The sequence below is a fragment of the Segatella copri genome (assembly GCF_026015465.1).
GTDB lineage: Bacteria > Bacteroidota > Bacteroidia > Bacteroidales > Bacteroidaceae > Prevotella > Prevotella copri_E.
Window position 1 is genome coordinate 1 of sequence record NZ_JAPDUQ010000001.1, and the last position, 57,671, is coordinate 57,671.

Here is a 57,671-nt window from a genome sequence, read left to right on the forward strand (position 1 = left end):
TAATTATGGAACGCTGGAGGCAACAAATAGCCAGTTCACCATTAAAGGTACATACTTAACTGATAGCGACTTAAACTTCCCTGGAGATAAGTTAAACATTGAAGGTAGCTGCTATATCGGTGGTAACCTTACAGCTAAGGAGCTGACGAATAGCGGTATGTGTCTTAATGTAAAAGGAAATTGCAACCTGGGTACCAGCACTCTGAAAATAAATGGTAATGGAAGTCAATATTGGGAAGATCCTAATGCAGGCATCATGAATGTTGATGGTACATTAACCTGTGGTAATCTTGAACTTTGCAGTGGTGCAAAACTTTACAGCGGCTGTGCTGTTAAGGTATCAAAAGATGTAAATATCAATAGCTACGCAACTTTTGATGTATCGTACCTGAAAGCAGATAAAATCATTCAGAGTTCTGGCACAATATTTAAGCTTAAGAATCAAAGTCTGATAGAATGTGATACTTATATAGACAATAATTCAAGCGACAATATTGATGCACAGGCAGGAAATGCAGGTTCAGTTATCGAAGGCGACAATGCGGTAGCTGTCATCAAAGCAAATAAATTTGCTTTCAATACAGGAGCTCCAATAGAAAATGAAACCATGAAATTTGACTGTTTCATGTTCAGAACTCCATCTGCAACATCGAAGATTGTTCTTGACGGTAAATTCTACCAGCAGAATTTAACAACGGAAATCATTCCATTCTTCCCAGTAACTCATATTTACAGAATTGACCAGACTGACAATATCTCTGATGTAATCATCAACAAGACAGAGTGTAATGGACAGACAGGCTGGAAGCCAGGAAAAGATCCTGAACCAGAACCAACCCCTACTCCAACTCCAAAACCATCACCTCTTACACCAATCAGCGTGATAGAGCCTGATCATACACATGATATTTCTGCAACATGCGTTCAGCCTTTCGAAGGAAAGATGTATATGTCATATCATACTCGTGGTAAGGGACATGGTTCTTGTCTGGAAGTATTCGAACCAGTTGATGCAAACAACGAAGTGAAACTGCTCCAGTACATTTACGACAGTAAAGGTATGTTAGACTGGAACCACTTGATGATATACAATGCAAATAATGCAAAACAATTATACGCAGTTGGTAGTCACGCCCTGAAAGCAGGTACATTAGGCTACATTGATATCACAAGTAGCGGATTGCTAAATGCAGATCCAAAAACTATCGTAACTGAAGAAGGAGAAAAGAAGGAAATCAAACCTCTGAATATTCTTCCTCTGAATGCAAACGAAAAGGGAACAGATGAAAACTGCATCGTATACGACAGCAACTCTAACCGTTTCATCGTTGCAACAACAAAGGGATATACAACATACGATCCTGCAACATTAAATGAAATTGAGACTGTTGAAAAACCTGGTAAAGCAAAGCATGTTGCCATTGGAGACAATAAGATTGTTACATTGGTATTCACAAAACAAGCACAATACAATCCATCCAAGAACCCTGCAGAAGCAGCCAAGGAATGGATCAATGCCCAGATTGAAGTAAGAGACGAATCGGCAGATATGAAATCTACTCCAGAGGTGACTATCACAACACCTGCAATCTTGCCTCACTACGGTAAAAACGCTATCGCTGTGAAGAATGGTAAGATTTATGCATGCCTCGGCGCAGCGGGTCTCTACTGCTACGACTTACAGACAGGCAAAGAACTCGGACACTACCAGATGCCAAATCCTATTATCAAGGATAGCAAACTGGGTAAAGTCGGAGACTACAAGGCTTATGCAAATGGCTGTTTCGTTGGTGACGACGGTAAAGTATACATTGCCTACGGTTCTTATGGTGTAGTTGTTCTGAAAGCTGGTACACTTGAAGCAGGAAATCCTGAGACTATTGCTCATAGAGAAGAAGGCAAATCTGCCAACTACATTACCGTTTACAACGGCTATATCTATGTAGCATACGGACAGAAGAGACTGCAAGTTTATCAACTCACAGAAAATTAATCGTAAAAGCTAGCGTAAAAACTAGAATACTGATTGATATAGACATTAACAAAATAGAAGACACTAGTTGAATGCAGCTGCAACAGCTTGCGGCTGCATTCATAGTGTTTAAACTAAAAAACAATGAAGCAAAATTTGATACTATATACGACTACTGCTCTCCTCATTACACTCGGAGGACAAAGCGCTGTGGCTCAGGCTCAAAGGCAGCAACTGCTGAAGAAAAAGAGCTTCAGCCCTAAGATGCTCGTATATGAGAACCTGAAGAACGATAATGTACTCAGACACTTTAAACAACGCTTCGCACAACTCGACACTCTCATCAAAAACCCTATATGGGTGAAAGCACCAGTCATAGAACTGGGACTCAATAAACAGCATCACGCTGATATCAATAAGACCGACTCTCTGTTCTGGTCGAAAACTGCACATGAGCACCTAGCGCTCAACAGACACAACGGTCTGGAAGTGACCGGACAGGTTTATGCCCGACCTGACGCGTACTTCGATTCTGATGAAGACGACGCAAAAGAGGTATCAAAATATAAGATGAAGGTTCAAGCCGAACTGGGATGGAACATCATCAACTCGAAGTTCTACCAAGGCAAAGAGAAAAGAACCAAGATTGCTCTTGCCAATGAACTCGACCGCTTGCAAATAAAAAAGCGCCAAACTGCAGACATATATGAAAAGGCAGCAGATGAGCTGACCGAACAATATAACTTCTATATCGGTACCGTCATAGCACACAAGCTGGACAACCTCGACATCATGAACGAGGCTTACCAGTATATGCTGGAGAAAGACCGAATAAGCAACGACAAGATGCTCAAGGTGATGAACGACAAGCTGGAGGCGGAATACGACATCTCCATCCTCTGCTCAGACAGAGACATCACCAACAAACCGATTTACCGCATCAAGCCTACCCGCGTGGTGGTAGACACCGCAGCCCTCTGGGAACACGTAGACAAGGAAAGCCTGGATGCAAGAATCGTAATGACAAAGCTGGAGATAGCCAACAACGAAAGCAAGCTGAACAACTATCTCAGCACTACCCGACTCACCCCATTCGCCAGATGGTCAACCTACTGGCAGAGCAACGACAAGTTCTCGCACAATGGGGATGTAGGAATCAGATTCACCGTGCCTATCTACAACGAAAACCCAAGAAAGAGAAAGGCACTGGAGACACAGAAAGAGATTATCATGAACAGCAGAAGCACCGACGTGAAGGAAATCAGACAGTCGGTAAACATCCTGCTGAAAAAGATAGAAAACCTCAACCAGGCTATAGCCACTGAGGCTTACCACATACAGCAGACAGGAAAATACATCGACATGCGACGGTTCGCATATAAAAACCAGAAAAACGGGTACAACTACCTGATGAGAATGGAAGAATATACCGGACTCCTGGAAAGCATGGAAAGAATGTACAAGCTGATGTTGAACCGCGGACTCGCCATCATCAATATAGAGAAGGCAGTAAGCATCTATAACAACAACAATATATTCAACGAGATCGAACTATGAATGAGTTTCAATATGACAGCACGCCACAGGAACAGGCGATGGCCGACTTGCTGAAATCGCAAAGCCACCGCTTGGCTAGACAGCAGATTATATTCGCGCTGATTTTCCTCCTCATCATTGTACTGGCAGCATACTATATCGTTACCCGAATGATCTGGGCCATCTATGACGGATATGTAAGACTCGATGAAAACCATATCTGTGCGATTGACGACATCTACGTCCTGAAGGTAAACAAGGAGGTGGGAGAAACCGTACACAAAGGTGATACGCTCTACTCCTACGTACTGCTGGGTAATATCGTAACCCAATACGACCCAAACATCATTCCTTCGGCGGTAAAGGAAACCCACGACATGGAAGTGCAGGCCAAACTGGCTAGAGAAGAGATTCCGGTACTGCGTACCCGACTGGCTGAACTGAAGAAACAGAAGGCATCGGAAAGTTCAGACATCTACTACGGACTGACCAACAACACCAAGCGCAACCAGCTGGATGCTGAGATTGCCGAGGTGGAGGAAGAAATAAGAAAGCAGATGAACAAGGTGACCATCTACTCACAAGCCAAGAACACCACCTATAACTTCATGAGCAGAAGAGGTGCAGGCATGGCGGGTGCTGACATGCCATACTCCAGCAATACCAGCATCTACAACCAAGGTCTGATACACTACTGCTGTGCGCCTGCCGATGCCTACGTCTCAAAGGTGAGCGTGAGCGACAAGACACTGGTGTTCAAGAGCGATGAAGTGCTCACCATCCAGCATACCGACTATGCAGCATGCCACCTGGGCATCATCACATACGTGCCTAGTAAAAAAATCAAGTATATGGAAAGTCCTGACGATGCTGACGTCATCGTGAACAAGGACCTGGTACTGAAGGCTAAGCTGCAGATGGTGGGTCTGAGAGTGGAGGAAATTCCAAAGCACCTGCAGAGCAACTTCTCGCACGATGCAAATGCCGTAGTGGCAGTATTCACCTTCAAACCCAACCAGCGAGTGCCGGCTTGGGTGATGTGCAACAAACTGCCGGTGAGAATCAGGGTGAACAAAATCAGTGCGATGTTAGACCCTAAGCCACTGCCGATGTATACCATCCCAGTGGAAAAGAATCAAAATGTGATAAGAAGTTCAAAGCTCGTCACACCTGACCAAAACAAAGACAACGTGAAGAAATGATTGGACTTAGAAGAAACAAACGTGGAGATATGGTGCTCACCATCGATAGCTATATAGATATCGACTCGACACCGGACATCCAGCCCGACTACTTCGATTGTATTTACATCAATACGAAGAATGAACGTGCGTTCCATGCTATACTGTTTGGAGCCAGTCCAATCTTATCGTGGAAATGTAGCTACAAACCGATATTCGTCAATACGGCGTTATCGGGAAAGGAACAGATCATCGACTATATCGTCGATGCCTATGTGAGCGACATGAACAATGAGAAGGTATACGAGATTATAGACAAAATCAAGCTGGCAAGACAGAAGTTTGGTGTAAAAAGCGAAACAAGCCGTCCTACACAGCCTAACCAGCTCTTTGCCAATATTCTGAGATACCTGCTCTCAAGAGACCAGCGAATCATGGGACACCGACTGCTGGAGAAATCGTCTTTGGGATATATCAACCCAATCTTCGAACACTATCACAGTATGGGTCTCTTCCATCTCTACGAGATGTTCATGTTCATCGACACTATGGTGGAGTTCGGATCACTGCGCATTCACCGCTTCCTACTCAAGGAGCACCTCTGCCCTAAGTGCAACCACTCTCACCTGCTCTATACTGAGTGCTGTCCGAAGTGCGGAAGTTCGAACCTGAAGATACAGAACATCATCCACCACTTCAGCTGCGCCAACGTATCGCCGGAAAGCAGCTACAATGTGGGCGGTATGCTCATCTGTCCGAAGTGTCACAAGAAACTTCGCCACATCGGTGTTGACTATGACAGACCAGCCGTGGTATATACCTGCAACGACTGCGAGAACTCGTTTACCTCGCCTATCACCAAGTCAACCTGCTGCTACTGCCAGAGCACCTATCCGGTAAACGCCCTGGTGCCACGAGACGTTGAGGACTTCGAGATAACAGAAGAAGGAATCAGAGCACTGACCAGCGGCAACATCATGTTCAACAGCATGGTGAACATCTATGATAACTTCATGGAATATTACCTGCTGATAAACCGACTGCGACGCCAGCTGATGGAAACCTACCGCAAGGATGAACTCTCGGTCATGGTAGGCAAGATATGGATTATAGATGAAAACAAGGATACCGTAAAGATAAAGGAAAGCATACAGGGCAAGCTCTGTAGAATCTTCTCCAATCACAAGGTGTCTTACAACAACAATATCTTCTACGTATCCTCTACCCTCTATGAGCAGGGAGAAACGGTGGAAGAGGCTCAGCAGAAACTGAGCAAGGAGATGTCGGTAGCCATCAGAAAGGTGGCCAACTCGATAGAACCGGACGAGATTATCTGCAGCATGCTGGAAACCAAGGCGAAGACCATCGCCAACAACTATGACGAGTTCTTCAACAAACTGCAATATGTGGATATGACTCCAGACGACTACTGCCGCTACTCAGAGGAACCTCTGATGAAGGAAGAAGAGAAATTGGTGCAGCCGCAGGAAGAGCTGCTTGATACAGAGCCGAAGGAAGATGAAAACGACAAGATACAGAAACGCATTGTGCTCTACAAGAAACTCGTTGCCATCCTTGTCACCATCGCAGGTATACTCATAATCATGGCCCTCTTGGCGCTCACCGTGCTGAGATAAGCCATCAAGAAGAAAGGGAAAAGCGTATGTTTAGCATAGCAGAACATCTGAACGATTTCTTCGACTGGATCAGCACGCTATCGTTTAGCAGTATCGTGAATACCTACTGGTTTCTCTTCTTCATCGAGATGCCAAGATATTATATCCTGGAATATCTCGTAATCGGAAACCGACTGATGAAGAGAAACCAGATAGATAAAGAGAAAGAATATGCCAAGTACTTCCTGTACCGCGAAAATCCGCTTATCAGCATCCTCGTACCGGGAAAGAACGAAGGCAAACATATATTCAAAATGGTGAACTCGCTGGCTGAGCAAACCTACCGCAACTACGAAATCATCGTGGTAGACGATGGTAGCGACGACGACACCAAACTGATTTGTAACGACCTCTACCGAGCCGGGTATATCACCCACTACCTGAGGTTGGATACAAGAGGCGGTAAAGCTGCCGCCAGCAACTATGGAGCCCAGATGGCAAAAGGCAAATACATCGTATGTCTGGATGCCGACTCTTCGCTCGACCGTGATGCACTGGAGAAGATTCTACTCCCCTTCTACATCGACGGAATGGTAAAGGGCGTAGGAGGATGCGTGAAGGTACGCAACTACAAGGAAACCATCTGCTCATCGCTGCAGGCTTTCGAATACCTGAAGCGAATACAGGTGGGACGTATCGTAACCAGCGAACTGGGTATCTACCACATCATTTCGGGAGCATTTGGAGCCTTCGAAAGAAAGACGCTGAAGGAAGTGGGCTATTGGGACATAGGACCGGGACTGGACGGTGACCTGACACAGAAGATCCGCAAAGCCGGATATAAAGTGAAATTTGCCGAAGATGCCATCTGTATGACCAATGTGCCTACCAAATGGTACAAGCTGTATCATCAGCGCATCAGATGGTCGCGCTCGTTCGTGAGATTCCGTCTACGCAAGCATGCCGACATTCTGTTGCCTACCAAGAACTGGAGTATCCTTAACTGGTTATCCAACATGGAGAGTGTGGTTTTCGACTGCTTCCTCAATTTTCTGTGGTTGTGGTACATCATCAAGCTCGCCATCACGTTTAACACGCACATCATCGAGGTGCTGGCGCTGGGCTACTTTATCAGAGTATGCTTCTCGCAGCTTGCCTTCCTCCTTGTACTGATGGTTTCAGAAAGAAAGAAAGACGTGTGGTTCCTTTACAGATATCTGCCACTGATGTCGCCTTATACAGGTTATTTCCTGCGTATCGCCCGTCTGTCGGCTCATCTGCAAGAATTCTTCTTCCGCCGTTCTTACAAGGACGCATGGAACCCTGAGAAGACTTCGCGCTATGCTCAGCTTGAAGGAATCTAAAAGATCCGAGTTACTTGCTGTAACGTACATACAGCAGGGAGCTCCCAATAAAAGAAATAACATTATAAAACATAAACAGAATATAGTATATGATAAACAAGTCTTTTGAGTTTAAGATTGGAGTAATAGGATTAGGGTATGTTGGTACTCCACTGGCATGCTTATTCTCAAAGAAATACGATACATGGGGTTATGACATCAAAGCTGAGAAGGTAGCCAAGTTAGCCAAAAGCACGATGGAAGACAACAGACCTGTATCCAAAGCTTTGGAACAGGGACTGAAACTGACCAGCAATATTGATGACCTGAAGAAGTGTAACGTGTATATCATCGCTGTACCGACACCGGTTAACAAATCGAACAAGCCAGACATCAGTTGCGTGCGCAATGCAACTGCTGAGGTTGGCAAGATTCTGAAAGAAGGTGATATCGTAGTCTACGAGAGTACCGTTTACCCAGGTCTGACAGAAGAGGTTTGTGCCCCATTACTGGCATCTACATCAGGATTGAAATTGAACCAGAGTTTCTTTGTAGGCTTCTCGCCAGAGCGCATCAATCCGGGCGATACTGTTCATACCATCGAGAACATCGTGAAGGTTACCAGCGGTTCTACACCCGAAGCAGCAGCTATCATCGACAGCCTCTATGCTTCAGTACTTACCCATGGCACCTACAAGGCGAAGAGTATCAGAATAGCAGAGGCATGTAAACTGATGGAGAACTGCCAGAGAGACATACAGATAGCCTTCTTCAACGAGATGGAAAAGATTTTCGACAAGATGAACATCAACATTGAAGACGTAACGGCGGCAGCTAGCACAAAATGGAACTTCGTGCCAGCTACTCCAGGACTCGTTGGCGGCCACTGCATCGCGGTAGACCCATACTACCTGATTAACAAGGCACAGGAGGTTGACGTGGTACCATCGCTGCTCTCTACAGCCCGTGAGGTTAACGAGCAGATGGCGGTATGGATGGTAGGAAAGATAAAGAATGCATCTGAAAGCAGAAAGTTCAAGGCTCCGGAAACCAACGTGCTGATTCTCGGCTTCTCGTTCAAGCCAGACAGCGATGATATCAGAAACACAAAAGTAGCCGATCTCTATATCAACCTGGTAGGAGCAGGTTACAAAACCACACTCTACGATCCATTGGTAGATGTAGAGGAAGTAAAAGAAGAATATAACATCAAGGTGACAGATGATCCTAAAGTTCTGGAAAAAGAGTATCAGATTGTGGTAATCGGTACTCATCACAAGATGTTCGACAGTATCGACATGAACAATCTAATCACTGATAAAGGATTCATGTGCGACATCTACGGCATTCACAAGCCAAGAAACTAGACCTTCAAGATCGGAAAGAACCTACATAAAATAGACCAGTGAAAAATGGAAAAGAACAAAGTGCTAATCGTCGATGATATTTCAGAAAATATTGAAACTATCTCTGAAATGATAAAGGACTTTGACATCGACGTGAAAACTGCAAATGGCGGAAAAGAAGCCATTGAACTGATTGACACATTCAAGCCGCACGTGATACTGCTCGACTTGATGATGCCAAATGTAAATGGGTGGGACGTAATAGACCATGTACGCTCTAAATACTCGAAAAGTGAAATGGTCATCATCGTGGTTTCCCTGTTAAGCAACAAGGATAATGTGGATGAATGCTACGAGCTTGGAGTAAACGACTACATCACAAAGCCTATCATCAAAGCCCGTCTCACCAGTTCGCTAGACGCTCATCTAAGCAGTCTTGCAAGAGGCTAAAGTGCCTCTTGCAAGATTGCTTCTGCATGAGCAATGCGATCACTAGTAGGAGGATCTATGCCTTCCAGCGGGTAGGCAATGCCTAGTTTCTCATACTTGTAGATACCCATCGTATGATAAGGTAAGACATCTATACGCTCAATATTAGAGAGTGTTGAGAGGAAATCACGCAACTGATAGAGGTATTCATCCTTGTCAGTAATACCTGGAATCAAGACGTGACGAATCCATACTGGTTTGTGTATCTCGCTTAAATAACGTGCACAATCCAGTATGTTTACATTAGAATGGCGGGTGAGTTTACGATGCTCTTCATCGTTGATATGCTTGATATCAAGAAGAACAGTATCTGTGACGGTCATCAGACGCTCGAATTTATCGAAGAAAGCACCCTCTTTCCTAAATGGTTGCGCTGATGTATCAAGACAAGTGTTGATGCCACGCTGATGGGCTTTCTCGAAAAGTTCGATGAGAAAGTCTATCTGCATCAGGGCTTCTCCACCACTTACAGTAATACCGCCCTTGTCTCCCCAATAACTTTTGAATCTCTCTGCCTTATCCAACAGGTCATCGGCACTCCACTCCTCTCCCACTCCCATCTTCCATGAATCCGGGTTATGGCAGAACTGGCAGCGCATCGGACACCCCTGCAGGAAAATCAAAAACCTAATGCCTGGTCCATCTACAGAACCAAAGCTCTCTATGCTGTGAACAAAACCCTTATGCATTCTTTCGAAGATCATATATTCCCCACAATGCAAAAAGACTCATAAATAAGGCTATAACACCTAAAAAAAGAAATACACCCATATTATTTTATCTTTTTAGAAATGATTAAAAACAAGAAGCCCACTTAAGCCTGCATTTTACGATAATCAATATATGCCCATAGGGTAAACCCACCTGCAAGCAAAGCAAAAAATCCCATAAATACCAATAGTTCCATATTTATTTTCCTTTCTTTTTGTTATCTTTAGACATCAATATTAAAAAGAATCCACATACAGCAAGAAACAAAGTTATTAGAGCACCAAAAACTAAAAGTTTCCCTGTATCGATATCCTTCTTCATAATACTTGCCAGGATGATACCACCAAATATCAGTTTGGCTAAATCCAAGCAAAATTTTCCTCCCTCACTCCAAAGAGTTGTTTTTTGTTCTATATTAAATTTCATACCGCAAAGATAGTAAATTTATCAATATCTTGCTCTATTTTGCAGTTAAATAAGCTAAAATGCCCGCTAAATATCCTCGGAAAGAAAATCTAGCGGGCAATCTATATGTTACAAAGAGACAAGAGAAATCTTCACTCTTCCCTCTTCATTCTTCACTTCCTTAGAGTCTCTCGTGAGCCTGACGAGCGATTACGTCGAGCTGCTGCTCACGTGTCAAGTCGATGAACTTAACAGCGTAACCACTTACACGGATGGTGAAGTTCTGGTACTCTTCCTTCTCTGGGTGCTCCATCGCATCCTTGAGCTTGTCGATACCGAATACGTTCACATTCAGGTGGTGAGAACCCTGGTTGAAGTAACCATCCAATACACCTACCAATGTCTGGGCACGCTCCTCGTCGTTATGTCCGAGAGCACCTGGACTGATGGTCTGAGTATTAGAGATACCATCGAGAGCATACTCGTATGGCAACTTAGCTACTGAGTTCAATGAAGCCAAAAGACCGTTCTTCTCTGCACCGTAAGATGGGTTAGCACCTGGAGCCAAAGGAGCACCGGCTGGACGACCATCAGGCATGTTGCTGGTGTACTTACCGTATACTACATTTGATGTGATAGTCAGGATAGATGTAGTAGGCTCAGAATTGCGGTATGTATGATGCTTCTTGATCATGTTCATGAAGGTCTTGAGCAACCATACTGCAATCTCATCAGCACGCTCATCATCGTTACCGTAACGTGGGAAGTCGCCCTCGGTCTTGAAGCTGAGAGGGAAACCGGTCTCATCACGGACGATGTTTACCTTGGCATACTTGATAGCTGAGATAGAATCAACCACGTGGCTGAAACCAGCGATACCTGTAGCAAAAGTACGACGAACATCTGTATCGATGAGCGCCAACTCTGCTGCCTCGTAGAAGTACTTATCGTGCATGTAGTGGATGAGGTTCAATGTCTTCACATAAACGCCAGCCAACCAGTCCATCATATCCATGAAACGTGGCATGAACTCCTCGTATGTCAACACATCACCCTCTACGGCGCGATACTTAGGACCGCACTGCTCGCGTGTCTTTGAATCAACACCGCCAGATACAGCGTAGGTCAAGCACTTAGCCAAATTGGCACGTGCACCGAAGAACTGCATCTCCTTACCTGTCTGTGTAGCAGATACACAGCAGCAGATGCTATAGTCGTCACCCCAAACTGGGCGCATTACATCGTCGTTCTCATACTGGATAGAGCTTGTCTTTACAGAAATCAGAGAAGCGTAGTGCTTGAATGCCTTTGGCAAGCGAGAGCTATAGAGTACGGTCAAGTTTGGCTCTGGTGAAGGACCCATGTTCTCCAATGTGTGGAGGAAACGGAAGTCGTTCTTGGTAACCATTGAGCGGCCATCCTGACCCATACCACCTACCTCGAGAGTAGCCCAAACCGGGTCGCCGGTGAAGAGCTCGTTGTAAGAAGGAATACGGGCGAACTTAACCATACGGAACTTCATTACCAAGTGGTCGATGAGCTCCTGAGCCTCATCCTCGGTAAGAGTACCCTCGTTCAAGTCGCGCTGGATATAGATGTCGAGGAATGTAGAGATACGGCCTACAGACATCGCAGCACCATTCTGAGTCTTCACAGCTCCGAGGTAACCGAAGTACAACCACTGAACAGCCTCACGAGCGTTTTTGGCAGGCTGAGAGATGTCGTAACCATACAACTGAGCCATCTCCTTCAAGCCCTTGAGCGCCTTAATCTGCATAGCAACCTCTTCACGAAGACGGATAACTTCGTCAATCATCTCACGGTCGCCCATGTTAGCGAGGTCGTTCTTCTTCTCCTCGATGAGGAAGTCGATACCATAGAGGGCTACACGACGATAGTCACCTACGATACGTCCACGACCATAAGTATCAGGAAGACCGGTAAGAATGTGGTTATGGCGAACGAGCTTCATCTCTGGAGTATAAGCATCGAATACGCCATCATTATGAGTTTTGCAATACTTGTGGAAGATTTCGTGGAGCTTCTCAGATGGCTGATAGCCATATGTTGTACAAGCCTGCTCCGCCATCTTGATACCACCGTAAGGCATGAAGGCACGCTTCAAAGGCTTATCGGTCTGCAGACCAACTACCTTCTCCAAATCCTTTGTACCTTCACCGATATAAGCAGCACCGTAAGCTGTCAATCCTGAAACGATTTCTGTTTCCATATCAAGCACACCACCCTTGGCGCGCTCCTCCTTCTGGAGTTCCTTCAACATACCCCAAAGGGTGTTAGTTGCCTGAGTTGGTTCTGCAAGGAACGACTCATCGCCGTCATAACATGTGTAGTTGTTCTGAATGAAATCACGAAGATTCACTTCACTCTGCCACATGTTTCCTTTGAAACCTCTCCATTCTGTTTTCATCATTTTAATACTTTTTTTTTATAAAGTTAATAATTATATATTTTGCACACACTATCTATTTTGAGTTGGTTTTACACCTATTATATATAGTAAAATAAAAAAGCCCGAACACGTTTGTGCCCGGGTTTTTAAGCACCTTTATCTGAAGGTGCGTATATCATGATGTTCTCGTTCTTTCCGACAGCATCTGTTTTTCCTATATTTCCTAAGTCAATTCCCACTATTAATTTCATGTCTTTTAAATTCTATTATTTGTAATAGCCTTGCAACAGTTTTGCAATGCGAGTGCAAAGTTACAACAATAAAATGAGAAAAGAGAAGAAAACCTGAACTTTCTTCTCTTTTCTATGAAAAATCATCATTTATGAGTATCATTCTACTGATTCTCAAAGAAATGATTGAAATTTTCGAGACATAATCCGAAGCACTTCTCATGAATCTGACGCGTCATGGTAACAGGGTTCTCCGCATTCAGGATGGTACCGCTCATTGCCACACCGATGCCCAATTCTGCAAGCGGATCTATATCGTCTGGAGTCAAGCCTCCGATGGCTACCATAGGCAGAGAGATTTTATTCTCCCTCATCTGCTCAACAATCTGGCGATAACCTTCTATACCCAACACCGGAGAGAGTTTCTCCTTGGTAGTAGTATAGCGGAACGGACCGCAACCGATATAGTCAGCCCCCTGTTCATGCAAACGACGAATATCATCAAATGTATTGGCTGTTCCTCCAATAATGAATTCATCACCCAGGAGCTTACGTGCCTCATCAACCGGCATATCATTCTTTCCAAGATGTACACCATCTATCTGTAACTTCTTCACCAGTTCTACACGGTCGTCGAGGATAAAGGTTGCACCGGCACCCTCGCAAGCCAACTTTAACTTACGGGCTATAGGCTCTACCTCTTCATCGGTAGCCCCCTTCATGCGAAGCTGAACCCAATCACATCCTCCGATAAGTGCCAGATAGGCTCCTTCTAGATAAGAGAAGCGCTCGTTCTGATGCGTGATAAACTGAAAGCTCGTCTGAAAATGAGCTAATGCTAAAGACTTGTTCATACGTACTATAAAATCTAAATTCGCTTGCAAAGGTACTACATTCACACGACAAAATCCTACAATTTACCTTTTTTAAACTTCGTCATTTGGAAATGGGGAAAGTCTTCCTTTTTTTATTTTGTTTTTTTATACTTTCTTATTTTAATATATGAATACTTTTCCGTACCTTTGCACTCAAAATACAAAACATTACTTTTTATGTTGACAGATATTGAAATAGCTAAATCAGTAAAAATGCGCCCTATCAATGAAGTGGCAGCAGAACTTGGAATCCATGAAGACCAAGTGGAAAACTACGGCCGTTACATCGCTAAGATTACTACGGACAAGATTGACACCAACAAGTTTAAGAATCACCATCTCATCCTTGTTACAGCTATCAGCCCTACAAAGGCTGGTAATGGTAAGACTACGGTATCTGTAGGTCTCGCCCTGGGTATGCAGAAGATTGGCAAGAAGGCTGTAGTAGCACTTCGCGAACCATCTCTGGGTCCTTGCTTCGGCATGAAGGGTGGCGCAGCAGGTGGCGGTTATGCCCAGGTTTTGCCTATGGATAAGATCAACCTCCATTTCACTGGCGATTTCCATGCCATCACAGAGGCCAACAACATGATCTCTGCCCTTCTGGACAATTACCGTTTCCAGCACGAAGCAGAGGGTTTCAAACTCAAGAAGATTCTTTGGCGTCGCGTCATGGATGTGAACGATAGAGGTTTGCGCCGCATCATCACCGGTATAGGAGATAAGAACGGCATCGAGACAGAGTCTGGTTTTGATATTACGCCAGCTTCTGAGATTATGGCTATCATGTGTTTCGCAACAAGCATCGATGATCTTCGTCGCCGTATCGATAATATCCTCCTGGGCATCACCGAGGACGACAAGCCATTTACCGTAAAGGATATGGGTGTAGGTGGCAGTATCGTAGCTCTCCTTCTCGATGCTTTGAAGCCAAATCTGGTTCAGACAACAGAGGGAACACCAGCATTTGTTCATTGTGGTCCTTTTGCCAACATTGCTCATGGCTGCAATTCCGTCATGGCTACAGCTGCTGCTCTTGAGTATGGCGACTATGCTATTACAGAGGCAGGATTCGGTGCTGATCTCGGTGCAGAGAAGTTCTATGACATCAAATGCCGCAAGACAGGTTTGCAACCAGACCTCACTGTTCTCGTTGTTACCCTCCAGGCGTTGAAGATGCATGGTGGTGTAGCTCTGGAAGATATCAAGAAGCCAAACATCGCAGGAATGGAAGCCGGTTACTGGAACCTCGACAAGCACGTAAAGAACCTGCAGAGCTTTGGTCAGACTGTAGTGATTGCATTCAACAAGTTTGCAACCGATACAGATGAAGAAATTGAAGTATTGCGCAAACATTGCGAGGAGATGGGTTGCGGTTTCGCCGTAAACAGCGCCTTTGCCGAAGGCGGAAACGGTGCCATTGAACTTGCCAACCTCGTAGTGAAGACCATTGATGAGCGTCCATCAGCCCCTCTCTATTTTGCTTACGATGATAACGATAGCGTTGAGGAGAAGATAGAAAAGGTTGCATTCAATCTTTACGGAGCAGGCAGCGTAACATTGAGCGATTCTGCCAAGGCGATGATTGAAGAGATCAAGAAGCTGGGTGCTGAAAAGTTCCCTATCTGTATTGCCAAGACTCAGTACAGTTTCTCTACCGATGCCAAGGCATACGGCCCTACAGATGGTTTCGAACTCCACGTTCGCGACATCACCGTAAATATGGGTGCCGAGATGATTGTAGTCATCGCTGGTCCTATCATGCGTATGCCGGGCTTACCAAAGAGCCCACAGGCTGAGCGCATTGATGTAGTAAACGGTGAGATTACTGGTCTTTCTTAAATAAGCATCTAGCCTAGAATATAGAAAAGGCACGGATTACACAGATTACACGGATTTATCATGAGCGTCATAAATCCGTGTAATCTGTGTAATCCGTGCCTAAAATATCACAGCGCAGAAAAACACTTTATCTCAAACTGAATTCACAACCACAATATAACTGATTATAGAATTCATTGATTCTCAAGAGTTCACCTCGGCGATTCTGCAAACCGCCCTTCCGCCAATTCATATCCCACCATTCTACATCAGGATAAGCCTCAACGGCAAGATGACCGGCAGTATCTATCTGCCTGATATTCTTCCAGCGCGAAGATGCCAACGTGGTAGTAAGAAGGTGAAATCCATGCTCCTGCGCATACTTGGCTGCATGAGAGAGGCGGAACTGAAAGCAGACAGAACAACGGCTGCCACGTTCGGGCTCATCCTCTAAGCCCGTGATAACAGAAAGCCATTCCTGATGGTCATACTCATCCTCTACATAAGGTACATTCTGGGCTTCCAGAAATCGTTTCAGTTCATGTTTGCGTACATCATACTCCTGCTGAGGATAGATATTACTGTTACTGAAATATACAGTAGGCTTCATACCATTACGAAGCATACATTCTACGATAGCCGCCGAACAAGGTGCACAACAGGCATGCAACAAGACAGCCTGACCTTCAGCCTTGCTTCCATTCGGGAGAGTAAGTTTTACGTATTTATATTGTTCTTCTACAGGAATCTTCATTGTTTTCAATGTTAAATGTAAAATTAAAATGTGAACAGCTACTTCTGATGTGAAGTATTTTCGCCTTGCTTCAAAAAACAAATGGAGTACAATCTCACGACACCCCCCATTTGCCCAAATATATGCGAAAACTAGTGCAAAGGTACAACATTTATTCGAACCACCAAATTTTTAACACGTTTTTTTCATCACAATGGTTCAAACAGCTAACATTTAACTGTATTTTAACACTTAAACACCAGTTTTGTTATCTTTAAGAACTATAAATCACGTTTCAGCGTGATAACTGTCAGTTCAGGCCATGCGCCTAGGCGGAAAGGGAAAGAACCGCCAATACCCGATGATACATAGAGCATCTGCTCACCAATCCGGTAAGCTCCGCCCCACTCTTTGAAAGCCATGCGGGCAGGCGTCCATTTACCTATTTTCAATTGTCCGGCATGCGTATGTCCCGCCAGAGTAAGTTGTATCTTCTTACCAACTACTTCTCTGCGCCAATGGTGAGGATCATGACTCAAGAGGATTTTAAACATATCTGGATTCAACCCCTTCATCGCTTTCTTCAGATTACTGCGATTGGTGAAAGGAGGCTGACCGGGATTCTCTACGCCTATTACAGCGATAGATGCCATACCATGACTCACCACATGATGTTCGTTCATCAGCTGATGCCACCCCAGACTTTCCTGATAACCATAGAGCATACGGCGGTTTCTCTTCAAAGCGCCAATAGAATGATTGTTGCCATATTCACAATAATCATGATTTCCCCAGATAGAATAGATGCCATCTGACGCATGAAGCTGCCCCAGCGTATCCAGATAAGGCTCCACTTCGCTGGCTTGGTTATTGACCAGATCGCCCGTAAAGAGAATCATATCGGGTTCTTCATTGTTGGTCGCATCCACCACCTTCTGCACGAAATCATTGCCGGGAGGAAACGAACCGAGATGAAAGTCGGTAATCTGTACCAGACGGTAACCATCAAAATAAGGTGGCAAATCGGGCGAGGTAAAGGTAATATGTTTCAGTTCTAACCGCTTCCAACCCTCTATAAAGCCGAAGGCAAACCACCCCATTACACCCAAAGCTGGAATCAGAGCAAAAAACCAAGGAAGAAATGCATCGAACAGGATGAAGACAACCTTAGGGAATGCCGAGAAAAGTATGGTAGTAAAGAGTACACGGACTGACAACTTATGGAAGAACCCCATCTGCAACCCCACTTCGGCAAGAACAAGTAACAACGAGGGAACCCACCATAAGATGGCTAGCAGCAAAGGCCACTCACTCACCCCGATGTGCCAAAGCCAGAAGTCGGGCAGGAATGCCAGAACCGACATGGCTACTATATAGAATATGGATCTTAATATCTTTTTTAATACCTTCTTCATTGTTTTTCTTTATAACTGGGTACAAAGGTACGATAATTCATAGACAATACAAAATAAATTTAAATATATTTTCAATGTTTTGTTATTTGAGAAGATTGCATTATCTTTGCATAAGATTTGCTGCACTCGGCAATATGAAAGTAAACTTTCATTGCACTCGATTGCAAAATCTTTGCAAAAGAAAAATTAAATAAAATGGCACGACGACTAAGAAAAAAACGCATAGCAATCATATTGCTTTCCTTTACAGCAATCGTAGGATGGACTACACACAGCTGTGTATCTCGCTGTACATCAGCATCAGACAAGAACAAGGCGGCAGATTCGCTCCCTAAGGTTCATATCAACGATTCCATCTCAAATGCCCTGACAGAGGGGAAGGAATATCAAAAGATGGATTCGCTCGTAGAGAGATACCTCAAGCGATGGGAAATCAACGGTGCACAGCTCGTCATCACCCGCAACGACTCCCTGCTCTATGCCCGCGGATTCGGAATGGCGGATAAGGAGAGGGGCATTCGAATGGAACCGAATATGCTGATGCGCTTCGCCTCTGTATCGAAACTGATTACAGCCGTAGGTATCATGAAGTTGCAGGAGATGAAGAAACTCAAGCTGAACGAGAAGGTGTTTGGCGAAAAGGGAATCCTGCGCGATACCGTTTACAACAACAGTATCAAGGACAAGCGATATTACGACATCACCGTAGAACAGTTGCTGCGCCATCAGGCTGGTTTCAACAATTATGCCGGCGACCCGGTATCTTCCACCCGCTACATCATGATGCAGAACCATCTTAAAACGCCACCTGATCACCCTACCCTGCTCAAGATTCTCTTGAAGCGCCACTTGGGCTATACTCCTGGCGAAGGCAAATGCTACAGCAATCTAGGCTACATGATTCTCTCCATGATTATAGAAAAGAAGAGCGGAATGAAATATGAAAACTTCATGCAGAAGTATGTGCTCCACCCAGCCGGCTGCTACGACATGCATATTGCGGGAACTTACTTAAAGGACCGCAGACCTAACGAGACGAAATACTACATGCATGGAGGAAGTATTCCGGTATACGAATATAACAACAGTGGCAGAATGGTTGAAAAATGTTATGGCGATACCGACCTTCCACGTCTCTCAGGTGCCGGAGCATGGTGTGGTTCAGCAGCCGAACTGAGCCGTCTCATCGCCAGCATCGACGGTATGCCTCATGTCAAGGACATTCTCAGCAAGAAGAGCATCCAGTTCATGACCACCGAGCAACCCGACCATCAGTATTCCATCGGCTGGAACTACACTCCAAAGAGCAATCGTCCATGGATTCGTACCGGTTCTCTTGCCGGCACCTCTGCCATTGTCCTGAAATACCCCGACGGTCAGTGCTGGATTCTCATAACCAACACCTCCACCTGGAAGGGTCACGGTTTCAGCAACGACACCGTGGCATTCTTTGAGAAGCTCCGCAAGCAGTTCATGGCAGATATGCCGAAGAAGGATTTGTTCATATAGAGAAGGAAAATAAAAGTTGGTGCATAACAGATGGGCAACGCATGCACATCAGCTGCTGTGCGAGCGCATATCAGCTGTTATGCAAGCGCACAACAGCTGTTGTGCGGCCGGAGATACTAAATAACTCAGAAATATATCCTGTCTATTCCGACAATATATCTTTAATATACGAATAAAAGAGAGGGTGTGTCATAAGTCTGTGACGCACCCCTTTTTATTTTTTGCCTTTTCACAGATACGAAATCTTTAAAAAACATTTTTATTTACAACAAAGCCCAAACTTTCACAAGCTCGGGCTTTGCCTTTCCGCAAAAGATTTGTATCTTTGCAGAAAACTTCTTTAAGTATGGCAAAGATACAAATAAAATCTGAAACTCGGCACGAATTGAGCTTTTTTCCTAACTCTTTCGATGATTATGTGCCAAAAGACAGCAAAGTTCGTATGGTGGATCGTATTGTTCGCAGTATGGACATCAACCCTCTCATGGATACCTATGATGGGATTGGTGCTCCTCCTTACAGTCCGAAGATGCTTCTAAGTTTAGTTGTTTTTGCCTATATCAATGGCGTTTATTCCTGTCGTGGCATAGCGGACGCACTTAAATACGATGTTCGCTATATGTGGATTTGTGGAGGTAAGCAATTATCTTTCGCAACAATCAACCGCTTTAGATCCAATCATATGATTAAATGCATCGACTTTTATTTTGATGCAGTCGTCTCCATATTGGTTGAAAAGGGCGTGATTAGTCTGGAGGAACAATATGTTGATGGCACTAAGATAGAGTCGAAAGCAAACAAGTACACGTTTGTATGGAAGAAGACTGTGGAAAAGAACAGGGCTAAGCTCTTGGAAAAGACCTCTGCTGCATTGGCTCAGATAAAAGAACAAATTCGCCTGAATGGCGGGAGTGACATTAAGGAAGAAGACAGCGAGCCAGCCACTTCCGCCAAGGATGTAGAGAGAAGTGCACGTTTGTGTGAGAGGCAAGCTAAGAACCTTCCTAAGGCAAAGCTTACAGGAAGAGAGAAGCAAAAGCTAAATACTCAGATAGATCACTTGTTCAAAGCCTCGGACAAACTGTGCGAGTATGAAAAATCACTGGATATACTGGGCGAGAGAAACAGTTACTCCAAGACTGATCCCGATGCGACCTTCATGCGCCTCAAGGAAGATGCCATGAACAATGGGCAGACAAAGCCTGCCTATAACCTTCAAATTGCGACAGAGAATCAATATTGGACGAATTTCGCCCTTTATCCCAATCCAACAGACACCCTGACCTTCAAGCCTTTTTTGGATAAGTACAAGAAAAGATATGGAAAGCAATCCAAGAGCGTCACCGCAGACTCAGGGTATGGCTCGGAGGAGAACTACGAGTACCTAGAGATGGAAGAAATGATGGGTTATGTAAAGTACAACTGGTTTCACAAGGAACAGCATAAGCCTTTCAAGGAGGATGCCTTCAACCAAGCGAACTTCTACTACAACAGGGATGATGACTATTATGTCTGCCCCATGGGACAACACATGGAACCTTGTGGACAACGGCAAACGAAAAGTGACTCCGGCTATGTGTCTGTCATTACATTATATAGAGCACAACGATGTGATGGATGTCCGCTTGGAAGTCTCTGCAAGAAATCCAAAGGCAACAGAACCATATATGTCAACCATAAACTGAATGCATATAAAAAGGAAGCCTTCCTGCTACTAACGTCTGAAGAGGGCTTGAAACACAGAAGCCAGCGACCGATAGAGCCGGAAGCTGTATTTGGGCAGATGAAGGCAGATATGCATTATAAGCGATTCAGGCATTTTGGAATGGACAAGGTTTACATGGATCTAGGATTGTTCGGAATGGGATTCAATTTGAAGAAATATTTGGGTATAAAACGATAAAACTCAATTTTGTTTTTTTATCGTCAGGGATAACTATGCCCTTTTGTGGGCTTTGGGGCTGTTTTGTTATCGATAAAACAAGAAAAGTAAAGTTTCTATACAATATAATAAGATTCCCTTTGTGAAGAAAGACTACGATTCAACTAGAATATATAGAAACACACACAAAAAAAGGGTGCGTCACAGACTTATGACACACCCTCCTTTTCGTTTTTATCAACTATTATAAACTTGTCAAACCAAGCTTCTCCTATCTTACGGCAACCTTCCGTCCCATAGCCTGAGCACAGGACTGGGTGGATGCCTTTACGATATATACTCCGGATGGAACACGGAGAATCATTCTCTGCTTATCAGGCAACTGATAGCTGTGAACCTTCTTGCCATCCAAGGTAAATACCTCTACCCTACCCAACTTCTCACCATTCAGGGCAGATACAACAATCATGCCCGCAGCAGGTGAATAAACCTTCAACTGATTACTTTCAGCCTCAGCCTCAATCTGCTGGATACCGGTAGTACCACGAGTCTGTGTCAGGAAGTATCTGCCATGCTCATTTGCCTGAATGCTCACCTCATTGCCATCCTGCAACTCGGTATACTGTTTGCTGGCAGCATCATAGAGATACAGCGGAGCATCGAGCTTGACAACGCCCTTGAAGTCGAGGTTCACCATTTCATTCTTCTCCCCATTCTCCATGATTACACCCATTGGCATCCATTCAATCTTAGGAGTAGCATTCACCGCCACAGCCTGAGAACCAGCCACGGTATAAACCTGCGGAATACCACTCAGGTTCTGATCGCACAGAAGATCCACATCCTCCTGCTCATCATAATCATCAGAAGCCTCTTCTCTTACGGCAATGCGAGCCTTCGAAGTCTGTCCCTTAGCATTCTGAGCCGATACATTCACGTCTTTGAGATAATCAGAAGCAATGATGATACCAGAAGAGAGCAGACGGTCTACATACATCGCAGAAGTGAACTTCACCTCATCAACAGAAGCTGTTCCATACTTCTTGACAAAGAACGACTGTGTAGGCTGGATAACGAAATCCTTACTACTTAAATCTGTAGAAGGAACGCTTCTTACTGCATCTCCTTCAATCAGCCATACTGCATTCTGCAATCCTGTATTCACCTCGAAGAACTTCTTCAGAGAGATAGAGCAGGTATATGGATTAGCCACGAGATAGAATCCGCTGGTGTTATCCGCACCTAGCGTCTGAACCATCTGAGCAAGATGCTTTTCCTCATTGTTGTAAGCAACGAGAAGTCTGCCATGACCAGCATTCTTCGCAACCGGTATCTTGCTTGAAGAAGGCTTTGAACCTGTATAATCGAAGTACTGGTATTCCTTATCTTCCTTTGGCAAACGAAGAAGCGCATTCTTAGTCTGATCCTTAGGCAAGAGCGCATTACCAGCCTTGATAGCGAAGCCACCAAATGTTCCATCTGCGGCATAGCTCTCATCCACCTTATTATATACATGGCTCCAATAGCCGAGATTGACATCAATATTGCTAGCCTCACCGTTTGGCGTATGCCATGCATTATGCTCACCATCAGAAGTGATTTCCTTCACATCGCTCTTCATCCAAGCTCTCTGATAAACCGGATACTTGCTTCGGCTATACGCATCTAAAGTACTAGAATATGCCACCTTATCATTATACTTAATACCCGTAAATGCCTTAGTTTCCTGTCGTCCATTACTTGCTGGCACATACATATCACCTGCGTAGATATACTGCAGAGGCGAAGCCATGGTGTACCACTTGTTTGGCTCCAGCTCTTTCTCTACCCAAGCCTTGTCATATACCAGATAGCACTGGTCGCGAAGCTCGCCCTGAGACTTGAAGTAAATCTGATGGCAGGTATTGCCATAGAACTTCTCGCACTTCAGATTGCCATCCGTATCCAATCCCTTATCAGCAGCTGCCTCATTCCAGAACGCCATGATATCATACTGGATATACGTTGTTGCCACATCACCCTTGGCATTGGTCAGCTTGGTAGCGATGCCATTGGTGCTACGGTAAACGATGTTACCGAGGTCAGGGAATGGCAAACCATTCAGATTACCGATCGTTACCTTGGTAAACTTCATTGGCACATAGCTGTTCAGCGTAGGAATCTCTACCTTTGGCGTAATACCAGATGCATTACCATAAGCCTGATAATTAGGATAGTCATTATCATACAATTCTGTAGATGATGAGCGATGCCAGTTATCATCATTATTCCAGTTGGCATTCATACCGCCATCCGCAGTAGGAGTCCAGGTAATGAACTCCGGTACAATCTTCAACTTGAGATAAGACTCGCCAGGGCAGTTGGTAGTTCCCTCAGAAGCTGTTCTCTGCTCGAAGGCAAATCTGAGCTCGTAGTAATATCCCTCATGGAAATTCTCTACGGCAGCGTCAGAGAACTTGATATTGAGGGTAGCCTGAGTCGTTTTATCTATAGCCGGCAACTCTGTACTCTGCAATGTGGCAACCTGGGTATTCAGCATGGCAGTTGTCCATAACGGGTCATTCGTGTATGCTACCATTACCTTATCTGAAGTAACTGCAGAAGTGCCACTATCATCGACGAAGGTAAGTGGCGAAGTGATAGCATTTCCATCACCCATAGTAGCACTATGAAGAGGAATCTCCAGGAATCCTGTATTCTTCAACTTCTTCAGCTGTGGCAAACCGATACGAAGCGATGCCTCATAACTGCCGTCTTTAAATGGATAATCCACATCATTGAAACCGAAGTTAAGCTGTGGTCCATCCTTCATTACACGCAATGGTACTGGTATTGCACTAGGGCACAACAGATACTTTTTACCATTTGGCGCAATATATTCAACATCATCGTTACCTTCAGGCTTCATAAATATCTGATGATTTTCACCCAATGTAATATCCTTCTTAAGGATAGTAATTTCGTTGCTAGCAGGTGCTGAAGGATTTATCTTATTTTCTTCATTCTTACCATCAAGATACCAGATGAATTTAACACCATCCAATGTTATCTTACCACCTGTATTAGGGTCAGTTGTAATCAATTGACCTTTGATTTTTATCTCATAATTATCAGCTGCATCGCAAGGAATCTTATAATCAGTCACGATCTTACCATCTGTATCAGTAATGACAGAATGCTGGCTAACCATTTCAAACCAGTTACTGTACAACGAGCAGACTTCAGCAGGTGACCCCCAATTAGAGTTGCCAGTTGCGTCAGGAGTTTCTGTAGCTACAGATACGTAATACTTCTTCCCCACTTCAAGGGGATAGTCTTTATTGCTGATAACAATATAGGTTACACCTTCACTATCTTGCTCAATCATATTAGTACCATCGATTTCAAAGTTCTTACAGTTTTCCTCTGAATTGTATACATCAACAGTACCATATTCTGTGCCAGGAACATTATTCTTTGTACCATTCTTTTTATCCGTTAAGGTGTATGAATAAAATCCATCGCCCGTTACAGGTTTTCCATCTTCACCCACAAATCTGAAATAGATCTTTGTATCTTTATGTCCCAAAATCGCATTCAAGGTCTCGTGGATAGCACGTATCTTCAGTTTGATAGTTCCAGTTGTAGCACCGTTACATACCGGCTTTTCCTGAATCACCTGAACCTTAGCGGGCGCTAGATACATACGGATATCATCTACAGCATAGTCGGCACCTTGAGTTCCTTTACAGTAATTATCTATCTCCAACCGGAAATCAGAATACTTTTCTACATTTGACTCTTTTTGCAAAGTAATCTTACCATATACCTGATACCAAGTCATTGATTTCAAGTCTTTTACATTATTACTAAAATCACCAGATGAAAAACAATGTATCAGATGTTTATCAACAATCTCACCATTGACATCTTTATTAACGCCAAATAGTTTAAACATAATCTGTGGCTTTGTACCTGCATTTGTCATGTCAGCAACACTTGCAATGAAAATAAGCTGCTGTCCAGTACAAAGATTAGCATTGAAATCTGAAGCAGCGATTTTTCTACTTTCATCAGATGCATCCACATAAAGGAAATGACCATATTGAGAACCATTAGTTATCTCATAAGTCTTATCATATAATTCTCCAGTTTGCCACCAAAGATATTTTTCACTAGTAGTAGAAACACCACTAAGATTTGCGGACTTATACAAGCAATAATCTCCATGAAGTGGAGAATGACCGATTTTATTCAAACCACCATAATTAGTAGCATCGTAGTCAATCAAATCACGATATACGAAACTATAAGCACAGCGATCCCATTTAGATGGTAATCGGTTCTGGTTGTCATCCGGACTTGTAGGAGCAGCCACAGTCTGTTCTACATTAACGTCATCAAATGTAATAGGCTTGATAGCCATTTTATAATGCTCATCAAGATAACCAATAAGTCTATTATTCAAACCTTCTTCAACTATCTCTTCTTTAGTCATCGGATGATTATTCCTGAATCGAAGAGCAATGTTGGCAATTGGACAACGTTTACCAGCATCATCCATAGCATATGCAACGATATATACAAGATCTCCATATTGAAAGGTAAAATTCTTTGTTTCACCCTTTGATGATACGGACGTCCAGTTTCCGTCAAGATTTTTCATCGCCAAATCAAAGAAACGATTAACACTAGTACCCAAATTAAGACAATAAGTCTTGGTCTTATCGTATGCCCACCACTCTATCTTAGCAGCCTGACATATTTTTGTATTATCAAAGTCGGATTCCACGAGTTTATCCTTTTCATCTGCATAATATACCCGATGAGTACAACCATTAACCAATGGATGGAAAAAATACTTTTTAGAGTCTGACAAATCCAAACGAAGAGTCAAAGTAGAACTTTTATCCTTCATACCAACCGTCAAATACTTTCTATCCTGATAAGTTCTATAACCTGCTCTTTGAGGATTTTTACCAATAGCCGTATTCATAATATCGTCTGCTAACTTCTTGGCAGAACGGATATGGAAAATGTATCTGATAGAGAGCGTTGGCTCATGTACAAGATAAGTTTTTGTAGCATCCAAACCATCAATATAACGGCTCACGTCGCAGGCTATATCTTCACCTGCCCAATCATCAGACGAAGCTCCTGCAGGTGCAATATATGTAACACCAATATTACTGCTTGTCGGAAGCGCAGGAAGATTATAAGCAAACAAGCCATAGTCCTCACTTCCAGATTTTATGTTATGCAGAAGAGTACCTGTATTTGCACGTAAATTAGCGCTAGCTCTATCTTTGTTAAAATCATACCATCTGAAATAGCCCTGTGGCTCAAGAGCGTCACTGCTACCTTTATAATCATCGAAAGGCAGCACTAACTCTACTTTCTCATTAGCATCTTTCACATAGACATAGTACTCCCATTCTGCAGTCTGCTGCATACCCTTTTCGTCTAATGCAGTATTAGCATGGCCTTTATAATGATTGAAAGGCATGCTGTACTTATCCAAAAGTTGCACATTAACCTTTGCCTTCAAAGCAGGTTCTGTTGTGACGAAACCATACTGAGTGGTTGGCGTTTCATCAGAGATGACGCAAGAAATGTCAACATTATTAATATCCAGTCCTTCTGGAACTACGAAATTAGCATTCAATGCATTAGCAAAAGAACTTGATGCATCATCAGAATACCAGGTCCAGTACATACCTTCCTGTTGCTTTAGGACTCCTTTAGAAGACACACCGGTTATGGCTGAGCCATCCTTCTTTTTAATAGCCCAACGAACATATAACTTGCCAAAATTCTGAGTTTCAGATAAACCTAACTGCTCCTTGATAAACTTCAAATTATCTTTAGAAGTAAGATCTACATTTAAATTAGTACCTAAAACAATGGAAGAAACATTACGGACAGCAGCACCTGTAGGCTCTGTAGAAGGAGTCAACTTAATTGCATCAAATGTGGTTTGACTCAAAATGGTATAGTTTACCCTACCTACTAATGTAGGTTCTTCCATAATCAGATTGTCCAAGATACTTGGCTGTTCATTACCAACATATACCACAACGTTATAATCATCGATCTTCTTATCACTAGGACAAGATATGCTAAAGTTGAGGTCTGTGAAAGAAACAGAAGCACCTTCTTTCTTATCACGAAGACAATATACGCCTTTAGCATTTTTATAACATGCTAGCCACCACTCATGATTACCTAACTGCAATTCAGAAATTTCAGAACCATTTCTTTTTAAAGTAAAACCACTAAGATCTGTAACGGGATTTCCATCTTTATCAACAACAGATAGACGGAGATAGAATGGATACTTGCTTAACATTAAGCCATTAGAATCGGCACTTTTATCCCAAATTGCAAAGTCTGCAAGTGTTTCACCTAAATCAGTAATAGAAATGGAACCACCTTGCAAATCTGCATCAGCAACAGTTACTAATTTCTCTGCACTGTTTGAACCAGAGTATGTCTTAAAAGTAGGAAGTTCATTCTTTGATACTAATTTAAAAGTGATTTTCTTTTCTGCAGTTGCTTCAGAAGGTGCATTAAAAAATGCATCGCTAGAAGATACTAAAAGAACTATCTTATAATTAAAAATATCTTCACCAGCAGTAGTTATTGTGAAAGAATTACCACCAATATAATAAGGTTTAGGAAATACCCAATAAGTACTCTTATTCTCGTAGCCGTCACGATAAGGATTACTTATAGACCATCCGGTTATATCAACATTATTTCCTGAAGCATCAAGGACAAACCAAGCAGTATAATCATTTGTTGTAATATAGTTATTCAAGCCTGTAAATGTAGTAGAACTTCCACTAGCTATACTTACCGCTTTCTGTTCCGTTAATCCCCATATAGCATTTGGCAGCAATGCAAGCATTGCTACCAACATATATCTCATTACACTATTAAAAATCTTAGACTTAAACATAAGCTTCAATGTTTTTTAATATTAGTATTATTGTTTTGTTCTGAAATAGTAACTCTGTCTCGTATACTTACGAGCAGCAAAGCTACTCAAATCCTTGGTGAAAAGTATCTTGTATATTAGAGACTTGCCTGTTTCGCCCGGTACAGGGACAGTGACCTGATAGAGGGCACTCTGTTTGTCGGCTTTGTCATCATTGAAGATACCTTCGAAATAGCCAGTGGTTGTATTCCATGATGGAAGGGTTTTAAAAACCAGCTTGGCATTCGTTTCGGCAGCAGCGGCATCTGCCATACCTTCGGGGATTAACTCCCATTTTACATTGTTATAGTCGATGGTGCCGGAAACCTCGGAGTCATCTGCCTTTACAACCTTTGGCTGGATATGGAATTCCTCTTCTGGGTAATAACAGGTGTAGGAAAGAGTGGTTCCGTTATCTCTTATAGATGGATAGAGACCGATGGCTGTGAAGGACTGAACATCAAATGTCAACTTGTAATCATCTAAAGAGATTGGTAGAATGTGATGGTCGTTTCGAGCAATCGTTGTCCAATCCTGAAACAGGGCGTAACGCTTGACTCCTGCTGAAGTATTCAGGTTGATGATGAAATACTTGGAAGTATTGCCCGCTGCGCTTTCATTCACATAGAATGAAACCTCTTTATAAGAGGTAGTGCCTGCTGGTATCGTCACCGCAGGAGACAACTTATAAGTATAATTCTGCGTTGCAGCCTGCGCTACCAGATTAGGAATACAGGTAACCTGATAATTATCAGCACCAGTTGATGTGTCGGAATGCTTTGGCAGCAACATGATGTTATCAACCTCTCCAATCTCGCTACTGTTCTTAGTAATATCGTTGATGGTAATATCATTGATTTCTAAAGGAGTAGAACTTGGATTCCTAAACTGAAGTGTAACCTTTGCCAGCATTCTTACTACCCAAAGCTTATCCTTATCAGTTGTTCCATCTTCTTTCACTGTAAGAGTCTGCTCATTGCTCATAGGAATACCAGAAATAGTAGCATCGAATCCATTGCCATTCATTTTATATTTCATGGATTTAAAATCAACAGATGATCCGCTTGTCAACGTACCCAACTGCGTTTTATCAATATTGGCAAAAGAATAAACCTGATAGGTGCCTGGGGCTACATTCTCCAGCGTAACTTCGTCTTTCTTAGCATGCTGAGCATCAACTTGAGTTTTCTCTATAGTTTGCACTACCTTACCACCTTGAGTAAGAACAACAAGCCAGCTCTTCATATTCTCTGCATCGGAACCAGACTCCCACTCTGGAGTAAGAGCACGGCTATGAGGTGCAGCCTGACCTATAGAGCCAGCCGCAGAAGTAGAGAGCTTGAGATGAATGGTATAACCATTTTTGCTTCCTCCATCAGAATTATCAGACATAGAACTGTCGTCTGGCAAGCAAGCCGTAAAGGTGGCAAGCATCGTCAGTACCAACAGCGCCATTATCGTTTTTATCTTATTCATATCTATTACTCATTATTATCCGTCTTATTACATGGAAGTCTCTGCATGGGTATACTTTGCCCACTTCTTGACAGCAATCGTGAGAACCATACCCTTCTTCTCACCCACTACTCCTTCTATCTTGATGCGATAGATGTTATTGCGGACTATGCCATAATACATAGGAGCGGTTTTAGGACCAGCACCTGTTGGATCACTATGGCGAATGGTATAGGTATAGTATTTATCTGTACCGGATTTACCAGGCTTAGGCTGCTTATTGGTTGTGTCCCAATCAGAAAGCTCATAATACTTTCCTTTAAACACCAGTCCTGTTGCATACTCTTCTGAATTATCAAAAGTAGTATTCTCCATCGCATAATCAAGAACGAAGAAAGAGCTTGCTGTTCCTAAAACTTTCTTGACAGGAAGGTATCCTGTAGCTGATGGCCAACCTGCATCATTTAACTTACGAACATTATATGTAAGACCACTTGGCGTAGAACCAGTATTCTTACCGGAAGTCCATGGATCTATCACATAGTTTGTAGCTTTCTTGTCGGTTTCTGAAACAGTTGTCTCATCACCCAAATAGCTCAGAGTTGCTCCCGTTTTATCACCCACACGCTTAATGCAAAACTCACCGGAAGTAAGCTTGTTGTAAGGGAGAATAGACTCCAAAACAAAGCCACCCACTAAACTGTTTGAAACATCCTTCACATCAAAAGCATAAGTTCCGATACCAGGATTTGTTGGAGAATCAACATACTTACCATCACCTGGATCTATATCAATACGAGCAGCAAGACGCTCAATATCAACATTTACTGTAAGCGGATTAGCCTCGGTTCCATCACCAGTAGCATTACCACCAGCAGAAGTCAACTCGGTAGTAGCATCCTTCTCTGAAGTCATGATAAAGTATTTCGAAGTAGAATCAAAAGCCGGAAGATGAGCATCTCTAAGTTCACTCAATTTCTTGTTCAAGTAGGTATTAGTAATGTCACCGGCATTCGCTACCACCAAAACATGATATGCCTTGGAAACAACGATTGGCAAACATTGCTTTTTCTCGAATGTATATACCTTATCATATTTTGTATTGCCTGGCTTCTCTGTTGGTTTCTTAAAGTAGAAAGCCTGCTCTATCTTTGCATCGCCATCGCTTATGCCTGTAGTGCTAGAGTAAAGAAATACACAGACATTGTTCACCTTATATTCGTTTTCAAAAGCCGTTTCTCTACCTTCACCGTCTTCCCCTCCTTGAGGACCTGCTGCGCGAGACGTGGCTTTGGTATCACCAGCCACAGCTACCTGCACAGTAAAGTAAGCCTCTCCTTTGAAGGCATCGGGCTTTCCGTCATCATCATCGGTGCTGCCAGCGCAGGATGCGAAAGCACCGATGACAAGAACTGAAAACAGAAGCAGATATATTGATTTCAACTTCTTCATAATCCTCTTAGTTGTTAAGTACTTCAAACTGTATTCTCTGACTCCAGCTAAGCGCATTCACGCTGATAGTAATGTAAGCGTATTTCAACTTACCATCTTGAAGGAAGAACTGTAACTTATAGTCATAAGCTCTATCCAAGAACTCTTGTGGAGTATACATATATTCCTCACTGGTGCGAACTCGACTCAAGAGATCAGGTAAATCTACATCTACCACGGTCTTGCCTGTTTCCTTGTTGGCAATAATCAATTTGCCATCATCCTTTGCCTTATTGTGATAAATCAAACGGGAGGTCATAAAGTCGGCATGAGCTATCTTGCCCACTCCTTCCAATTCATTACCATTAACATCACCAGCGGTAGAACCTTCACGGTCTTCTGTATTCCAAACAGCATGTGGAGTATAGATAACTTGATTAGTCTCATCGAGTGAATTGTCACAGAGGATGCGGGAGTTATGGTCTTGAATGATAAAACTATAGTCGTTTACATCCATTGTGGTTGGATCGTTGAGTTCACGCAAGGTAACATTAATCTTCTTGGTATCACGTACCAGCGAAACGGTGGTATAGTTAGGACGGGTAGCGGAATACTCTACCAGCGCATCTGTCTTACCATGCCACAGGGTATCGAGTGGCAAGTTGTGGTTATCTATGATATAATAACCATTGCGCTGAACCTTATCAAGGTTTACCTCCAATTTATCCATCTTATCGCCCACAGCAGGTTCTGTACGAACGAACTTTGCACGCTGGGTATTCAACTGATCGGCATAAGCATTCTGTCCAGCCAAAGCTATGAACTGATACTTGCCTGGTTGAAGATCGGTAATATGCATTTTATAGTCTACATTTTTCAAAGGCAGCGCAGATAAAGAGTTTGCCTCTTCGAATTTCTTCACAAAATTTCCATTTTCATCATAGACATAAAGGGTTACCGCACCCACATGATCATTGAACATGTCAGCACGCTGCAAGTTATAATCATACTTAAACTTGACATAAATCCCTGTAGGACAATCGTCGGTGTCGGTATGCCACATATCACAGGAGGTAACCGTCAAGAGTGTAGCAACCGCCAGCACTCCCTTTTTCACCAAGCTAAAAATCTGCGCTTTCATATATTTCTTCGTTTTATATATATTGAATCTTATAATTATCACATGAAGTGTCGGAGTGAATCCGAGTATCACCATCTCTTTGCATCTGGTGATGCGATGCCTTGTTGAACAACAAGCTGTTTATCAGAATATTTCTGATGTAGTTGTTTGTTTATTATATATGCCCCCACCTAGAAAAGGTGAGTGGGGGCATGATTATTTTTACTGAAGGATTGTATTCTGCTTACGAACAGCCCAAGAGAGAGCATTGATCTTGCAAGAGATATAGCGCTTCAAGTTATCATCAGGAGTATTGTCATTGTTTACATCAAGTTCACCAGGTGTTGAAGCACCAATTGCTGCTACGCCAGTAACCTCAAGTTTATACCAGTTGTTACGGAGAACGCCATAACGACCCAACCAATTCTGCTCACTATTTGGATCAGGATAAGATTCTGTTGTCTTGGTTGAAGGATTCCAAGGAGTCAACTCATCACCAAAGTGCTTAATCAAAATGGTATAGTATGCATAACCATCCTTGAACTCATTAACCTTAATAGTTGGCTTGAATGTTGTTAAGTCGGCTGCAGTGACTTCCTTATCTGTTGTACCATCAGTTAAAGTCATCTTGGTAATATCTACCAAACCTGCAACGTCAGCGAATTCAACATTTTTCACAGAGATTGTTCCAGTTGTACCTGCATAATAATCTGTAGAGGTTTTTATCTTCGTTTCATAATCATTCAAGAACTTGTTACCAATTGCAGTCTTTACTGCATCTACAGAATAAACAACGTCCTTATTATCATCAATTGTAAAGAATGTACCCTTACTATAGCCACTAGGTGTAATCTTCATTTTTACGATAACACAGGTTGTCTCCTTTACATTCTGATGAGCTACATTAAATGTATTCTCATAACAATAAGTGCTTTCTCCTTTTGCCAATGTTGGTTCAGCAGTTCCATCAGAAAAAGAAGCAGGAGTATTATAGTTAGCATCTTCACCCCAATAAGTTCTGTAACCATTACCAGACTCTATATCTTTGATACCTGCAAAACGGAATTTATTGGCTAAATACTCACTACTTGGAGAACCAACAAAATCAGAAGCGCTATAACCATTCCAAGTATTATTATACTGACGAGATAAATAAGAGCTTGTATTAATATTAGCCAATCTCCAACCTGCTAAGTCGTAATCGAAAGTTACAGCAGTTGCACCATCAACACCTACTGTAGCTGTAGAAGTTGAAGTAGGATCTTGAGTCACTGTAACCTTAGCTGCCAAACGTTCTACATAGATATTTGCAGCTGGTTTAGTAGTTGCCTCAGATTCAGAAGAAGCAATAGAAGCTGTAACATCGGTCAAAGTTGTAGCTTTCACACTACTAAAATCTGCAGACCCAGGCATACTCACGATAACAGCATTAGACATCATCAAATTACCTTTCGTCAAAGTTGAATTCATTACCTCTTTTGATAAAGCCGCAAAAGTACCTGCAAAGTCTGCAGTACTAGTACCAACCTGCAATCCATTTGCTGCAGTTACTTTTAATGCATTATTATGATTTAATACAACAAAAGCATATATTTTGTCACTAGATCCAGCAGCAATCGCATTAATCTGCTGAACCTTTGTTAGTTTAGTTGAAATTTGCTCTGTTTGAGCCTCTTTCTTTAAGCCATCCAACTTATAAGCAGCCTTGAAAGTTGCTGTTGCTTCGTCTGCACCCGCAAAAAGAATAAGAGTAGCATCGTTAACTTTGTACTCATCAGGTACACCATGATCAAATTCATCATTAATTGCACGAGAAGTTGACTGAGGCTGAGTAGGCAAATTCAATGTTACATTTACATATCCCTTACCATCAGCACTAAATTTTTCTGATGTACCAGCGATATCATCACTGCTTGAACAAGAACCGAGCATCAGACCTGCCAATACTGCAGAAAACAATAACGATTTTTTCATAATTGATATGTTTAATTTGATTAATATTTTTATTCCTATTTATTACCTTTTATAGATTTTCGAGATTTTCCTGAGCAGCCTTGACACCAGCCTTGGCAGCCAAACCGAAGTAATGGCGAGCTTGCTGGTCATTGCCCTTCAATGCCTCGTATACTCCACGGGCATTCTGAGCCGCAGGACTGTTGCCAGCCTTGGCAAGATAAGCCTTGGCACCATCGGCATCACCGGCATTCAAACGGGTATTGGCAGCATTGAGATTGGCAGTTTCGTTCACTGGGAACATGCGGACAGCTATCTCCATCACGTCGTTAAACTCCTTGCTACCAGGCTCATAGGTCTGAGCCACCAGGAACATTTCCTCCAGACTGAGCTGCTGTGGCTTGGTCTTGATAATCTCCTTTGCCTCAGCTACATCGAATGGCTTCACCTTATATGTGATGCGGTAGTCGGAATGGCGGAGGGCAGGATACCAGGTATCAAGCATGAAGCGATACTCTGACGGATACTGCTTCTTAATCTTCAACTCGCGGGCATCCGGATTCAGACTCTTATCGGCAATAATCGCCAGAATGGCATCCTTATGCTCCAGGTTGCTACCTTTAATATAAGCTATCAGACCATCCCAATCCTCTGGAGTAGAAGAAACCGTGAAGAGGTTGTTTGGCAACTTCACCATCCGGCGCACATATTCGGTCAGCGTCTTGGCACGGTTCTTTGCCAGATAATCATTATGGGTGTAAGGACTCTCAGGTGATGCATAACCATGAATGTTGATGCCGCTCACTTCGAGGTTCCTGTCTTCCTTCAATGCATTGATGGTGCGGATAATGCTATCCAACTGTGCAGGATTACGGCGATAATCTGGATGTAACTCTATGCGGTCTACCGGGAAATCGATATAAGCACGCTTATCCAGATGACGGACCTTGATTGCCTCTACCTCCGGACGGACGAAAGAAGCTACCGGCTGGCGACGGCGAGAAACCGTGAAATCATTGCCATCCTGCAGATCACCACAACCGCAGAGGTCTTCGTGAATATCCAAATCATAGTTTCTTTCCTTAGAAGAGAGAGGAACTGAGGCAAGATACTTCACAGTCTGCTGCTTCTTGTTGTCTCGCTTCACCACCAAAGCCTGAGGTGAAAGCTGCAACTGTTTCTTCCCTACTCCACGGTCATACATAATCTGCTGTCTTCTGCCGTTGATAACAATCTCCGGCATCTTGAGCAGCTCACCCTTATGCTTGATCATCGGAGTATAGACAAGCTGGTTGTTGGTAGGGAGATCCAGGGAATCGAGATTCAGATCTATCGCAACCGTAACCAGGTCATTGTGATGAGACATCTGTACATTAGATACCTGAATCTTATCGGCAGCCAACTTGAGACTCTTGCAATCCTGGGCTGCAAGAGGCATAGCCATCAAAAGAGAGCTGAATAATAATATGTAGTTCTTAAAATCTTTCATACTCATAGATTATGTTTAATGAGTTACAACATATAAATAAGAGAAATGGCTGCCTTGGTAGGACCCACGTAGTTGTCATGAGATGACTTCTCCTTCTCGCCACAGGCACCACACTTGAACTTGTCGTACTGGATATAATCATATCCGAAACCTACTGAGGTTTCCAGGTTCCAGTGCTTGGAAAGAGGCCATTGATAACCAGCGGTCACACCACCACCAACGTACCATCCCTCATAGCGATGGTCGCGCAAGTCCTTAAACATACCGAAAGGTAGCTTGACGCCTCCGGCATTAAACTGTCCACCCATAGCATGAGCACCGAGAAACCAGCCATTGAAGTTCTGGCAGAACCAATAGCGGTATTCCGGCATCACAAGCCAGTGGCGGAGACTAGACTGATCACCTCCAGACTGTTTCCAAGGATTGAAGCCAACAAATACCTGTGCGGTATGCTTCTTCCCCACAGCAGTCTCAAGTCCGATATTGGGTGTTGTTGTAGCCCAATACAGCAAATTGCTCTTTACCCCAATGTTCTGCGAAAAGCCGTTCATCGAGATCAACATCAGTAGCATGGTAGCTAAAGACATTTTCATCACCATCGTTTTGCACATAATTAATAATGGGTTTAATATGTAATTTCGGTTTATATATTTCTTTAGTATATCTAGTTCTATTTTGAGTATACAAGTGGTTGTAACTCTACTTCATCTGGGTATACTTTTACTTACAATTCATCATTTGCTTTGAAGTTCTTACTTTATCATTTGCTTTTTCTTGAACTTTATCAATTAGCTGCTGCAAATATATAAAGAAATTGCGAGAATAGGGGGGGGGTAATTTTGTTAATTTATGTGAAGAGCAACATTTTATACTAAAAAATCCACAATTTGGCAACATTTTACACCCTTAGAAGGCGATAATTTTAATATTTATTGTTCTTTTAGGGCGTAAAGCTACTTATATTAACGAAAAGCCCTAGTATCGCATTTGGCGACACTAGGGACTCTTAAAAGTGGAATAAATGGCAGGAGTTAGAAGGTGTACTTCAAACCTACCTGACCACGCCAGCGACTGTAGTAATCGCTATAACTCTTGTAGGCATAAGCACCGGTGAACTGGTAAACACCACCACCCTGATAGTTGACAGGTGAGAAATAGGTGCCGAAGCCATCACCATAGGTATGACCCCAATCCTTGTTCAGCAGGTTGCCCACGTTGAGGATATCAAAGGTCAACTCGATGGAGTTAATTTGACCAGCTACCTTGAAGCTGTACTTCTGACCGAAGTGAACATCGAAATGATGCTCGAATGGCAGGTTATCAGCATAACGCTCGTAGTACTCGCCACGGTGCTTGCTCAGATAAGAATCGTCTGCAATCCACTTCTTCAGCATCTCACGCTGCATCTCCTCGGTGAGCTTATCGCCATGGTTATCACCAAACATGCGCTTGGTGAAGGTATTGTTGTTATACTTGGTCTCCTCGAAACGCATCTTGTCAATCTGTGCATCGGTTGGGATGTAGAACAGGTCATTACCCCTGGAACCATCCTCGTTCACGTCACCATAATAATAATAGGTGTAAGGAGAACCGCTCTTACCCTGGTAGATGACACCGATAGTGGTCTGCCACTGCTTCTGATGACCGTACTTGATGTGGTAGTAAGCAGAAGCCTGGATGCGATGAGGCACATTGTAAGCAGAGTTGCCCACCTCCAGATCGTTGCAGTCACGATAGGTATACTGGTAGGTCCAGTTACTCTTTGCTACAGAAGAACCACCGTTGGCAGCACTGCGTGAACGGGTCCAGGTATAGCTTGCCATCAGGTCGAGGCCGAAGTTGAAATGCTTCTCAGCCTTGAGCGAGAGGTTTACGGTATAACCCTTGGATGTATTTCCGAGGGCATAGACTCCTGCAATAGGAGTACCCTTCACTACGCTCTGATAGAGCGGACGGTTGTCCCACTCATATCCATACTTCTGGGAGAAGGTCTGACCGGTCTGTTCCTGAGCGAGGTTCTTATAGAGAATATCGTTCAAAGTCTTGGAGTAGATAGCCTCAGCGGTCCAGTCGATACCGAGAGCCTCGAAGTCGAAACCGAGGTTGAGGCGGAGGTTCTGGGCGAACTTGAAGTTCTTGCCGCATACAGCCACATCCTGGTTACCGGCACTCGCCTTCATCTTATCGGCATTGGCATTCTGCTTGTTAGGATCGAGAATCAGCTCCAATCCCTTGACGGTAGAGTTGTTGCTATCGTAAGAAGAGAGCTGCAGACCAGTACCTGAGTAGTTGTTGCTTACCCATACGAATGGAATTCTACCGGTAAAGACACCCGCACCACCACGGAGGATATACTTACGGTCGTTATTGATGTCCCAGCGGAAACCTACACGTGGAGAGAGCATTGGCGAGAAACTGAGCTTATCGTTGGTCTTCAATCCCCACCCCATCTTCTCTGACAAGGCGTTGAACTCCGGATTCTCCACTGGAGTATCGAAGAATACAGGAATATCCAGACGCAGACCGTAGGTCAAGGTGAAGTTGTTGCTTGCATTCCACTTATCCTGCGCATAGAAACCGAACTGACCAGATGAGAACTCTGAAGCCCAGTTAGGGTCGCCGGTAACATCAGTGTTAGCCTGACCGTAACGGTACTGGTTCATGTAAGCCTTGTTAGGATCCAGTTTATCTGCCATATAGTCATCGTAATAAGCCTTGAAGTTATCAAATCCCTTGAAGGTATAGGAGCCGAACTTATCCGAGATGAACATATTCTTGAAATGGTAGAACTCGTTGTGGGTACCGAAGATGAAGGTATGGTTGCCACGGAGCCAAGTCAGGTTGTCCTCAATGGTCCAGATGTCCTGGTTCAGGTAGTTAGCCTGTGAGTTTCGCTCAGTACCGATGTTGACCGTACCACTACCAACGCCCGTGATGGAAATCATCGGTAGATGAGCCTTGATGTCACGGCTATCGCGCACTCTTACGAAGCTGACACGTGCCTCATTGCTCAAACTTGGAGAGAATCGGCTCTGAAGCTCAGCGATGAACGAGTTGGTATTGCTCTTGAACGGATAGCTGTAGCCGTAGGAGTTCAAGCTGCTGGCACTGCCGCCGCCACTCAACTGCTCAGCCTTGACGAGACTCCAGCGGATGGCAAACTTATTGAACTCGTTGATGTTCCAGTCGAGTTTCAATCCAGCCTTATCGCTCCTGGTGTAGATGTCCTGGTTACTGTAGTAATCGTTGAAGTTGACTCCCTGCTTCTCAGCTATATTCTGGAGCATGGTCAGAATATCCTTTGCCTGCTCGGTATTTACCTTGGAATTGCCGGAATCTACACCATAGAGATTAGGATATTCCTTGTTGGTGCGCTCATAGTTGGCGAAGAAGAAGAGCTTGTTCTTGATGATTGGTCCTCCGAGGGTGACACCCATGTTATACTGAGTCTGCTTCTGATACTTTGGCGCATAACCCGTGCCATCGAGGTAAGGATACTTGGTACCGATGAGGTCCTGGTTGTAGCCATAGTAGTAAGCCGAACCGTGGAACTGATTGGTACCGCTCTTGGTGATGGCGTTGATGGCACCTCCGGTGAATCCGCTCTGGCGCACATCGAAAGGAGCCACGGAAACCTGAATCTGCTCGATGGTCTCCATAGATACCGGCTGAGCACCTGCCTGACCGCCGTTGTTACCGCTGGATGCCAGACCGAAGACGTCATTGTTTGCCGCACCGTCAATCATGAAGTTGTTGTATCGGTTGTTGACACCAGCGAACGACATATTACCGGAATTGGTAACGGTGAGCTGTGGGTTCAATCGAGCCACGTCAGCGATACCGTGGGTGATGCTAGGCATATTGTTGATCTGCTCTGCCGTCATACTGGTAGCAGCACCTGTACGGGAAGCAGCAAGACCCGCCTTGCCGGAAACCACCACTTCCTGAAGCTGGTGGGCATCCTCCTGGAGCGAGCATGAGATATTCTCCGTTTCACCGAGGCTCAGGTTGAGGTTTTTGATCACCTTGTCCTTGTAGCCGATATAGGAGATGTCTACCTTGTAAGGACCGCCTGGTCGCATACCCTGGATGGTATATCGTCCATCGATATTAGTAACGGCACGATATACGGTACCGGAAGGTTGGTGAGTAGCAGTAACAGTAGCTCCGATGACATTTTCGCCATCAGAAGTAATCTTACCGCTGATTCCAGAGGTAGTAATCTGTGCCATGGCAGCGTTCACCGTCAGGATGAACAAAGCCAGAAGTAAATGCAATCTTTTCAGCATACCTTTTTTTAAAAATTAATTAATAATACGGGGGAATAGCCCCCAAATATCTATTACGGGTGCAAAATTAAACAAAAAATTCGATATAAGTGTTACAACAGCATGAAAAAATGTGTTTTGTAACATAAAAAAAAACTGCGTTAAGCAAATAACGCAGATTTTCTTTAATTTGTTATTTATAACGGGGGTTTGCTTATAGTTTTTCTGGGGGCTAAAAGCGGGGGACTGAGCTTTTATGACAGGCGATGGAATCGTCTGGAACGGAGGCTAGGCTCCCTTACACCTAGCTCTTAACTTACTTCCTTGCTCTTAACTTACACCTTATTCTAACCTTACTACTTGCTGCTAGAGCGAGGGCTAGGCACTCTTACTCCTTTCGCTGCCAGATGCTCATTACCTTGCGACGGATGGCTACGATGTTCAGAATTGAAACGATCAGGAACAGGATCAATCCTAGGGCGATGGCTGGGAGCATGGTGCCCTCGTCGATATCAGGGAAAAGGGTTTCAATGAAGCCCATGTAGTAATCGCGGAGGAAGAAGAGGATGAACCACGCGATGATGAGTACCACGATGTTCAGCGCGATGGTGAGCACCTGATATGGCTTTGCTACATTGTTCGGACTGTAACCTATCAGAAGAAGATTCTCCAACTTAGAAGAATTCTTCTGTACCAGCAGATAGATGCTGAGCATCAGAATGTAGAAACTCAAGACAGAGATAACCAAACCGATAATCATCACCATCGATACCATCATGCGGAGGAAATAGGTAGTCTTCTCTGCATCCAGTTTGTCTGTCTCTACCTCATAACCATTATCATCCAGGTATTTAGTAATGTTCTCGTCTCCCGGGTTTCCTACCTCTACGATGAGGCGGTTAGGATCGCTCTTCTGGTTTGGCGCAAATTCCTGGTTACTCCAGTCCATGAATGCCTGTGGAACAAGGATGGTGTTGAGTCGCGAAGAGAAACCGATTACCTTTCCCTTGAACTGCTCTTTCTTGCCGCCAGCCTGAATCTGGATATTGAAATCAATCATGCCCATCAGTCCATCGCTGATTTTAGGGAGCGAATGACTCTGGGCGAAACCGAAGTTATACATATTAATATAGGTACGCGGGAGGATGATTGGCACCTCCTGAGTTCCCGGCGTATATTTCCAGTTCTTGAGCGGCACATCAACAAAACCGTCAGGCACACTCTCGAAGAAGAGTTCGCTATTTAGAACGTTCACGCCGTTTACACCCATCTGGGCATCTACCTTATATTCAGTAGAGGTGAATTTTCCTATTTTCTTCACAAACTTCTGGTCTCCGATTTCATCGATTTCAGAACCCGAGAAGGTATTGGAACGGCCGCTGATGGTATTTCCCATACCTATCTTCTTGCTCATGATGAGGTAGTCGGCTTTCATGAAACTGTCTTGTTGAGTGAAGACAGGCAGCACGTCTTTATAAAACTGAAAGCCGAAAAGAACGATGAGCATACCGAAGAGATTGGCGAAGGCAAAGCCCGCAAACTGAGGTATGCTGATATGCTGACGCAATAATTTCCAAACGAGATTCATTTTAAATTTTAAATTTATAATTTATAATTTACAGTTTATAGCAAACTTGCTATTAACTATAAACTGTCAACTATTAACTTTACTAAAGTTTAAACACGTGCTCGTAGGGCAAGTCCATGTGCTTACCGATACTGGTTACGATGACGCCAGCCCCCTGCTCCTTCGCTTCGGTCATCATGATATCTGCCATGATGCGCGAATTGTTGTCGTCGAGGTGACTGATAGGCTCATCAGCCAGAATGAAATCGAAAGGCTGACAGAGCGCACGCATCATTGCCACACGCTGCTGCTGTCCGAACGACATTCTGCCGATTTTGGCATCTACCTTATCAGCAATACCGAGCATATCAAACCATTTCAGTATCTGCTCACGCGTCTTGAATCCGGTTATCTTGTTCTTAATTTCTACATTCTCCAGGGCAGTAAGCTCAGGGAAGAGACGGAGTTCCTGAAAGAGATGGCTGATGTGCTTTTTGCGCATCTCTACCCAGTCTTTCACCTTGTAGTTGGCGGTAACATCATTGTCGAACATCACGCTTCCGCTGTAGTCGTGACGATAGCCGAGCACATAGCTGCAGAAAGTACTCTTTCCGCTGCCACTCTCTGCCTCGATAAGATAAAGATGACCTTTCTCGAAGGTAACATCCTGCTTCCATATCTCCGAATTCAGGTCGTTGCGCTGGGCAAAAACCTGTGGGAGAACGGAATGAAGCTGAATCTTTTCCACTTTTTTTATGTTTAATGTTTAATCTTTTACCTTTAGACTTGGGGGGACTAGCGATAGAATCGCTAGGAACGGGGGCGCAGGAGGGGGTAAGGTTCTTTTTACTTTTTACCCTTTTACCTTTTTACTCTTTTACCTTTAAAGTATAGACCACCGAAGTAAGATTTCCGAAGACAGGGGTGAGCAGACCGGTTACGGTAGAGATGGCATCATCCTTGCCCGAGCTGTCACTATCAGAACTCTTGGCGAGATTGATGACCATTGCCAGTTTCTGACCGACGATGAGTTTCTGAATTTTTGCATCTATCGGATGATTACTTGGTTTCACGGCATATTGCGCCATCAGCTGGTCGCTTCCGCTAAAGAACTGCTTGTCATCCGTCACACCGAAATAGAACGAGGTCTTGCCATCGGTATAGAAGTAAGCATTCTTTCCCCAATTGGCAATCTTCGCACCAGCCGGACATGAAGTTTTCCAATAATCAACATCGCCCAACCACTTGGCATGCGACAGTTTAGCAGCCATCGTCATCTGCATATCGTTATCTGTAAGCGAAGGCATCACGATAGCCATATCTCCATCCACACTACGGATGATATTATCCATATCGATGGCCTGGTTGATACCCATCAGGAGGGTCTGAAGGCTGCGGTTGCTCTGCATCATCGGCAGGAACTGATCGCCCTTTACGTTCATAAAGATACCCGCCAGTGCATCAGCAGGCATCGACTTGACGTAGCTGCCCTTGACCGGACGATAGGTTTGAGCCGCCTTCTTCAGGGCCTCATCTATTTCTTTATTAAAGGAGAAGGTTTCTCCCTTCACCTGCAGGATACCGTCTTTCACGTCCATCTCGGCAGCAATCACTACCAGCGAAGGGTCGGTATCTTTAGGAGTACCAAGGGTAAATGGAGCTACGAACTTCTCCGGCAACGCCTGAGCCTGAGCCACCATAGCCATAGGCGAAGTGATAGTTTCCAGACGTTCAAACATAGGCGATGCGGTAATACCTTCGTCCTCATCAGCCTTCAGATATTTCACCATCTGCTGCTGGAGCTGGGCCTGCGCATCGGCTACAACCGGTCCCATAACGAGGAGTGCCTGATCAGAAAAGCCGACCAGCCACGAATTTTTCAATACAGAGAAATGAAAGCCTTTGCGCTCCTTCACCTCTGTAGCGATATGCTGTTTGGCAAGCGAAGCAAGCCAGTCTTCTACATCGCCCTCATCGCTCACCTTGGCACAAAGTCCGAGGTTGCCATCAGCACTCTCAAAGAGGAATATCTTCTCTGAGATGTCGATGCCACACTTCGATGCATCCTCAACGTGCAGCAGAGACTTGAGCATTCCCACCTTGTCTTCATCGCTTTTGCCGGATGCCATCTGCTGCATGTCAACAGAGATGAGCGCAGTACTTTTCTTTGGAATGGCATTGAGATAGTCAGTGCCCGAGCATGAACTCAGCAATCCCAATACGACAGCCAAGCACATGAACATCAAACTCTTATACAATCTTTTCATCACACTAGTAAATATTATAAAGCTCTTGCCAGATGGCACATGTTGACAGCCACCAATCCTGCTGTTTCCGTACGGAGGCGACTGGTGCCAAGCGAAACACTCTCATATCCGTTTTCCAGGGCCAGTCTCACCTCATCGATAGAGAAATCGCCCTCAGGTCCTACCAGCACGGTGATGTCATCGGCACCCTCCTGGGCTGCTCCGGCAGAATCATCAGCTGGACATGACTTGGAAATCTCGGCAAAAAAGTCTTTCTTTTCTATCTCCTCATAACAATGGCAGATAAACTTTCTGCCATTGCGGGGAGCCGTAATAAAATCTTTAAAGTTCTGCAGTTCGTTGACTACAGGTTTCCAAGCCTTGTGGCTCTGCTTGACGGCAGAAACCACAATCTTGTCTATGCGGTCTATGCGGATGACCTTGCGTTCAGAGAACTTGCAGTTGAGGAAAGAGATTTCATCGAAGCCGATTTCCGTAGCCTTCTCTGCCATCCATTCAATGCGGTCCATCATCTTTGTCGGGGCGATGGCCAGGTGAATGTGTCCGCGCCAGGCAGGCTGCTGCGGCATAACCTCCTTCACCTCATAGATGCACCGTTTGTTGGTAGCCAGCGACACTTCTGCACGGTAGAACACCCCCTTGCCATCCATCAGGAACAATTCGTCCCCCGCCTGGATACGCAAAACCCTGAGTGCATGAGTAGCCTCTTCCTGAGGTAGTTCTGTCTGTGTAGCCGCATCTGGCACATAGAAAAATCTAACTTCTTTCATTTCCTCTTATTGTTACTTTTTCTTCTTATTTTTCTGTTATTCCGTAAGAATATCCTTTAATTATTCACTTTTTTTGCCTTTGCGGCGCTCTATCTCATCGCGAATGGCTGAGGCTGCTTCGTAATCTTCTTCATTAATGGCACAATCCAATGCTTTTTCGAGCATCTGGTCTGGCAAGCTCAAGAGTGAAACGGCACAAGAAGTCGTACTCATATCATTTTTATTAAAAGGAGTAGAAAGTTCCTTTATAACCATCTCTGTGGTATACATTTCTATATCCGCAGCCACAGACAGCAACACAGCCTGGTCTGTCTTGATGCTCATACGTTCATTTGTGATTTTATTCACAAGAGTAGCATATACTCCCCTCTCTGGCGTAGCATCGAATTCGAGATAGAAATCGTCTACATTTTGCCTGTCAAATAGTGTCCAAAGTACAGAGATCACATCATTTTTAAAATCAGAAGTTTTCAAATTACATGCCTTCAGCTGCTCTGCCACATATTCAGTAGTCGTAATAGACAAAGCTCTTTTTTCGGATTCGTCTACCAAACTAATAATACATGTTCCGAAACCTTCCGGAATGGCAAAGCAGACAGCGAGTTTAAGTTTGTACAACATCATTATGTACCCTTTCTTTATTTAAATTTATTTATATTCTTACGTAACATTCTGTTTTTACTCTCGCGTTGAGTATGACACTTTTTCTTCCTTATTTCTGTTCTTTCTTCGGACGGAAGAGGACAGCAAAGGCTACAGCTACCACGAGCGCATAACCGGCAAAGATGAACCAGCAGGTTTTCCAGTCACCCATCAGGTAGCCATCATCTGTCCAGTGGCAGTAATGGTTGATGACCATACCTGCGAGAATGGTTCCGATAGATGCTCCCAGACCATTGGTCATCAGCATGAACAGACCTTGAGCCGATGCTCTTACCTTCACATCACATTTTTGGTCTACGAACAGACCGCCCGACACATTAAAGAAGTCGAAAGCTACACCATAAACGATGCATGAGAGGACGAATAAGCTAACACCCGGGAATGCAGGATTGCCCAATCCGAAGAAGCCGAATCGCAAAACCCATGCCAACATCGCGATGAGCATCACAACCTTGATGCCATATCGCTTCAGGAAGAATGGAATCAGAAGGATGCAGAGCGCCTCGGCCACCTGAGAGATGGATACCAGGAGCGTAGCATTGTTAGCAGCAAAGGTATCAAGCATCGTTGGATCGCCCTTGAAACTGGTAATGAACGGAGTGGCATAGCCATTGGTTACCTGCAGACTCATACCGAGCATGCAAGAGAAGATGAAGAACATCGCCATCTCACGGCTCTTGAAGAGTTTGAAGGCATCGAAACCCCATGTCTCAACCCAACTCTTAGCCTCTTTCTTCACTACAGGACAGCTAGGCAATGAGAAGCAATAGAGGAAGAGAAGAATGCTGAGCACACCCGATACCAGGAACTGATGATGGGTATACTGGAACTTATGGGCGTTCTCACTCAACAGGAACGAGAATGAACCGTTGTCCCAGGTAGCACAGTTCACTATCCACATCGTAAGGATGAAACCCACGGTTCCGAACACACGGATTGGCGGAAAAGCCTTCACGGTGTCGAGCCCGTTGCTCTTCAATATACTGAATGCCGAAGTATTTGACAATGCCAATGTAGGCATATAGAAAGCCACGCTGAAGGTGTAAACGGCAATAAACATTGCCTCATTAGGAGTCTGACTGGCCTGTCCCATACCGAACAGACCTATCATGGCTGCTCCTGCCAAAAGGTGACAATAGCCCAAAAGACGTTGCGGCTGGATATACTTATCTGCCACAATGCCCATCAATGTAGGCATAAAAATAGATACGATTCCCTGTATGGTATAGAACCAGGAAATCTCGGCACCCATCCCAGCCTTGCCGAGATAGTTGCCCATAGACGTAAGATAAGCTCCCCAAACTGCAAACTCCAGGAAGTTCATCACTGCTAGGCGTACTTTCAGATTCATAGTTTAATGTCTTTTTATTATCAAATATTAGCTGCAAAGATACAAATTTTCGGGTAAAAAGCACACGATTTTGAAGATTATCCGCATGAAAGCTAGCATATTTAACAAATTATGTGTATTTTTGCAGCCGATTTCAACAGATATAAGAGAAAAATAATATAGAAACAACAGATATGTTAGTAAAATTTTTCCTCACGTGCAATAAAATCGGGGCTTTCACGCTAGGCGGAGGTTACGCCATGATACCGATCATGGAACAGGAATTTGTAGACAAGAACAAGTGGATGGACAAGCAGGAGTTCATGGATATCATGGTAGTGGCGCAGACCACTCCGGGCATCTTCGCCATCGACATGGCGAGTCATATCGGCTATAAGCTGAAGGGAGTCTGGGGAGGCATTGTGGGTGCCATAGGCATCGCCCTGCCTTCTATCATCGCCATTCTCATCATCGCCATGTTCTTCCAGCATTTCAAGGACAATTATTGGGTGGGCAAGTTCTTCATGGGTGTGCGCCCTGCCGTGGTAGCGCTCATTGCTGCGCCTTGCTTCAAGATGGCAAAGACGGCAAACATCAACCGCTACAACATTTGGATTCCAGTGGTTTGCTGTCTGCTGATTGCAGCATTCGGCATCTCCCCTATCTACATCATCACCGCAGCCGGTGTGCTGGGATGGCTTTATGGAAAGGTAAAAAAGTAAAAAACATAGAGATTATGCTATTTCTGAAATTATTTCTGATATTTACCAAGATTGGTACATTTAATTTTGGTGGCGGATATGCGATGCTTTCGCTCATCCACAACGAGACGGTAGTGAAGAATCATTGGCTTACAAATGCTGAGTTTACGGATATAGTGGCTATCAGCCAGTCTACACCGGGCCCTATCGGCATCAACTGTGCCACCTACGTAGGCTATACCACCTGCCTTCACGACGGCTATCCTGTCTGGGCAGCCTGGCTGGGTTCAATATTGGCTTCGCTCTCCATCATGTGGCTGCCTTTCATCATCATGATTCTCATCAGCCGTTATCTGATTACGCACAAGGATTCTAAAATCGTAAAAGATATCTTTGCGGGACTTCGCCCTGCCATCATCGGACTGATAGCTGCTGCCGCTGTTCTCCTGATGAATAAAGAGAACTTCGGATCACCAACCGACAATCCGTTTGTCTTCGGAGTAAGCGTCGTGCTGTTTCTGGCTGCTTTCTACTTCACAAAATTCAGAAAGACCAACCCTATCCTGCTGCTTTTCATCTGCGGTATCATCGGAATGGTTATCTTCTAAACATCGCCCTGCAGTCTGAACCAACGGCCTCAAGCCGATGGGTAAGACAAGGGGCTGATGCCTTCAGATAGGGACAAAAAAAATTGATTGTCTCACGACAACCAATCTTTTATTAACCTTAATAATCTAATACCATGAAAAACACGATGCAAAGGTACAAATAATCTTGTAACCTGCAATAGTTTATAGCAAAAAACTTCAAGAATTTAACTCTCCTTAAAAGTTTTGCCATTCCAATTAAACTTTCTTTGCAGTTTTATTGCATTTACAGCCTTCTTATCGTCAGCAGACAGGAAAGGTAAAGCCAAGCGCACTACGAGGCTGTTTTCATATTGCAGGAGCAGAGCACTCACGGTTTTGAGTTCAATTTTCCCCTTGAGTTCCTCAAACTTAGCCTCGCTCATCGTATCGGGTTTGGCAACAAGACCGGAAGCCAGTTGCTGCAAAGATTTTCCATCGAAAATTCTGCTGGCATCCTGCTCCTGCCAATCCTGATTAAAGAGATAGAGTTCGCTCTCCTTCTCTACTCCGGCAAAAGTCTTCACCACGCAAAGCAGCGAATCACCGTTAGCCGATGGCAGTTTCTTCATCTGCAAAGTAGCGCTCTTACTCGTTCTCAACTGAGCGAAATCAGCAGTCAGCGTATCCATCACACTCGTTTCACCTAACAGATTCTTCACTTCCGCCTTCACTCCCATCTCCTGCAGCTCAGTAAATTCCAGCCGCAGGTTGTGGTTGAGATAAGGCACAACAGAATCGGGCATCGAAACCAGCAAATCCTTCATCGACTTGGCTTCCATGCCCACGCTTGCCATCATCAGGCAAGCGCATAATATATATTTTATCTTCTTCATCACTACAATTCCTTAGACCACTTCTTTCCCCAAGGAGTAAAGAGCCATGCAAGAAAGGCCAATGCTACTATTGAGCACACGGCAAAAGTTAAAGCCAATGTATTCATATATTTATCTTTTAGAAATTAACAAACCATCTACCCAGCAAAAAATACTGCGGTGAATTGTTACTTCATCTTTACAATTCCTTTGACCATTTCTTCCCCCAAGGAGTGAAGAGCCAAATCAAAAATGCCGTAGCCGGAACTAAGCATATTGCAAAAGTTAAAGCCAATGTATTCATACTCTTAACGTTTAGAAATTACATAACCAATAATTGATAAGACTGCAGACAACACTACGCCCAACAAAATGGCACTTATGGTACCGCTTTCATTAGTCTCAACTATACCAAATAATGCAGCCAACCCACCTAAAACCATAATAGTATAGGTGGATTTACTCATATCAAAGAAATACTTTACTACAGTTTCTTTGGTAAATTTTTCCTTTTCTCTATCTTCTCTTGCAGTCATATTTCTCTATTTTCCGACAAAATTACGGAAAATAAATGTAACTTGCAAATGATTTGCTCATTTTCTTTCGAAATTTAACCTAAAAAAGACGAAAAAGAGGAAAGCGCTTCATTACGAAACACTTTCCTCTAATTATCTAATCATTAATCGTACAATCTTCTTTCAGAAGAGATTTACTCCTCTACAGCAGCCTGCGCCGCAGCAATATTATCAGTATGGGAAGCCCTTTCCGTAGGTTACTCTAAACATAGGATAATATTTCCTTCTGTCTATGTAAAGGCTTTACACCTTATTATATTTATATACATATTTATATATATAGTTAATTCATTATCTATTTTTCATGAAATCGTGATGGATGATTACGCATTCTTTTTCTGCAACGGCATAGGCACATCCACATTTGAGTTCTTGCCACCAAGCATTTGGATAGTTTCCTTCAATGCTTGCACCTGTCCCTTTAGAAATATAATCTCCTGGTCTTTTGCATCAGCAAGGCTCTGTTGTCGTTTCTTATATAGGATTGCTGCATCCTCTTCCTGCGCCACGCCTACAGTTTCTTCTTTAGCAACGTAGCCTTCGCCGCCATTCTTCATGTATTTTGTTCCGCCATAGAAGAAATCAATAGTTACACCGAGAGCATCACAAATTTTCTCCAACATGCCAGATTTAACATCCTGCACCTTGAAGGCATTGCTCAAGTTTGGCTGAGTCATATTTAGTTTTTCTGCCAAATCAACGATGCTCACTTTACTTTTTGATAAAGCCTTACGCAACTCCAATCCATTCATATTTATTTATATTATAGTTAATTAATCATAAATTTATCAGCCTTTATTAATAATATTATCAGCTTTTTATTATCTTTGCACTCGAAATAACGAAATAGTAACGTTCGTAAAACGAAATACGTTTGCAAATATACATAAAAAATACAATATGAGCAAGAATAACTTTGAAATTTTAACCGAAGTTTATTCTGGAACCTCAATAGGCGAAAGAATAAAAAAGAGAGAGCAGGTCATCAGCGACTACCTCAACGTGTATGGGCAACTCATCCTGAACAAGGTGCTGAAACCAACCCCTGTGATGGAACACCTTGCCAAGAAATACAACTTTTCTCGCTGTGGTGTCTTGAAGATACTGAAGGAAGCAGGAATATATCATGGGCGTTCAAATCCTGTGGTATATCCAAGTGAGTTGAACAATAAAACAGAAATTTATGGAACAGCGAATCGTGTTTGAGGACAAGAATGTCAGTTACAAGACATTTCTTGAAGACTTAGCTACTTTCCTGGCACCAAAGATTGCGCTCTTGATAAAGAATCCTCCAAAAAAGTATTATAGTGAGCGAGAAAGTATGAGAGTGTTCGGTTCTGGGAATGTGCGCCGTTGGATTAAGGAAGGCAAGCTCAAACCTTTTTCCAAGAGAAAGGGAAAGACAGAATACAAAGTCAGCGACCTTCAGGAGTTACACCGAAGAGAGCAAGACTACTTTTAAAGCAAAGAGCAATGTACAGAATCAAAAGATATTATCAAGTAGCAGAGAAGCAACCTTGGCTTATAGACCTCCTCGTGAAGTTGAAGCCTTCGTACTTTGCCCCTTGCCAAGGCATAGAAGAGTGCAAGCTTGCACTCCACAACCTAGGCGAGGACATAAAAAAGCAAGAGTTAAGTTGGAAAAGAGGAAAATTTCTCCTTTCCTACATACGAGACATAACAGAGAAAGACGATGAAATCATCATCAGCTACAAAGGCGGCAAGCCCTGCGTGTCTTTCAAAATAGAGGAATCAAAAGCTTAAGAATCATGAACATAGCAGACAATAGTTGGATTAAGTTGCCACGCAACTTTGTAAATTGGAGTTGGTACCATGACGCAAACATGGTGCAGCTATATCTGTACCTTCTTCTCAACGCCAACGTTTATGATGTCAAGTACAACGACATCACCATCAAACGTGGCGAATGCCTTGTTTCCCTCAACCATTTATCTAAGGAAACTGGGATTTCATTGCAGAAGCTTCGAACAGGGCTCGCAAGACTCCAGCGCACCAAAGAAATCGAATATAAGAAGTTGCAGAACGGAAGAATCATCGTTCTTGTCGATTTCAACAAGTTTCAGCCTATCGGAATAGACGAGGCTGCTCCAGATTGGATAAAGTTATATCGCAAGATTTGCGATTGGGGTTGGTATCATGAGCCAAACATGGTGCATTTGTATGTGTACTTCATGTTGAAAGCAAAATTAGTCATAAACAACGACAGCAGAAGTGAAGCATGGCAGCTCAATTCCACCTTGCGTTTATTGACAAAAGCAACCGGCATTTCCGAGAAGAGCATCAGAACTTGTCTAGCCAGATTACAACGAACTGGCGAAATCTCGTATTTACCAGGGGTGGCACATAAGCAAAGCGTCATAACTCTCTGTAATTATGATAGTTATCAAGCTACAAAAATTTCAACTAACACAGTGTTAACACAAGAGAGGCACAATAATATAGAATCCGTGTCAGAACATAACAACTCACAAATATCGGCACAAAAAGAACGAGACATAACTCGCTGTAATTATGATAGTTACCAAGCTACAAAAATCTCAACTAACACGGTACTAACACAGGAGCAACATAGTTCTAACACGGTACTAACACAGGAGCAACATAGTTCTAACACGGCTTTAACAACACTAAAAGAATATAAGAATAAAAGAATAAAAGAAATAAAGAATATCGACGACGACATCGCGCACGTGCGTGAGGGGGATTTCGTCGAAGTTTTAGAAGTGACCGAGGTGGAGAAAGAAAACGAGCAAAAGAAATCAAACAAAGAAAATTTTGCCGACCTCGTGAAGTCAGAAACCGCATGGTTAGCTGCCATTCAGAAAAAATACAAGCTCTCCACATCAGAGGAAGTGAAGAACAAAGTTGACGAGTTCGAGATTGAACTAGTCTGCCGTGGCAAGGATAAGCATGAGGATATGAAAGACTTCAAGTGTCATTTCTGCGACTGGCTTGAAAAGAATTTGAGAACTATCAACCAACCTCAGGCTTCCAACCGTTCCACATCACCAACCTCAGAGCGTTGGAGCGGCGAGAAGTTTGTACCAAAAAGTTCGGAAGGAGGCATCTATGAAGGAAATTTCTAACATGGGGTTCACCCCAGAGCTGTGCTTTGAGCATCTGCTCTATCATTTCGCCCAAGAGGTGAAAAAGAGAGAGAAGTCTTTCGTTGCCGAACCATCCCAGATGGAAAGCATGAAAAAAGTTGCTTCGTGGTTAACAACTGGAAAGGAGCACTGCTGGCTTGTCCTCAACGGCATCACAGGCAACGGAAAGACCACCTGCGTGAAGGGGATGCGAAGCTTCATCAACTGCTGTAAGATTCCCGATCCTAGCAATGGCGAAGGCAGCGTGTTCAGCTCCAAGGCAGGAATCTGGCTAGTCACGGCTAGAGAACTCTACCAGATGTTCGTAAGTAACAAGCCCAAGTTTGAGCGATGCGCCAACACCTACATCCTCGCCATCGACGAGCTAGGAACGGAAGAAACGGACTTCTGCGAGTACGGAAACAGATACAAGCCCATCGAGCAGCTGTTGTCGTATCGCTACGACAAGATGCTCCCGACCATCATCACCACCAACTTGCCGATGGCAGACATACGCCCGAAATATGGTGACAGGCTTGCGGAAAGGCTCAACGAGCTGATGGAAGTGGTACACATGCCAGACATCAACTTCCGCAAGATTCACTAAAAAGCGTAAAAACAGCGCTCAGGACGACTTTTCCGAGGCAAGCAATAAATTCCTCACAGAAACAAACAAAACGTCTCAAATCGCAAATAAAGCGGCAAAAATTAGGTTTTACATGGAAGAATACAAAACAATTTTGAAGAAAACAGATGGAGGACTGGATATTTTCAGCTATTATCTGGGTAAGGAGTGCTTGAAGAAAAAGTTCAAGAGCCCCTTCAGAAGTGGCGACAACCGTCCGTCCTGCCATCTGTATCTCAACGAGCCTCCAGGAGAGCAAGCCTACTACTATCTCCAGGACTTTGGCGACAGCAGATGTAGCGGCAACGCCTTTGCAATCGCTGCAAGGGTGCTGAACATGAGCATCCGCAATGATTTCAAGGCCGTATTGGAGAGAATCGACCAGGACCTGTGCCTGGGAGTCTTTGAGGAGAACAAGGGAAAGTACTCCTCAAAGCCCCAGTTCAACAGAGCTGCCATCAAGCAAGAAATCAGCAAGAACAAGACATCAAGTATCAAGACTTTCATGCCTGTCATACAAGAATTTATGTCTTGGGAACTAGAGTATTGGAACAAGTATGGAATCGATGTCAACACCCTACGTCGCTATCATGTTCACAGCCTAAGAAGCGTGACTTTCAATAAAGCCGACGGCAAGAGTTTCAACATATTTGGTTCCAAGGCCATCCCAGCCTACGGCTATTTCTTCAACGACATGAAGGGCATCAAAGTATATCGTCCTAAGGCAGAAAACAGATTTCTGTATGGCGGCGACCTGCCAACGCCATATGTGTTTGGATGGGAACAGTTGCAAGAAAACGGCGACATGGTGTTCATCACTGGTGGAGAAAAGGATGTCCTGTCCCTTGCTTCCCATGGCTACAATGCCATAGCATTCAACAGCGAGACGGCAAAGATACCTGCAGACAAAATAAAGCTGCTTTCCCAGAGATTCAGAAAAATTATATTTCTTTACGATTCTGATACTACAGGCATCAAGGAATCCAAGAGCAGAGTGGAAGAGTACAATGGCAATTACAACGTTTTCAGATTGGAGTTACCTCTCAGCGGAACCAAGCAAGAAAAGGACATTAGCGACTATTTCGCCTTAGGAAGAACGACACAAGACCTACAAAAGTTAATAAACAAGATGTAGGAACATCATGATGATAAAAGTAAATGAGTGAAACGAATAAATATTTAACAATCATGAACAAGCAAAAGAACGGAAAAGCACTGCATTTGGAACACGCAGCAGAAGAAATCTGCTTTGAGTCCTTGACAGTGAAAGATCAAGAAAAACTGCAAGAATTTGGCATAAATCCTTCCTCGATACCAGAAGAAGTATATTCCATCGACTGTAGCAGCCTGAACAGAGTGTGGCACGGAATAGGAATGAGAAACGTACACGGAGGCGTGGAGTTCATCAGCCTGACGGAGATGAAAAGACCAACGACAATTCATCGCAAGGGCATCACATTGCAACTTTCTAAAAAAGGCTCAGTCGCTAGTTGCTGCCTTTTTAGTAATTTCATGGACTATCTGGCCTATCTCTCTTTGTCGAAGGACGGCAAGATTGCACTCCCCAAGGAATGCGATTGCATCATCCTCAACCACCATTTCAACCTCTCTCACTTTCTCGTAGAAAGCGAGGAGTACGAGGAAGTGAACCTGTTCTTGCCCAACAGTTCAGCAGGAAAGGTGCTAACGAGAACCATCATGGACAGAAATCCGGCCGCAGTGGACTGGTCGGGAAGTTACATACACTTTCAGAGCCTTCGCTCATACGCCTATTACAAGTTCATAAAAAACAAAGAGAGCCTATGAAAATAGTGGGAATAGCATTCGGTGTTGCCGTCATTGGCATCATCATCGCCTTCATCTATGAGATTAAGTTCACTTACAGAGATGGGGACTTATGGAAAAAGTAAATGATATAAAACGCAAACCTTATGAGAAATAACGGAATCCTTAACATTGACGTTGCTAGGGCAGATTTGCCCATGCAACCAGAATATTGGATAGAAGAGACTTACGTATCAAGATACGAGAAACTTCTTAGAGTGATAGAAAAGAAGACCTCTTTTCTGCCATATCGCAACACAAAGGTCATCAGGGAAATTTCCTTTGAGGTTCCAGCATCCACCACGCTGGAGCAAATAAAGGAAGTAAGTCTGGCATTTGAAAAAAGATTCAAGGTATCATGTTTTCAAATCAGCATAGACCGCTCAGTGCAGGTAGCCCACCTGTTGTTTGCCTGGATAGACATGGAAACAGGCAAGGCCGTCAAGCTCGATGTCAACACCTTGAAACGTGCCACAGGTATGTTTCTGAGAAGACTTAAGCTTCCTCATCCCAAGGACTATGACAAATGGATAAGATATGTCCTTATCGATGCCTATGAGGAATGTCCAGATGTCTTCAAGCAACAATACAGGGCCATTTGCAAGGAAGACAAAGAGACTGAAAGCAGTTGCATTATCAGAGATGCCCTTGCCTATGCCGAACTTATGAGCAAAGGGCAAGCAAAGTAAAATAGCACCGAAATATTTCAAATAGAGTAGATGTAGGGGATTACTCCCCTACATCCTACTCTATTGTTCTATAAAAGCAATCTTTTCCCTTTTATACAGTGAGTAGTCAACACGTCCTACCAAGTCACCCTCATACCTTACCAATTCCTCATAAATGAAGTTATAGTGCTTTGCCATGCTGCCTATTGCTTAGTACACGTTCAAAAATAGCATTAATGCTATTCTCTGTAAATGTTTGACTATAGGTCTTACCTTGGACATGAGTGTCCAAGGTAAACCCCATAGGTGAGACATTCTTGTTGTTCTGCCCTATCTTATATTTTCTCATCCTCTCGTTAGCCTTGAGGATTGTCTCTTCTGATACCTTACACATAATTTATGCCACAAAGGGACTTTATTAAATTTATTCCGCTGCAAAAGTATGACAAATAATTCTAATCTCCAAACTTTTATGAGTTTTAATGGCTTACAAACAAAAAACTCCTGATTCTCTCGAACCAGGAGCGTTGAACCTTATATATAATGATTTTGCAATTTAAACTACAGAATTTGCCATTAAACTATAGTGAATGGTCATGAAGCCAAGCCTTCTGGGAATAGCTTAGTCTATCCCAGTTGGTCTTAGAGCGTCTTCTTTTCTTTTTATTTCCACCACCAACTACCGCTTCCACGGTTTTCTTGCCGAGCCAACCGGCAAATGCCAAAGTTAATAAAGCCTCCATAATCGTAACGTCTTATTTGTTAATACTAAATGTTCCTACAGGGATGGCTGTAGCCGTAATGATTGACATGTAGAAGATGCCATACTCTCCTGGTTCTGCCTCTGATGCCGGAATCTCCAAGAGATAGCTTTGGTTTCCATACTTATGACCAGTGAAAGCAACATATCCTCTTTTTTTGGTCTCAGCACTGCCAATCAAGGCTGGCTTAAACTCCATCCATTGGATTCTTCTGTCCTTCTTTGATACTTTGAAACGTACAATGCGGTAAATCTCCATTGGATCGTACTCGTTCTTCTCTCCCTTGATGAGTAAGCGGATGCCATTATTTGCATTCTTCACGGTGTAGGCAGATTTGCCACCTGCGAAAGCAATGTCCATACCCTCTGCTCCTGCGAGGGTATTCACTGCATCGGCAGCTTGTCCTACTCCAGCTGCTGTTCCCATCACACGAACACCATTAATTATACCAGAAGCACTTCCAGATGTACTGGCCCCTATCATACCTCCTGCAAACCCCAAGTCTCCAACAGCTCCTGCTATCTTGGCAAATTTGCCGAATTTATTCTGATGCTTGGAAATCATTCCGTCCTCTTTTGGGAGCGCATCAAAAGTGGAATCACTTGTGAGCACGCAATAGCTGTTAATAAACTCAGGCTCTGGAGCCGTTACCTGTTGGGCAAATCCTGTGGAAGTTGCAGCCAACATCATCATTGATGCAAAAATTTTCTTCATATTACTTATGTTTTAAGAACTTTTTCTGATGCAAAGGTACAAAAAAACATTTATATAAGCAAATAATTAAATAAATATTTTGCTATATTAATAATTAATTATATCTTTGCAGTCAAATATCATTATTTAATAATATCTTTATATAAAAATATAACGCAATTATGAAACATTACGCAAAGATTATTTCCTTCGCCAACCACAAAGGTGGCGTTGGTAAGACAACGACAACAGCAAGTATGGGTTCAATCCTCGCCTCCAAGGGTTACAAGGTTCTCTTGGTAGATTTGGATGCCCAGGCAAACCTCACGAGTTCACTCTTGAAGAAAGAGGTCACAACCACCATCTATGATGGCTTGAAATCCCAGTCCTCCACCTCCCTTTATATATATAAGGTACGTGAGGACATCCGTTTGGACATGATACCAGCCGATTTGAACCTAGCCCAGGCAGACTTGGAGTTGGCAGGAAAGATGGCGAGAGAGAGAATCCTCTCAGAGTTGTTGGAGAACT

General features: G+C 43.6%; 47 protein-coding genes (1 of these 47 running past the window's edge). 22 read left to right on the forward strand and 25 right to left on the reverse strand.

Annotated features, from left to right (window positions below; genetic code table 11):
• The 7 genes from ONT08_RS00005 to ONT08_RS00035 all read left to right on the forward strand — a co-directional run.
• Positions 1-1,993 (forward strand): hypothetical protein (locus ONT08_RS00005; protein WP_264958645.1); only part of this gene is annotated, 1,993 nt, incomplete at its 5' end.
• Between the two features lie 123 nt (positions 1,994-2,116).
• Positions 2,117-3,529 carry a TolC family protein gene (locus ONT08_RS00010; RefSeq protein WP_264958646.1) on the forward strand — a complete coding sequence of 471 codons (1,413 nt, stop codon included), beginning with the start codon at positions 2,117-2,119 and terminating at the stop codon, positions 3,527-3,529.
• Positions 3,526-4,710, forward strand: a complete 1,185-nt coding sequence (locus tag ONT08_RS00015; protein ID WP_264958647.1) for a multidrug transporter — start codon at positions 3,526-3,528, stop codon at positions 4,708-4,710. Before ONT08_RS00010 ends, ONT08_RS00015 begins: the two co-directional genes overlap by 4 nt.
• Positions 4,707-6,326, forward strand: coding sequence for a hypothetical protein (locus ONT08_RS00020; protein ID WP_264958648.1), 1,620 nt, complete (start codon positions 4,707-4,709; stop codon positions 6,324-6,326). Before ONT08_RS00015 ends, ONT08_RS00020 begins: the two co-directional genes overlap by 4 nt.
• Positions 6,327-6,352: 26 nt before the next feature.
• On the forward strand, positions 6,353-7,669 hold the full coding sequence (locus ONT08_RS00025; protein WP_119236536.1) for a glycosyltransferase family 2 protein: 1,317 nt from the start codon (positions 6,353-6,355) through the stop codon (positions 7,667-7,669).
• An 89-nt stretch (positions 7,670-7,758) separates the two neighbouring features.
• Positions 7,759-9,015: a nucleotide sugar dehydrogenase gene (locus ONT08_RS00030; protein WP_264958649.1), complete on the forward strand. Its 1,257-nt coding sequence runs from the start codon at positions 7,759-7,761 to the stop codon at positions 9,013-9,015.
• A 45-nt stretch (positions 9,016-9,060) separates the two neighbouring features.
• Entirely contained in the window at positions 9,061-9,444 is a 384-nt protein-coding gene (locus ONT08_RS00035) for a response regulator (protein WP_254973529.1), read from the forward strand.
• Here ONT08_RS00035 and pflA read toward each other — a convergent pair.
• The 4 genes from pflA to ONT08_RS00055 all read right to left on the reverse strand — a co-directional run bounded on the left by pflA (position 9,441) and on the right by ONT08_RS00055 (position 14,093).
• The gene (gene pflA / locus ONT08_RS00040; RefSeq protein ID WP_264958650.1) at positions 9,441-10,187 is read right to left on the reverse strand and encodes a pyruvate formate-lyase-activating protein; all 747 of its coding nucleotides are present in this window, start codon (positions 10,185-10,187) and stop codon (positions 9,441-9,443) included. The genes ONT08_RS00035 and pflA overlap by 4 nt on opposite strands.
• 205 nt (positions 10,188-10,392) lie before the next feature.
• Positions 10,393-10,620, reverse strand: coding sequence for a DUF6722 family protein (locus ONT08_RS00045; protein WP_117586485.1), 228 nt, complete (start codon positions 10,618-10,620; stop codon positions 10,393-10,395).
• Between the two features lie 160 nt (positions 10,621-10,780).
• Positions 10,781-13,027: a formate C-acetyltransferase gene (gene pflB / locus ONT08_RS00050; RefSeq protein WP_118253622.1), complete on the reverse strand. Its 2,247-nt coding sequence runs from the start codon at positions 13,025-13,027 to the stop codon at positions 10,781-10,783.
• A 376-nt stretch (positions 13,028-13,403) separates the two neighbouring features.
• Positions 13,404-14,093, reverse strand: coding sequence for a thiamine phosphate synthase (locus ONT08_RS00055; RefSeq protein WP_264958651.1), 690 nt, complete (start codon positions 14,091-14,093; stop codon positions 13,404-13,406).
• A 198-nt stretch (positions 14,094-14,291) separates the two neighbouring features.
• On the opposite strand from ONT08_RS00055, the gene ONT08_RS00060 reads away from it, so the two are divergent.
• Positions 14,292-15,956 carry a formate--tetrahydrofolate ligase gene (locus ONT08_RS00060; protein WP_264958652.1) on the forward strand — a complete coding sequence of 555 codons (1,665 nt, stop codon included), beginning with the start codon at positions 14,292-14,294 and terminating at the stop codon, positions 15,954-15,956.
• A gap of 127 nt (positions 15,957-16,083) precedes the next feature.
• Here the strand turns inward: ONT08_RS00060 and ONT08_RS00065 are convergent, their stop codons facing one another.
• Together ONT08_RS00065 and ONT08_RS00070 are read right to left on the reverse strand one after the other, a co-directional pair.
• Positions 16,084-16,689 carry an epoxyqueuosine reductase QueH gene (locus tag ONT08_RS00065; RefSeq protein ID WP_264958653.1) on the reverse strand — a complete coding sequence of 202 codons (606 nt, stop codon included), beginning with the start codon at positions 16,687-16,689 and terminating at the stop codon, positions 16,084-16,086.
• Positions 16,690-16,949: 260 nt separating this feature from the next.
• Positions 16,950-18,083: a metallophosphoesterase gene (locus tag ONT08_RS00070; protein ID WP_119236534.1), complete on the reverse strand. Its 1,134-nt coding sequence runs from the start codon at positions 18,081-18,083 to the stop codon at positions 16,950-16,952.
• A gap of 195 nt (positions 18,084-18,278) precedes the next feature.
• Between ONT08_RS00070 and ONT08_RS00075 the strand changes: the two genes are divergently transcribed.
• A complete protein-coding gene (locus tag ONT08_RS00075; RefSeq protein ID WP_264958655.1) occupies positions 18,279-19,592 on the forward strand; it encodes a serine hydrolase domain-containing protein in 1,314 nt (437 codons plus the stop codon).
• 346 nt (positions 19,593-19,938) lie between these two features.
• Positions 19,939-21,495 carry an IS1182 family transposase gene (locus ONT08_RS00080; protein WP_118200255.1) on the forward strand — a complete coding sequence of 519 codons (1,557 nt, stop codon included), beginning with the start codon at positions 19,939-19,941 and terminating at the stop codon, positions 21,493-21,495.
• Positions 21,496-21,745: 250 nt separating this feature from the next.
• Here ONT08_RS00080 and ONT08_RS00085 read toward each other — a convergent pair whose 3' ends face one another.
• Positions 21,746-27,802, reverse strand: coding sequence for a T9SS type A sorting domain-containing protein (locus ONT08_RS00085; protein WP_264958656.1), 6,057 nt, complete (start codon positions 27,800-27,802; stop codon positions 21,746-21,748).
• Positions 27,803-27,875: 73 nt separating this feature from the next.
• On the opposite strand from ONT08_RS00085, the gene ONT08_RS00090 reads away from it, so the two are divergent.
• Positions 27,876-28,067, forward strand: a complete 192-nt coding sequence (locus ONT08_RS00090; RefSeq protein WP_264958657.1) for a hypothetical protein — start codon at positions 27,876-27,878, stop codon at positions 28,065-28,067.
• 374 nt (positions 28,068-28,441) lie between these two features.
• On the opposite strand, the gene ONT08_RS00095 is transcribed toward ONT08_RS00090, so the two are convergent.
• From ONT08_RS00095 to ONT08_RS00155, 13 genes are all read right to left on the reverse strand, one after another.
• A complete protein-coding gene (locus ONT08_RS00095; protein ID WP_264958658.1) occupies positions 28,442-29,908 on the reverse strand; it encodes a FimB/Mfa2 family fimbrial subunit in 1,467 nt (488 codons plus the stop codon).
• A gap of 27 nt (positions 29,909-29,935) precedes the next feature.
• Positions 29,936-31,339, reverse strand: coding sequence for a fimbria major subunit (locus tag ONT08_RS00100; RefSeq protein WP_264958659.1), 1,404 nt, complete (start codon positions 31,337-31,339; stop codon positions 29,936-29,938).
• 7 nt (positions 31,340-31,346) lie between these two features.
• Positions 31,347-32,459 (reverse strand): FimB/Mfa2 family fimbrial subunit, encoded by a 1,113-nt coding sequence (locus tag ONT08_RS00105; RefSeq protein ID WP_264958660.1) that lies wholly within the window; start codon positions 32,457-32,459, stop codon positions 31,347-31,349.
• Between the two features lie 201 nt (positions 32,460-32,660).
• Positions 32,661-34,412 carry an Mfa1 family fimbria major subunit gene (locus ONT08_RS00110; protein ID WP_264958661.1) on the reverse strand — a complete coding sequence of 584 codons (1,752 nt, stop codon included), beginning with the start codon at positions 34,410-34,412 and terminating at the stop codon, positions 32,661-32,663.
• A 49-nt stretch (positions 34,413-34,461) separates the two neighbouring features.
• Entirely contained in the window at positions 34,462-35,880 is a 1,419-nt protein-coding gene (locus ONT08_RS00115; RefSeq protein ID WP_264958662.1) for a DUF3868 domain-containing protein, read from the reverse strand.
• Positions 35,881-35,903: 23 nt separating this feature from the next.
• A complete protein-coding gene (locus ONT08_RS00120) occupies positions 35,904-36,473 on the reverse strand; it encodes a DUF3575 domain-containing protein (protein WP_264958663.1) in 570 nt (189 codons plus the stop codon).
• Between the two features lie 438 nt (positions 36,474-36,911).
• On the reverse strand, positions 36,912-40,169 hold the full coding sequence (locus tag ONT08_RS00125) for a TonB-dependent receptor (RefSeq protein WP_264958665.1): 3,258 nt from the start codon (positions 40,167-40,169) through the stop codon (positions 36,912-36,914).
• A 367-nt stretch (positions 40,170-40,536) separates the two neighbouring features.
• Complete coding sequence (locus ONT08_RS00130) at positions 40,537-41,736, reverse strand: ABC transporter permease (protein WP_118199989.1); 1,200 nt, start codon at positions 41,734-41,736, stop codon at positions 40,537-40,539.
• Between the two features lie 82 nt (positions 41,737-41,818).
• Positions 41,819-42,463 carry an ATP-binding cassette domain-containing protein gene (locus tag ONT08_RS00135; protein ID WP_264958667.1) on the reverse strand — a complete coding sequence of 215 codons (645 nt, stop codon included), beginning with the start codon at positions 42,461-42,463 and terminating at the stop codon, positions 41,819-41,821.
• 121 nt (positions 42,464-42,584) lie between these two features.
• Complete coding sequence (locus ONT08_RS00140) at positions 42,585-43,982, reverse strand: DUF4836 family protein (RefSeq protein ID WP_118199988.1); 1,398 nt, start codon at positions 43,980-43,982, stop codon at positions 42,585-42,587.
• A gap of 14 nt (positions 43,983-43,996) precedes the next feature.
• Positions 43,997-44,752 (reverse strand): 16S rRNA (uracil(1498)-N(3))-methyltransferase, encoded by a 756-nt coding sequence (locus ONT08_RS00145; RefSeq protein ID WP_118189867.1) that lies wholly within the window; start codon positions 44,750-44,752, stop codon positions 43,997-43,999.
• A gap of 60 nt (positions 44,753-44,812) precedes the next feature.
• Positions 44,813-45,376 carry a UvrB/UvrC motif-containing protein gene (locus ONT08_RS00150; RefSeq protein WP_264958670.1) on the reverse strand — a complete coding sequence of 188 codons (564 nt, stop codon included), beginning with the start codon at positions 45,374-45,376 and terminating at the stop codon, positions 44,813-44,815.
• Positions 45,377-45,464: 88 nt separating this feature from the next.
• On the reverse strand, positions 45,465-46,766 hold the full coding sequence (locus ONT08_RS00155) for an MFS transporter (RefSeq protein WP_117586501.1): 1,302 nt from the start codon (positions 46,764-46,766) through the stop codon (positions 45,465-45,467).
• Between the two features lie 173 nt (positions 46,767-46,939).
• Here ONT08_RS00155 and ONT08_RS00160 point away from each other — a divergent pair, with 173 nt between their 5' ends.
• On the forward strand, positions 46,940-47,467 hold the full coding sequence (locus ONT08_RS00160) for a chromate transporter (RefSeq protein ID WP_254973500.1): 528 nt from the start codon (positions 46,940-46,942) through the stop codon (positions 47,465-47,467).
• Positions 47,468-47,481: 14 nt separating this feature from the next.
• Positions 47,482-48,054, forward strand: coding sequence for a chromate transporter (locus ONT08_RS00165; RefSeq protein ID WP_117586523.1), 573 nt, complete (start codon positions 47,482-47,484; stop codon positions 48,052-48,054).
• 206 nt (positions 48,055-48,260) lie between these two features.
• On the opposite strand, the gene ONT08_RS00170 is transcribed toward ONT08_RS00165, so the two are convergent.
• The 3 genes from ONT08_RS00170 to ONT08_RS00180 all read right to left on the reverse strand — a co-directional run bounded on the left by ONT08_RS00170 (position 48,261) and on the right by ONT08_RS00180 (position 50,214).
• A complete protein-coding gene (locus ONT08_RS00170) occupies positions 48,261-48,908 on the reverse strand; it encodes a DUF3256 family protein (protein WP_264958673.1) in 648 nt (215 codons plus the stop codon).
• A 287-nt stretch (positions 48,909-49,195) separates the two neighbouring features.
• Entirely contained in the window at positions 49,196-49,423 is a 228-nt protein-coding gene (locus ONT08_RS00175; protein ID WP_117586503.1) for a hypothetical protein, read from the reverse strand.
• A 362-nt stretch (positions 49,424-49,785) separates the two neighbouring features.
• A complete protein-coding gene (locus ONT08_RS00180; RefSeq protein WP_153085692.1) occupies positions 49,786-50,214 on the reverse strand; it encodes a helix-turn-helix domain-containing protein in 429 nt (142 codons plus the stop codon).
• 148 nt (positions 50,215-50,362) lie between these two features.
• On the opposite strand from ONT08_RS00180, the gene ONT08_RS00185 reads away from it, so the two are divergent.
• The 8 genes from ONT08_RS00185 (at position 50,363) to ONT08_RS00220 (ending at position 55,707) form a co-directional block, all read left to right on the forward strand.
• Complete coding sequence (locus ONT08_RS00185) at positions 50,363-50,668, forward strand: hypothetical protein (RefSeq protein ID WP_117586505.1); 306 nt, start codon at positions 50,363-50,365, stop codon at positions 50,666-50,668.
• Positions 50,646-50,924, forward strand: a complete 279-nt coding sequence (locus ONT08_RS00190; RefSeq protein ID WP_117586506.1) for a hypothetical protein — start codon at positions 50,646-50,648, stop codon at positions 50,922-50,924. The genes ONT08_RS00185 and ONT08_RS00190 overlap by 23 nt, the downstream gene beginning before the upstream one ends.
• An 11-nt stretch (positions 50,925-50,935) precedes the next feature.
• The gene (locus tag ONT08_RS00195) at positions 50,936-51,226 is read left to right on the forward strand and encodes a hypothetical protein (protein WP_153085694.1); all 291 of its coding nucleotides are present in this window, start codon (positions 50,936-50,938) and stop codon (positions 51,224-51,226) included.
• A 5-nt stretch (positions 51,227-51,231) separates the two neighbouring features.
• Positions 51,232-52,569, forward strand: coding sequence for a DUF7833 domain-containing protein (locus tag ONT08_RS00200; protein ID WP_264958674.1), 1,338 nt, complete (start codon positions 51,232-51,234; stop codon positions 52,567-52,569).
• The gene (locus tag ONT08_RS00205; RefSeq protein ID WP_144150497.1) at positions 52,553-53,176 is read left to right on the forward strand and encodes a hypothetical protein; all 624 of its coding nucleotides are present in this window, start codon (positions 52,553-52,555) and stop codon (positions 53,174-53,176) included. The genes ONT08_RS00200 and ONT08_RS00205 overlap by 17 nt, the downstream gene beginning before the upstream one ends.
• Positions 53,177-53,288: 112 nt before the next feature.
• Positions 53,289-54,329: a toprim domain-containing protein gene (locus ONT08_RS00210; RefSeq protein ID WP_117586511.1), complete on the forward strand. Its 1,041-nt coding sequence runs from the start codon at positions 53,289-53,291 to the stop codon at positions 54,327-54,329.
• A gap of 239 nt (positions 54,330-54,568) precedes the next feature.
• On the forward strand, positions 54,569-55,000 hold the full coding sequence (locus tag ONT08_RS00215; protein ID WP_264958676.1) for a hypothetical protein: 432 nt from the start codon (positions 54,569-54,571) through the stop codon (positions 54,998-55,000).
• A 125-nt stretch (positions 55,001-55,125) separates the two neighbouring features.
• Complete coding sequence (locus ONT08_RS00220) at positions 55,126-55,707, forward strand: hypothetical protein (RefSeq protein WP_118313387.1); 582 nt, start codon at positions 55,126-55,128, stop codon at positions 55,705-55,707.
• 560 nt (positions 55,708-56,267) lie between these two features.
• On the opposite strand, the gene ONT08_RS00225 is transcribed toward ONT08_RS00220, so the two are convergent.
• Positions 56,268-56,429: a hypothetical protein gene (locus tag ONT08_RS00225; RefSeq protein WP_153082140.1), complete on the reverse strand. Its 162-nt coding sequence runs from the start codon at positions 56,427-56,429 to the stop codon at positions 56,268-56,270.
• Between the two features lie 12 nt (positions 56,430-56,441).
• Positions 56,442-57,161 (reverse strand): hypothetical protein, encoded by a 720-nt coding sequence (locus tag ONT08_RS00230; protein WP_264958678.1) that lies wholly within the window; start codon positions 57,159-57,161, stop codon positions 56,442-56,444.
• A gap of 161 nt (positions 57,162-57,322) precedes the next feature.
• On the opposite strand from ONT08_RS00230, the gene ONT08_RS00235 reads away from it, so the two are divergent.
• Positions 57,323-57,671: the 5' portion of a ParA family protein gene (locus ONT08_RS00235; RefSeq protein ID WP_117586516.1), read on the forward strand. The gene runs 443 nt beyond the window's last position; the window shows 349 of its 792 coding nt (coding positions 1-349); it begins with the start codon at positions 57,323-57,325; its stop codon lies off the right edge, out of view.

Bases quoted from the DNA above. Each gene is read 5' to 3' on its own strand.
- ONT08_RS00010 (WP_264958646.1), top strand. From the start codon at position 2,117: ATGAAGCAAAATTTGATACTATATACGACTACTGCTCTCCTCATTACA.
- ONT08_RS00015 (WP_264958647.1), top strand. From the start codon at position 3,526: ATGAATGAGTTTCAATATGACAGCACGCCACAGGAACAGGCGATGGCC.
- ONT08_RS00020 (WP_264958648.1), top strand. From the start codon at position 4,707: ATGATTGGACTTAGAAGAAACAAACGTGGAGATATGGTGCTCACCATC.
- ONT08_RS00025 (WP_119236536.1), top strand. From the start codon at position 6,353: ATGTTTAGCATAGCAGAACATCTGAACGATTTCTTCGACTGGATCAGC.
- ONT08_RS00030 (WP_264958649.1), top strand. From the start codon at position 7,759: ATGATAAACAAGTCTTTTGAGTTTAAGATTGGAGTAATAGGATTAGGG.
- ONT08_RS00035 (WP_254973529.1), top strand. From the start codon at position 9,061: ATGGAAAAGAACAAAGTGCTAATCGTCGATGATATTTCAGAAAATATT.
- pflA (WP_264958650.1), bottom strand. From the start codon at position 10,187: ATGATCTTCGAAAGAATGCATAAGGGTTTTGTTCACAGCATAGAGAGC.
- ONT08_RS00045 (WP_117586485.1), bottom strand. From the start codon at position 10,620: ATGAAATTTAATATAGAACAAAAAACAACTCTTTGGAGTGAGGGAGGA.
- pflB (WP_118253622.1), bottom strand. From the start codon at position 13,027: ATGAAAACAGAATGGAGAGGTTTCAAAGGAAACATGTGGCAGAGTGAA.
- ONT08_RS00055 (WP_264958651.1), bottom strand. From the start codon at position 14,093: ATGAACAAGTCTTTAGCATTAGCTCATTTTCAGACGAGCTTTCAGTTT.
- ONT08_RS00060 (WP_264958652.1), top strand. From the start codon at position 14,292: ATGTTGACAGATATTGAAATAGCTAAATCAGTAAAAATGCGCCCTATC.
- ONT08_RS00065 (WP_264958653.1), bottom strand. From the start codon at position 16,689: ATGAAGATTCCTGTAGAAGAACAATATAAATACGTAAAACTTACTCTC.
- ONT08_RS00070 (WP_119236534.1), bottom strand. From the start codon at position 18,083: ATGAAGAAGGTATTAAAAAAGATATTAAGATCCATATTCTATATAGTA.
- ONT08_RS00075 (WP_264958655.1), top strand. From the start codon at position 18,279: ATGGCACGACGACTAAGAAAAAAACGCATAGCAATCATATTGCTTTCC.
- ONT08_RS00080 (WP_118200255.1), top strand. From the start codon at position 19,939: ATGGCAAAGATACAAATAAAATCTGAAACTCGGCACGAATTGAGCTTT.
- ONT08_RS00085 (WP_264958656.1), bottom strand. From the start codon at position 27,802: ATGTTAAGCAAGTATCCATTCTATCTCCGTCTATCTGTTGTTGATAAA.
- ONT08_RS00090 (WP_264958657.1), top strand. From the start codon at position 27,876: ATGGAACCACCTTGCAAATCTGCATCAGCAACAGTTACTAATTTCTCT.
- ONT08_RS00095 (WP_264958658.1), bottom strand. From the start codon at position 29,908: ATGAATAAGATAAAAACGATAATGGCGCTGTTGGTACTGACGATGCTT.
- ONT08_RS00100 (WP_264958659.1), bottom strand. From the start codon at position 31,339: ATGAAGAAGTTGAAATCAATATATCTGCTTCTGTTTTCAGTTCTTGTC.
- ONT08_RS00105 (WP_264958660.1), bottom strand. From the start codon at position 32,459: ATGAAAGCGCAGATTTTTAGCTTGGTGAAAAAGGGAGTGCTGGCGGTT.
- ONT08_RS00110 (WP_264958661.1), bottom strand. From the start codon at position 34,412: ATGAAAAAATCGTTATTGTTTTCTGCAGTATTGGCAGGTCTGATGCTC.
- ONT08_RS00115 (WP_264958662.1), bottom strand. From the start codon at position 35,880: ATGAAAGATTTTAAGAACTACATATTATTATTCAGCTCTCTTTTGATG.
- ONT08_RS00120 (WP_264958663.1), bottom strand. From the start codon at position 36,473: ATGAAAATGTCTTTAGCTACCATGCTACTGATGTTGATCTCGATGAAC.
- ONT08_RS00125 (WP_264958665.1), bottom strand. From the start codon at position 40,169: ATGCTGAAAAGATTGCATTTACTTCTGGCTTTGTTCATCCTGACGGTG.
- ONT08_RS00130 (WP_118199989.1), bottom strand. From the start codon at position 41,736: ATGAATCTCGTTTGGAAATTATTGCGTCAGCATATCAGCATACCTCAG.
- ONT08_RS00140 (WP_118199988.1), bottom strand. From the start codon at position 43,982: ATGAAAAGATTGTATAAGAGTTTGATGTTCATGTGCTTGGCTGTCGTA.
- ONT08_RS00145 (WP_118189867.1), bottom strand. From the start codon at position 44,752: ATGAAAGAAGTTAGATTTTTCTATGTGCCAGATGCGGCTACACAGACA.
- ONT08_RS00150 (WP_264958670.1), bottom strand. From the start codon at position 45,376: ATGATGTTGTACAAACTTAAACTCGCTGTCTGCTTTGCCATTCCGGAA.
- ONT08_RS00155 (WP_117586501.1), bottom strand. From the start codon at position 46,766: ATGAATCTGAAAGTACGCCTAGCAGTGATGAACTTCCTGGAGTTTGCA.
- ONT08_RS00160 (WP_254973500.1), top strand. From the start codon at position 46,940: ATGTTAGTAAAATTTTTCCTCACGTGCAATAAAATCGGGGCTTTCACG.
- ONT08_RS00165 (WP_117586523.1), top strand. From the start codon at position 47,482: ATGCTATTTCTGAAATTATTTCTGATATTTACCAAGATTGGTACATTT.
- ONT08_RS00170 (WP_264958673.1), bottom strand. From the start codon at position 48,908: ATGAAGAAGATAAAATATATATTATGCGCTTGCCTGATGATGGCAAGC.
- ONT08_RS00175 (WP_117586503.1), bottom strand. From the start codon at position 49,423: ATGACTGCAAGAGAAGATAGAGAAAAGGAAAAATTTACCAAAGAAACT.
- ONT08_RS00180 (WP_153085692.1), bottom strand. From the start codon at position 50,214: ATGAATGGATTGGAGTTGCGTAAGGCTTTATCAAAAAGTAAAGTGAGC.
- ONT08_RS00185 (WP_117586505.1), top strand. From the start codon at position 50,363: ATGAGCAAGAATAACTTTGAAATTTTAACCGAAGTTTATTCTGGAACC.
- ONT08_RS00190 (WP_117586506.1), top strand. From the start codon at position 50,646: ATGGAACAGCGAATCGTGTTTGAGGACAAGAATGTCAGTTACAAGACA.
- ONT08_RS00195 (WP_153085694.1), top strand. From the start codon at position 50,936: ATGTACAGAATCAAAAGATATTATCAAGTAGCAGAGAAGCAACCTTGG.
- ONT08_RS00200 (WP_264958674.1), top strand. From the start codon at position 51,232: ATGAACATAGCAGACAATAGTTGGATTAAGTTGCCACGCAACTTTGTA.
- ONT08_RS00205 (WP_144150497.1), top strand. From the start codon at position 52,553: ATGAAGGAAATTTCTAACATGGGGTTCACCCCAGAGCTGTGCTTTGAG.
- ONT08_RS00210 (WP_117586511.1), top strand. From the start codon at position 53,289: ATGGAAGAATACAAAACAATTTTGAAGAAAACAGATGGAGGACTGGAT.
- ONT08_RS00215 (WP_264958676.1), top strand. From the start codon at position 54,569: ATGAGAAACGTACACGGAGGCGTGGAGTTCATCAGCCTGACGGAGATG.
- ONT08_RS00220 (WP_118313387.1), top strand. From the start codon at position 55,126: ATGAGAAATAACGGAATCCTTAACATTGACGTTGCTAGGGCAGATTTG.
- ONT08_RS00225 (WP_153082140.1), bottom strand. From the start codon at position 56,429: ATGGAGGCTTTATTAACTTTGGCATTTGCCGGTTGGCTCGGCAAGAAA.
- ONT08_RS00230 (WP_264958678.1), bottom strand. From the start codon at position 57,161: ATGAAGAAAATTTTTGCATCAATGATGATGTTGGCTGCAACTTCCACA.